This window comes from Paracidovorax valerianellae, from assembly GCF_900102625.1.
Taxonomy (GTDB): Bacteria; Pseudomonadota; Gammaproteobacteria; order Burkholderiales; family Burkholderiaceae_C; genus Paracidovorax; species Paracidovorax valerianellae.
On sequence record NZ_FMZC01000006.1, the window covers coordinates 168,278 to 223,700 of the forward strand.

Annotated in this window: 54 protein-coding genes and 2 riboswitches (2 of these 56 cut by a window edge); of the genes, 25 read left to right on the forward strand and 29 right to left on the reverse strand. The window is 66.8% G+C overall.

Annotated elements, in window-relative coordinates; all coding sequences use genetic code 11:
- The 4 genes from katB to BLT03_RS11980 form a co-directional block, all read right to left on the reverse strand.
- On the reverse strand, positions 1-859 hold the 5' portion of the coding sequence (gene katB / locus BLT03_RS11965) for a catalase KatB (RefSeq protein WP_092743888.1). Its footprint begins 665 nt before the window's first position; the window shows 859 of its 1,524 coding nt (coding positions 1-859); its start codon is at positions 857-859; its stop codon lies off the left edge, out of view.
- 277 nt (positions 860-1,136) lie between these two features.
- Positions 1,137-1,856 carry an autoinducer binding domain-containing protein gene (locus BLT03_RS11970; protein WP_092743890.1) on the reverse strand — a complete coding sequence of 240 codons (720 nt, stop codon included), beginning with the start codon at positions 1,854-1,856 and terminating at the stop codon, positions 1,137-1,139.
- A gap of 149 nt (positions 1,857-2,005) precedes the next feature.
- Positions 2,006-2,920, reverse strand: a complete 915-nt coding sequence (locus tag BLT03_RS11975) for a DMT family transporter (protein ID WP_092743892.1) — start codon at positions 2,918-2,920, stop codon at positions 2,006-2,008.
- Positions 2,921-2,930: 10 nt separating this feature from the next.
- Entirely contained in the window at positions 2,931-3,713 is a 783-nt protein-coding gene (locus BLT03_RS11980; protein ID WP_092743895.1) for an SDR family oxidoreductase, read from the reverse strand.
- Positions 3,714-3,851: 138 nt separating this feature from the next.
- On the opposite strand from BLT03_RS11980, the gene BLT03_RS11985 reads away from it, so the two are divergent.
- Positions 3,852-5,558: an electron transfer flavoprotein-ubiquinone oxidoreductase gene (locus BLT03_RS11985; RefSeq protein WP_092743897.1), complete on the forward strand. Its 1,707-nt coding sequence runs from the start codon at positions 3,852-3,854 to the stop codon at positions 5,556-5,558.
- Between the two features lie 194 nt (positions 5,559-5,752).
- Positions 5,753-6,358, forward strand: coding sequence for a lipocalin family protein (locus tag BLT03_RS11990; RefSeq protein ID WP_092744020.1), 606 nt, complete (start codon positions 5,753-5,755; stop codon positions 6,356-6,358).
- Positions 6,359-6,514: 156 nt separating this feature from the next.
- Here the strand turns inward: BLT03_RS11990 and BLT03_RS11995 are convergent, their stop codons facing one another.
- Complete coding sequence (locus BLT03_RS11995; RefSeq protein ID WP_092743899.1) at positions 6,515-6,973, reverse strand: Lrp/AsnC family transcriptional regulator; 459 nt, start codon at positions 6,971-6,973, stop codon at positions 6,515-6,517.
- Between the two features lie 258 nt (positions 6,974-7,231).
- A riboswitch (glycine riboswitch) is annotated at positions 7,232-7,318 on the forward strand.
- Between the two features lie 23 nt (positions 7,319-7,341).
- Positions 7,342-7,456, forward strand: a riboswitch (glycine riboswitch).
- A gap of 47 nt (positions 7,457-7,503) precedes the next feature.
- Between BLT03_RS11995 and gcvT the strand changes: the two genes are divergently transcribed.
- From gcvT to BLT03_RS12045, 10 genes are all read left to right on the forward strand, one after another.
- On the forward strand, positions 7,504-8,637 hold the full coding sequence (gcvT, locus tag BLT03_RS12000) for a glycine cleavage system aminomethyltransferase GcvT (RefSeq protein ID WP_092744022.1): 1,134 nt from the start codon (positions 7,504-7,506) through the stop codon (positions 8,635-8,637).
- Between the two features lie 97 nt (positions 8,638-8,734).
- On the forward strand, positions 8,735-9,109 hold the full coding sequence (gene gcvH / locus BLT03_RS12005) for a glycine cleavage system protein GcvH (protein ID WP_092743901.1): 375 nt from the start codon (positions 8,735-8,737) through the stop codon (positions 9,107-9,109).
- 46 nt (positions 9,110-9,155) lie between these two features.
- Entirely contained in the window at positions 9,156-12,077 is a 2,922-nt protein-coding gene (gene gcvP / locus BLT03_RS12010) for an aminomethyl-transferring glycine dehydrogenase (protein WP_092743903.1), read from the forward strand.
- A gap of 163 nt (positions 12,078-12,240) precedes the next feature.
- On the forward strand, positions 12,241-12,648 hold the full coding sequence (locus tag BLT03_RS12015; protein ID WP_092743905.1) for an FKBP-type peptidyl-prolyl cis-trans isomerase: 408 nt from the start codon (positions 12,241-12,243) through the stop codon (positions 12,646-12,648).
- 24 nt (positions 12,649-12,672) lie between these two features.
- Complete coding sequence (locus BLT03_RS12020; protein WP_092743907.1) at positions 12,673-13,692, forward strand: MerR family transcriptional regulator; 1,020 nt, start codon at positions 12,673-12,675, stop codon at positions 13,690-13,692.
- An 81-nt stretch (positions 13,693-13,773) separates the two neighbouring features.
- Positions 13,774-15,147, forward strand: a complete 1,374-nt coding sequence (locus tag BLT03_RS12025; RefSeq protein ID WP_092743909.1) for an MFS transporter — start codon at positions 13,774-13,776, stop codon at positions 15,145-15,147.
- Between the two features lie 150 nt (positions 15,148-15,297).
- Entirely contained in the window at positions 15,298-17,523 is a 2,226-nt protein-coding gene (locus tag BLT03_RS12030; protein WP_092743911.1) for a PAS domain-containing hybrid sensor histidine kinase/response regulator, read from the forward strand.
- Positions 17,513-18,241, forward strand: coding sequence for an RluA family pseudouridine synthase (locus tag BLT03_RS12035; protein ID WP_092744024.1), 729 nt, complete (start codon positions 17,513-17,515; stop codon positions 18,239-18,241). Before BLT03_RS12030 ends, BLT03_RS12035 begins: the two co-directional genes overlap by 11 nt.
- Positions 18,242-18,374: 133 nt before the next feature.
- Positions 18,375-19,133, forward strand: coding sequence for an SDR family NAD(P)-dependent oxidoreductase (locus tag BLT03_RS12040; protein WP_092743913.1), 759 nt, complete (start codon positions 18,375-18,377; stop codon positions 19,131-19,133).
- A 158-nt stretch (positions 19,134-19,291) separates the two neighbouring features.
- Positions 19,292-20,275 (forward strand): Bug family tripartite tricarboxylate transporter substrate binding protein, encoded by a 984-nt coding sequence (locus tag BLT03_RS12045; RefSeq protein ID WP_092743915.1) that lies wholly within the window; start codon positions 19,292-19,294, stop codon positions 20,273-20,275.
- 76 nt (positions 20,276-20,351) lie between these two features.
- Here the strand turns inward: BLT03_RS12045 and BLT03_RS12050 are convergent, their stop codons facing one another.
- Positions 20,352-20,789 (reverse strand): universal stress protein, encoded by a 438-nt coding sequence (locus BLT03_RS12050; RefSeq protein ID WP_092743917.1) that lies wholly within the window; start codon positions 20,787-20,789, stop codon positions 20,352-20,354.
- 127 nt (positions 20,790-20,916) lie between these two features.
- On the reverse strand, positions 20,917-21,681 hold the full coding sequence (locus BLT03_RS12055; protein ID WP_092744026.1) for a 2OG-Fe dioxygenase family protein: 765 nt from the start codon (positions 21,679-21,681) through the stop codon (positions 20,917-20,919).
- Positions 21,682-21,800: 119 nt separating this feature from the next.
- On the opposite strand from BLT03_RS12055, the gene BLT03_RS12060 reads away from it, so the two are divergent.
- Positions 21,801-22,184, forward strand: coding sequence for a PilZ domain-containing protein (locus BLT03_RS12060; RefSeq protein WP_092743919.1), 384 nt, complete (start codon positions 21,801-21,803; stop codon positions 22,182-22,184).
- Positions 22,185-22,212: 28 nt separating this feature from the next.
- Here the strand turns inward: BLT03_RS12060 and BLT03_RS12065 are convergent, their stop codons facing one another.
- Positions 22,213-23,919: a long-chain fatty acid--CoA ligase gene (locus BLT03_RS12065; protein WP_092744028.1), complete on the reverse strand. Its 1,707-nt coding sequence runs from the start codon at positions 23,917-23,919 to the stop codon at positions 22,213-22,215.
- A gap of 353 nt (positions 23,920-24,272) precedes the next feature.
- Here BLT03_RS12065 and BLT03_RS12070 point away from each other — a divergent pair, with 353 nt between their 5' ends.
- Positions 24,273-25,280, forward strand: coding sequence for a D-2-hydroxyacid dehydrogenase family protein (locus BLT03_RS12070; RefSeq protein ID WP_092743921.1), 1,008 nt, complete (start codon positions 24,273-24,275; stop codon positions 25,278-25,280).
- A gap of 179 nt (positions 25,281-25,459) precedes the next feature.
- Here the strand turns inward: BLT03_RS12070 and BLT03_RS12075 are convergent, their stop codons facing one another.
- The 4 genes from BLT03_RS12075 to BLT03_RS12090 all read right to left on the reverse strand — a co-directional run bounded on the left by BLT03_RS12075 (position 25,460) and on the right by BLT03_RS12090 (position 29,245).
- Positions 25,460-26,590, reverse strand: coding sequence for a branched-chain amino acid ABC transporter substrate-binding protein (locus tag BLT03_RS12075; RefSeq protein WP_092743923.1), 1,131 nt, complete (start codon positions 26,588-26,590; stop codon positions 25,460-25,462).
- Between the two features lie 149 nt (positions 26,591-26,739).
- Positions 26,740-27,279 carry a hypothetical protein gene (locus BLT03_RS12080; protein ID WP_092743925.1) on the reverse strand — a complete coding sequence of 180 codons (540 nt, stop codon included), beginning with the start codon at positions 27,277-27,279 and terminating at the stop codon, positions 26,740-26,742.
- Positions 27,279-27,713, reverse strand: coding sequence for a DNA polymerase III subunit chi (locus BLT03_RS12085; RefSeq protein WP_092743927.1), 435 nt, complete (start codon positions 27,711-27,713; stop codon positions 27,279-27,281). Before BLT03_RS12085 ends, BLT03_RS12080 begins: the two co-directional genes overlap by 1 nt.
- 26 nt (positions 27,714-27,739) lie before the next feature.
- Complete coding sequence (locus BLT03_RS12090; protein WP_092743929.1) at positions 27,740-29,245, reverse strand: leucyl aminopeptidase; 1,506 nt, start codon at positions 29,243-29,245, stop codon at positions 27,740-27,742.
- A 23-nt stretch (positions 29,246-29,268) separates the two neighbouring features.
- On the opposite strand from BLT03_RS12090, the gene lptF reads away from it, so the two are divergent.
- From lptF to BLT03_RS12120, 6 genes are all read left to right on the forward strand, one after another.
- Positions 29,269-30,363 (forward strand): LPS export ABC transporter permease LptF, encoded by a 1,095-nt coding sequence (gene lptF, locus BLT03_RS12095; protein ID WP_092743931.1) that lies wholly within the window; start codon positions 29,269-29,271, stop codon positions 30,361-30,363.
- On the forward strand, positions 30,360-31,463 hold the full coding sequence (gene lptG, locus BLT03_RS12100; protein WP_092743933.1) for an LPS export ABC transporter permease LptG: 1,104 nt from the start codon (positions 30,360-30,362) through the stop codon (positions 31,461-31,463). The genes lptF and lptG overlap by 4 nt, the downstream gene beginning before the upstream one ends.
- Positions 31,464-31,479: 16 nt before the next feature.
- The gene (locus BLT03_RS12105; RefSeq protein ID WP_271466479.1) at positions 31,480-31,857 is read left to right on the forward strand and encodes a sirohydrochlorin chelatase; all 378 of its coding nucleotides are present in this window, start codon (positions 31,480-31,482) and stop codon (positions 31,855-31,857) included.
- A 132-nt stretch (positions 31,858-31,989) separates the two neighbouring features.
- Positions 31,990-32,931, forward strand: coding sequence for a CysB family HTH-type transcriptional regulator (locus BLT03_RS12110; RefSeq protein WP_092743937.1), 942 nt, complete (start codon positions 31,990-31,992; stop codon positions 32,929-32,931).
- Between the two features lie 95 nt (positions 32,932-33,026).
- Positions 33,027-34,199, forward strand: coding sequence for a pyridoxal phosphate-dependent aminotransferase (locus tag BLT03_RS12115; RefSeq protein ID WP_092743939.1), 1,173 nt, complete (start codon positions 33,027-33,029; stop codon positions 34,197-34,199).
- A gap of 149 nt (positions 34,200-34,348) precedes the next feature.
- Positions 34,349-34,960: a hypothetical protein gene (locus tag BLT03_RS12120; protein ID WP_092743941.1), complete on the forward strand. Its 612-nt coding sequence runs from the start codon at positions 34,349-34,351 to the stop codon at positions 34,958-34,960.
- A gap of 85 nt (positions 34,961-35,045) precedes the next feature.
- Here the strand turns inward: BLT03_RS12120 and hmgA are convergent, their stop codons facing one another.
- The 5 genes from hmgA to BLT03_RS12145 all read right to left on the reverse strand — a co-directional run bounded on the left by hmgA (position 35,046) and on the right by BLT03_RS12145 (position 40,644).
- Positions 35,046-36,368, reverse strand: a complete 1,323-nt coding sequence (gene hmgA, locus BLT03_RS12125) for a homogentisate 1,2-dioxygenase (protein ID WP_092743943.1) — start codon at positions 36,366-36,368, stop codon at positions 35,046-35,048.
- Between the two features lie 79 nt (positions 36,369-36,447).
- Positions 36,448-37,437, reverse strand: a complete 990-nt coding sequence (locus tag BLT03_RS12130) for a Bug family tripartite tricarboxylate transporter substrate binding protein (RefSeq protein ID WP_092743945.1) — start codon at positions 37,435-37,437, stop codon at positions 36,448-36,450.
- A 94-nt stretch (positions 37,438-37,531) separates the two neighbouring features.
- Positions 37,532-37,747, reverse strand: coding sequence for a DUF2783 domain-containing protein (locus tag BLT03_RS12135; RefSeq protein WP_092743947.1), 216 nt, complete (start codon positions 37,745-37,747; stop codon positions 37,532-37,534).
- Positions 37,744-39,639 (reverse strand): FAD-dependent oxidoreductase, encoded by a 1,896-nt coding sequence (locus BLT03_RS12140; RefSeq protein WP_092743949.1) that lies wholly within the window; start codon positions 39,637-39,639, stop codon positions 37,744-37,746. Before BLT03_RS12140 ends, BLT03_RS12135 begins: the two co-directional genes overlap by 4 nt.
- Before the next feature lie 39 nt (positions 39,640-39,678).
- Positions 39,679-40,644, reverse strand: coding sequence for an MBL fold metallo-hydrolase (locus tag BLT03_RS12145; protein ID WP_092743951.1), 966 nt, complete (start codon positions 40,642-40,644; stop codon positions 39,679-39,681).
- A 159-nt stretch (positions 40,645-40,803) separates the two neighbouring features.
- On the opposite strand from BLT03_RS12145, the gene BLT03_RS12150 reads away from it, so the two are divergent.
- Positions 40,804-41,634, forward strand: a complete 831-nt coding sequence (locus tag BLT03_RS12150; RefSeq protein ID WP_245711347.1) for an IclR family transcriptional regulator — start codon at positions 40,804-40,806, stop codon at positions 41,632-41,634.
- 46 nt (positions 41,635-41,680) lie between these two features.
- Here the strand turns inward: BLT03_RS12150 and BLT03_RS12155 are convergent, their stop codons facing one another.
- From BLT03_RS12155 to BLT03_RS12175, 5 genes are all read right to left on the reverse strand, one after another.
- Positions 41,681-42,430, reverse strand: a complete 750-nt coding sequence (locus tag BLT03_RS12155) for a pentapeptide repeat-containing protein (RefSeq protein WP_245711348.1) — start codon at positions 42,428-42,430, stop codon at positions 41,681-41,683.
- A gap of 3 nt (positions 42,431-42,433) precedes the next feature.
- The gene (locus tag BLT03_RS12160) at positions 42,434-42,775 is read right to left on the reverse strand and encodes an SMR family transporter (protein WP_092743953.1); all 342 of its coding nucleotides are present in this window, start codon (positions 42,773-42,775) and stop codon (positions 42,434-42,436) included.
- Positions 42,772-43,344, reverse strand: coding sequence for a TetR/AcrR family transcriptional regulator (locus tag BLT03_RS12165; RefSeq protein WP_092743955.1), 573 nt, complete (start codon positions 43,342-43,344; stop codon positions 42,772-42,774). The genes BLT03_RS12160 and BLT03_RS12165 overlap by 4 nt, the downstream gene beginning before the upstream one ends.
- A 160-nt stretch (positions 43,345-43,504) precedes the next feature.
- Positions 43,505-44,992, reverse strand: a complete 1,488-nt coding sequence (gene rng, locus BLT03_RS12170; RefSeq protein WP_092743957.1) for a ribonuclease G — start codon at positions 44,990-44,992, stop codon at positions 43,505-43,507.
- Between the two features lie 77 nt (positions 44,993-45,069).
- Positions 45,070-45,696, reverse strand: coding sequence for a Maf family protein (locus BLT03_RS12175; protein ID WP_434802382.1), 627 nt, complete (start codon positions 45,694-45,696; stop codon positions 45,070-45,072).
- 99 nt (positions 45,697-45,795) lie between these two features.
- Between BLT03_RS12175 and BLT03_RS12180 the strand changes: the two genes are divergently transcribed.
- Positions 45,796-46,419 carry a GNAT family N-acetyltransferase gene (locus BLT03_RS12180; protein WP_175537740.1) on the forward strand — a complete coding sequence of 208 codons (624 nt, stop codon included), beginning with the start codon at positions 45,796-45,798 and terminating at the stop codon, positions 46,417-46,419.
- 24 nt (positions 46,420-46,443) lie between these two features.
- Here the strand turns inward: BLT03_RS12180 and rlmH are convergent, their stop codons facing one another.
- The 5 genes from rlmH to BLT03_RS12205 all read right to left on the reverse strand — a co-directional run bounded on the left by rlmH (position 46,444) and on the right by BLT03_RS12205 (position 51,037).
- Positions 46,444-46,911: a 23S rRNA (pseudouridine(1915)-N(3))-methyltransferase RlmH gene (gene rlmH / locus BLT03_RS12185; protein ID WP_054255308.1), complete on the reverse strand. Its 468-nt coding sequence runs from the start codon at positions 46,909-46,911 to the stop codon at positions 46,444-46,446.
- A gap of 29 nt (positions 46,912-46,940) precedes the next feature.
- Complete coding sequence (gene rsfS / locus BLT03_RS12190; protein ID WP_092743961.1) at positions 46,941-47,792, reverse strand: ribosome silencing factor; 852 nt, start codon at positions 47,790-47,792, stop codon at positions 46,941-46,943.
- Positions 47,793-47,983: 191 nt separating this feature from the next.
- Positions 47,984-48,955, reverse strand: coding sequence for an oxygen-dependent coproporphyrinogen oxidase (gene hemF, locus BLT03_RS12195; protein ID WP_245711349.1), 972 nt, complete (start codon positions 48,953-48,955; stop codon positions 47,984-47,986).
- Positions 48,955-50,235, reverse strand: a complete 1,281-nt coding sequence (gene purD / locus BLT03_RS12200) for a phosphoribosylamine--glycine ligase (RefSeq protein WP_092743963.1) — start codon at positions 50,233-50,235, stop codon at positions 48,955-48,957. The genes hemF and purD overlap by 1 nt, the downstream gene beginning before the upstream one ends.
- Positions 50,236-50,317: 82 nt before the next feature.
- On the reverse strand, positions 50,318-51,037 hold the full coding sequence (locus BLT03_RS12205; protein ID WP_092743965.1) for a YebC/PmpR family DNA-binding transcriptional regulator: 720 nt from the start codon (positions 51,035-51,037) through the stop codon (positions 50,318-50,320).
- A gap of 80 nt (positions 51,038-51,117) precedes the next feature.
- On the opposite strand from BLT03_RS12205, the gene BLT03_RS12210 reads away from it, so the two are divergent.
- Both BLT03_RS12210 and BLT03_RS12215 read left to right on the forward strand, forming a co-directional pair.
- A complete protein-coding gene (locus BLT03_RS12210; RefSeq protein WP_092743967.1) occupies positions 51,118-52,644 on the forward strand; it encodes a helicase HerA-like domain-containing protein in 1,527 nt (508 codons plus the stop codon).
- Positions 52,645-52,715: 71 nt separating this feature from the next.
- Positions 52,716-53,417, forward strand: a complete 702-nt coding sequence (locus BLT03_RS12215; protein ID WP_092743969.1) for a glutathione binding-like protein — start codon at positions 52,716-52,718, stop codon at positions 53,415-53,417.
- Between the two features lie 40 nt (positions 53,418-53,457).
- On the opposite strand, the gene BLT03_RS12220 is transcribed toward BLT03_RS12215, so the two are convergent.
- Both BLT03_RS12220 and BLT03_RS12225 read right to left on the reverse strand, forming a co-directional pair.
- Positions 53,458-54,225 (reverse strand): amino acid ABC transporter permease, encoded by a 768-nt coding sequence (locus tag BLT03_RS12220; RefSeq protein ID WP_092743971.1) that lies wholly within the window; start codon positions 54,223-54,225, stop codon positions 53,458-53,460.
- Positions 54,226-54,331: 106 nt separating this feature from the next.
- Positions 54,332-55,099, reverse strand: coding sequence for a basic amino acid ABC transporter substrate-binding protein (locus BLT03_RS12225; RefSeq protein WP_092743973.1), 768 nt, complete (start codon positions 55,097-55,099; stop codon positions 54,332-54,334).
- A gap of 151 nt (positions 55,100-55,250) precedes the next feature.
- Here BLT03_RS12225 and BLT03_RS12230 point away from each other — a divergent pair, with 151 nt between their 5' ends.
- On the forward strand, positions 55,251-55,423 hold the 5' end (the start) of the coding sequence (locus tag BLT03_RS12230; RefSeq protein ID WP_092743975.1) for an enoyl-CoA hydratase-related protein. The gene runs 688 nt beyond the window's last position; the window shows 173 of its 861 coding nt (coding positions 1-173); the start codon lies at positions 55,251-55,253; its stop codon lies off the right edge, out of view.

Consider the following 55,423-nt stretch of genomic DNA (forward strand, 5'->3'; position numbering starts at 1 on the left):
CTTCAGGCCTGAGCACCTGCACGTACAGATCCCATTTCGGGAAGTCGCCCTGCTTGATCGCGTTGACCAGGTCGTTGGTCATGTGGCTGTAGTCCTTGGCCTGAACGGCAGCGACCTGCTGCGGATCGAGGTTCTTCAAGCCCTGCAGGCTCTTCCAGTGGAACTTGACGTAGTGCACCTGGCCCTGGCCGTTGACCAGCTTGTAGGCGTGCACACCGTTGCCGTCCATGAACCGGTAGCCGGCGGGCGTGCCCTCGTTCGAATACAGCAGCGTGAGCGTGCGGGTGGCTTCCGGCACGTGCGAGAAGAAGTCGAAACGGCGCGAATCGTCGTCCAGGTTGGTACGCGGATCCGGCTTGAACGCATGCACCATGTCGGGAAACTTGATGGCGTCGCGGATGAAGAAGGTCGGGAAGTTGTTGCCGACCAGATCCCAGTTGCCCTGGCTCGTATAGAACTTGGTGGCAAAGCCGCGGGGGTCGCGCAGCGTCTCGGGGGAATGGTTGCCGTGCACCACGGAAGAGAACCGCACGAACACGGGGGTGCGCTCGCCAGCGCTGAACACCTTGGCCTTGGTCAGCGACGACAGGTCTTCCGTCGCCACGAACTCGCCGCGCACTCCGGTGCCACGCGCGTGCACGACCCGCTCCGGAATGCGTTCACGGTCGAAGCGCTGCAGCTTCTGGATCAGCTGCACGTCCTGCAGCAAGGTGGGGCCGTCAGGTCCTGCCGTCTGCGAATTCTGGTTGTCGCCGACGAGGGCGCCGTTGTCGCGCGTGAGGGCCGACTGCGCAAAGGCAGCCGGTGCCAGTACGCCTTGCAGCAGCAAGGCTGCGGCGACGATTTTTTGGGTTGCCATGAAAACTCCACTCCGGATCGTTAAGGGAAGCGAATGATCCACGTGGCGGAATGTCTGCAACAAGGGGGGTTTGGCTATGGGTGCGATGAATATTCCCGATGCTGCCCATGCAACCGAATGGCTCGGATGGTGAAAATCCTCCGCTAAACATGGTTGCACCGCTATCGAAAAAATAGCAATGCAAATGACTCACCGTCATTTCGTCTCTCTTTATTACATATCGCGTAAATGCATTTCGCCATTTACCCCGTTCTTTTCTTTATGTCACCTGCATTCATCAATGCAGCCATCCCAAAACCGCTGCCTTTACCACAGCTGCGGTCTTGTTGGGTGACTGCAATTTGGCGGTGGCATTTTTCAGGTGGAATTTCACGGTGTTTTCGGAGACTTCCAGAATCTGGGCGATATCCCCCGTGGTTTTGCCGTCCGCCGTCCATTTGAGGATCTCGACCTCGCGCAGGGTGAGGAACGATTTCCGATCCGTGCCATGGATCGCCTTGATCGCCCGGCCCATGGCTTCGTAGGAGGCACTTGCCAGGTACGACATCCGCGGTTCGCTGGCCTTGAGCTCTGCTTCGGCCAGCGGCACCGACGAACGCACGAGGGTCAACACCCCGCGCAACCCGCTTGAATGCTGGTTGGCTTGCGACCAGCCCACCCGCAGGCCGAAGGATTGCGCTTCTCGCCAAAGTTGCGGTGCGGGCGCGAACAATTCGTCGCTCCAGACCACTGGCCGCTCGGACTTGCGGCAGTGCGCGACGCACGGGTCGATCTGGTGATAGCCGGCATAGGAATATCTTTGCCGCCACTCCTCGGGAAAATCGTCCACCCGGTAGATCTGCGGCCGAGAAACAGGCACTGGAATGTAGAGGGTATAAGCGCAACGCTCGAACCCCAGATCCATGGCCGCGGAACTGATTTTCTTGAAGATGCGCTGCTTACAGGTTTCGCTCAAAAACCGTTCCGAAATCTCCCGCTGCCACGTGTGCAGGCCCATTGCCACCTCCCGATTAATGTTTTATTAACCAGTCTATCGGGCAAATTTTTCGAAAAATGTAACTTATTTATACCAATTCAGAGCAACGCCATAAGCGCCACTCATAAGCCATCGGTACTGGTGCTTATATTTTTGAAAGGCAGCGAGCGTTATCGGTGCGCTTGAATGGATGCCAGGATTCCGAGGGTGAAAAGCACGCACGCCGCCCATTGCGCGGGCGCGGGCCAATGGCCGTTCCAGGCGAACGAATACACGAGCGCAAACAGCGTTTCGCTCACGATCAACTGCCCGCACAGGCTGGCCGAAAGGCGCTGGCTGGCCAGGTTCCAGAGAATAGTGGCGAGCCAGCTCGCGCCGAAGCCGATGGCCAGGCACACCAGCACGAAGGTGCCGAAACCTGGCTGCGCCGCCAGGGTGGCGACCGGCGTGCCCTTCAAGCACCATAGCAGCAGGCCGCCAAGGCCGGTGGCCACCCCCAACCAGTTGGCCCATTGCGTCGCACCCACCTCCGGATGGCGCTGCAGCCAAGCCGAATTGAGGATGGCGAAGGCGGTCCAGAAGACCAGCGCCACCAGCGCAATGCCGATGCCGCGCCAATAAACGCTGGCACCGGCCACGGCAGCGTCCCCGCCGCTGTGCGGCGCCCAGCCCATCAGCCCCAGGCCGGCCACGGTGAGCGCCAGGCCCGGCACAAGCGCCGCCCAGCGCAGGCCCTTCGGTTTGCCCAGGAGCATGACCCACACGGGAATGGTGCCGATGATGAGCGCCGGCATCTCCACCCCCGCATCGCGGATCGCGAGCACCAGCAGCAGGTAATAGCCGGTAAAGCCGAGCACGCTCAGCCCCAGTGCCGAGGCGGCCTGCGCCGCCGTGGGCCAGCGCACGCGGGCGCGCTGCCCCGGCCGCAGGCCCCACAGCAGCATGCCCACGGCCACTGCGCCGTAGGCGACGAAGCGCCCGGCCGTCAGGTCCACCGAGGCGAACCCGGCCGCCATGTGCGGCGCGACGAACACCAGTCCCCAGAGCGCGCCTGCGGCGAGCCCCGCCAGAATCCCGCTCAGCATCGGCCGGGGGTCAGACCGCGAAGCCGTCGTCGGCCGCGATCACGGCGCCGTTCACGAAGTGGCTCTGGTCGCTGGCCAGCATGACGATGAGCGCGTCCAGATCCTTGGGCTGGCCTACCCGCTTGCGCGGCAGCATGTCCATCAGCTTCTTGCCCTGCTCGGTCTGCCAGTGGTGGTGGTTGATTTCGGTGTCGATGTAGCCCGGGCACAGCGCGTTCACCGTGATGCCGAAGCGCCCCCATTCGAGCGCCATGGCGCGCGTCATGTGCACCACGGCGGCCTTGCTCATGCAATACGCGCCGATCTGCGGCAGCACCTTGAGGCCCGCCATCGAGGCGATGTTGATGATGCGCCCGCCCGTGAAGCTGCCCGGTGCCGCTCCGCGCGAGCGGGCCAGCATGCGCTTGCCGACCTCTTGCGCCACGAAGAAAGCGCCCTTCACGTTGGTGTCGAAGATGAAATCGAAATCGTCCGGCGTCACGTCCTGGATGCGCTGGGTGGTGGAGACGCCCGAGTTGTTCACCAGGATGTCGATGGAGCCCATCTTGGTTTCCGCATGGGCCACGGCGGCCTTGATGGAATCGTGGTCGGTCACGTCGAGTTCGATGACATGGGCATCGCCGCCTTCACCTTCGATGCGCGCGCGCAGCTCCTTCAGCTTTTCCACGCGCCGGCTGGCCAGCACCACGCCCGCGCCCGCTGCGGCCAGGGTGCGCGCGAACTGCGCGCCGAGACCGCTCGATGCCCCGGTCACGAACGCGACGCGCCCTTCCAAATCGATGCTGTAAGCCATGGGATGTCTCTCTTGTCAGAAAATAGAACGATCGTTCGATTGTCGATTTTCCGTGAATACAATCGTCCGATCGGCGGAAGGAGCGCAGGCCTAGCGCCCACACCGGATCACCCATTATCAAACCACCACGAGACGCCCATGACGAACGAAGAAATCCTCGCCCAACACGGCCCCCGCGAAGCCATGGAATACGACGTGGTGGTCGTCGGCGGAGGTCCCGGCGGCCTGGCCACGGCCATCCGCCTCAAGCAATTGGCCACCGAAAAAGGCCAGGACATTTCGGTCGTGGTGCTGGAAAAGGGCTCGGAGCCCGGTGCGCACATTCTCTCGGGCGCGATCATGGACCCCAAGGCCCTGACCGAGCTCATCCCGAACTGGAAGGAACTCGGCGCCCCGCTCAACCAGCCCGTGACCGATGACGCGATGATCTTCCTGGGCGAGAAGTCGTCCTGGCGCACCCCCAACTTCCTGCTGCCGCAGTGCTTTCAGAACCACGGCAACTACATCGTGAGCCTGGGCAACGTGGTGCGCTGGCTCAGCACCCAGGCGGAGAACCTGGGCGTGGAAATCTTCCCGGGCTTTCCGGCCGCCGAGGTGCTCTACAACGAAGACGGCTCCGTCAAGGGCGTGGCCACCGGCAACCTGGGCGTGAGCAAGGAAGGCGAACTCACCGGCGACTTCCAGCTGGGCATGGAACTGCACGCCAAGTACACGATTTTTGCCGAAGGCGCGCGCGGCCACCTGGGCCGCCAGCTCATCAGCCGCTTCAAGCTCGACGAGGGGCGCGATCCGCAGACCTATGGTCTCGGGGTGAAAGAACTCTGGGAAATCGACCCCAAGCGCCACCAGCCCGGCTTCGTGCTGCACACCGCCGGCTGGCCGATGGACAGCGACACCTACGGCGGCGCGTTCCTGTACCACACCGAAGACAACAAGGTCACGCTGGGTTTCATTACCGGGCTGGATTACTCCAATCCCTACCTGAGCCCGTTCGAGGAATTCCAGCGCTGGAAGACGCACCCCAACATCCGCTGGTACCTGGAGGGCGACGAGTCCAAGGGCATCAAGCCGGCCAAGCGCATCGGCTACGGCGCACGCGCCATCACGGCCGGCGGCCTGCTGTCGCTGCCCAAAACCGTGTTCCCCGGCGGCGCGCTCGTGGGCTGCGAGGCCGGCTACCTCAACACCAGCCGCATCAAGGGCAGCCATGCGGCCATCAAGACCGGCATGCTCGCCGCCGAAGCCGCGTACGACGCCGTGCACGCCGGTCGCCAGCACGATGAACTCACGGCCTACCCCGAGGCGTTCGAAAAGAGCTGGCTCTACACCGAACTGAACAAGGCGCGCAACTTCAAGGCCTGGTTCAAGAAGGGCTTGGCTACCGCGACGGTCATGAACGGCATCGAGCAGTTCGTGCTCAAGGGCAACATTCCCTGGACGCTGCACCGCGACAAGCCCGACCATGCCTACCTGAAGCCCGCGGCCGAGTGCAAGCCCATCGTGTACCCCAAGCCCGACGGCAATCTCACCTTCGACAGGCTGTCCAGCGTGTTCATCAGCAACACCAACCATGCCGAGAACCAGCCGGCGCATCTGACGCTCAAGGACCCGAGCGTGCCGGTCAACATCAACCTCGCCAAGTACGCGGGCCCCGAGGCGCGCTACTGCCCGGCCGCGGTGTATGAGTTCGTGCCCGACGAGTCGAAGGGCGGCGATGCCCAGCGCCTGCAGATCAACGCGCAGAACTGCGTGCACTGCAAGACCTGCGACATCAAGGACCCGACCCAGAACATCGTCTGGGTCACGCCGGAGGGCGGCGGCGGACCGAACTACTCGGGCATGTGATGCCTCCACCGCCCGTGTAAAAGGGCACCCCGAAGGGCCTGCGATGCAGGCCCTTTTTCGTTGCGTTTCCGACGGGCATTGCAGGAACGCACCTACAGCACCGCCATGCCTCGCGGGCGAGACTGTCGGGCCTTGCCGCGCCGCACATGCAGCGCGGTGCTGAACCCACATTCGCCATCGAAGCAGGAGACCCCATGGCCCGTTCCCCCGCCCCACGCTATCGCACCCACCGTCGCCCGCCGCTCTGGCCCCTGGCCCTGGGAGCAGCCGCCGTGGGAGCAGCGCTGGCCTATTCGGCCAGTGCCTCCGTGCGGGCGCCGCGCGGCATCGAGGTGGTGGAGGATTTCAACGTGGATCGATATGCCGGGCACTGGTACGAACTGGCCCGCATCGACCACCGCTTCGAAAAGGGATTGGTCCAGACCAGCGCCCACTACAGCCGGGGGCCCGATGGCTCGGTGCAGGTGCTCAACCGCGGCTTCGACCCCGCCCGCAAGCGGTGGCGCGAAGCGCGCGGCCGGGCGGTGTTCACCGGCAGTCCCGACAAGGCCTCGCTGAAGGTGTCGTTCTTCGGCCCGTTCTACGGCGGCTACCACGTGGTGGCCCTGGACGAGGACTACCGCTGGGCCATGGTCGTGGGCGCGAGCCTGGATTACCTGTGGATTCTTTCGCGCGCCCCGACGCTGCCCCGCGGCGTGCGGCCCCGTCTGCTGGCCCAGGCGCGTGCGATGGGTGTGGACATGGACCGCATCGTCTGGGTCCCGCAGGACGAGGATGGCAGCGTTCGCATCGCCGCCTGACACGCCACAGGCAACAGGCAACAGGCAACAGGCAACAGGCCAGAACGCTCCCAAATTAATAGCAAGTCAGGCAATCAAGACGCCGGCAGGCGGCACTTTCCTCCTTGAACCGTGCCTGCCTGCACCGGGACGCATCAAGAGCGAGCGCGCGACCTCTTACTGTGCGAATAGGGGCAGATCGGCCCGCTTGAGCGTGCGCAGCACGAAGCTCGAGCGGCTGTGGCGGATGCCTTTGATCTTGTAGAGCTTCTCGCGCAGCAGGCGCTCGTAGTCCCGCGTGTCCTTGACCACCACGCGCAGCAGATAGTCGTAGTCGCCCGAGACGAGGTGCGCTTCGATCACCTCGGGAATGCTCGCCAGCATTTCGCCGAACTTCTCCAGCGTGTTGTCGGAATGGCTGTCCAGCGTGACCTGCACGAGCACCGTGTCGTTCAGGTCGAGCGCCTTGGGGTTGAGGCGAACGGTGTAGCCCTCAATCACGCCCGCCTCTTCCATCTTCTTGATGCGGCCCCAGCAGGGCGACGGGCTGAGCCCCACGGCGTTGCCGATCTCCTGCAGGCTCGCCCGCGCGTCGGCCTGAAGGACGGAGAGGATTTTTCTGTCAAGACGGTCCATGCGCCGCATTGTTCTTCAAAAATCAATTTGGCAGAAGATTTTTCTGCATTAAGGCAATTTTTGGAGAAATTCAGCAAATCCATCCAGCGCGCGGAGCGCACACTCTCTCCATCAAGGCGCCCTTACCGGGGCGCACGAAACTGGCAGGGCCCTGGCGGATTACCGTTCGCCGGGGCACTTGGCAAAGGCACTGCAAAGCACCCTCCAACCGGATCGGTTTGCGCAAGGCCCACCGGCGCTGCAGTTAGAATGCGCCCGGTCAGGAGAGAGCGCCGCAGTCCCAAGGGATGGCCGGCGCCGCCGAAGGCGCAGGGTGACCCCGAACGCTCAGGCAAAAGGACTGGCAAAACGCCCGCAGGGATGCGGGCGTTCCCCTTGCTGGAGAGAGGTCCGCCGCATGCGCGGGCCCACCGAAGGAGCAAGCCCCCGCGCCGCCATGGCACGTGGGTGAATCTCTCAGGTAAAGCGGACAGCGGGGCAAATGCGTGGCCATGGGGCCGCGTTCCGATTTGCCCTTGCTGGAGACCGCCATGTCCATCGACGACGCCCCCCTGCTTACCACCCCGCTGAATGCGCTGCACCTCGAACTGGGCGCCCGCATGGTGCCGTTCGCCGGCTATTCCATGCCCGTGCAGTACCCCGCCGGCCTGATGGCCGAACACCTGCACACGCGCCAGGCCGCAGGGTTGTTCGACGTCTCGCACATGGGCCAGTTGCGCCTGGTGGGAGCCGACGCCGCTGCGGCCTTCGAAACCCTGATTCCAGTGGACGTGATCGACCTGCCCGTGGGCAAGCAGCGCTACGGCCTGCTGCTGAACGAAGACGGCGGCATCATCGACGACCTGATGTTCATCAAGCGGGCAGACGATGACATCTTCGTCATCGTGAACGGCGCCTGCAAGGTGGGCGACATCGCGCACATCGAGGCCCGCATCGGCCAGCGCTGCGAAGTCCTTCCCATGCCCGAGCACGCCTTGCTCGCGCTGCAGGGCCCTGGGGCCGTCGCTGCCCTGTCGCGCCTGGCGCCCGGCGTCGAGCAACTCGTGTTCATGACCGGCGCAAGCTTCAGCATCGCCGGCTGCGACGCCTTCGTGACCCGCAGCGGCTACACGGGCGAAGACGGTTTCGAGATTTCGGTGCCCGCCGCCCAGGCCGAATCGCTGGCCCGCGCCCTGCTGGCGCAGCCCGAGGTGAAGCCCATCGGCCTCGGCGCCCGCAACTCGCTGCGGCTGGAAGCCGGCCTCTGCCTGTACGGCAACGACATCGACGCCACCACCACGCCCCCCGAGGCCGGCCTGAACTGGGCCATCCAGAAAGTGCGCCGCACGGGCGGTGCGCGCGCGGGCGGATTCCCCGGCGCAGCGAAGGTGCTGGCGCAGATCGACGAGCCGGCCACCCTGCCCCGCAAGCGCGTGGGCCTGACCGCGCTGGAGCGCGTGCCCGTGCGCGAACACACGCCGCTGCAGAGCGCCGAGGGTGAGTCCCTGGGCGAGGTCACCAGCGGCCTGCTGGGCCCGAGCGTGAACCAGCCCATCGCCATGGCTTACGTGCCGCCTGCGCTCGCCGCCATCGGCACGCGCGTGCAGGCCATCGTGCGCGGCAAACCGGTGCCGATGCAGGTGTGCGCGATGCCGTTCGTGCCGCCGCGCTACTACCGCGGCTGAGCGTCCTCACGCTCGCAGCCGCAGCGCCGCCCACCCGGGCAGTGGCCGCGGCTACATTCCAGATTCCTACTTTTTTCACCTTTTCAGGAGCTTCCCCATGACCGTTCAATACTCCCGCGACCACGAGTGGATCAACGCTGCCGATGCCGGCGCTGCCGTGGTCGGCATCACCGTCCATGCGCAGGACGCGCTGGGCGACGTGGTGTTCGTGGACCTGCCCGAAGTCGGCAAGACTTTCGCGCAGGGCGAAGTGGCCGGCGTGGTCGAGTCCGTGAAGGCTGCCGCCGATGTGTACATGCCCGTGTCGGGCGAAATCGTCGAGGTGAACGAAGCCTTGCGCGCCGACCCGTCGCTGGCCAATTCCGACCCGCTCAACGCCGGCTGGTTCTTCAAGGTCAAGCTCTCCGAGCCGGCGCAGCTGTCCGGCCTGATGGACGAAACGGCCTACACCGATTTCGCCAAGAACGCCTGAGCCTTCTTCTCTTCCTTTCCTTTTTCTCCGTCCACGGTCCTCTCCCATGCTGATGCAATCCGCCCTGCCGCTTGGCGCGCTTGAAAACGCCACCGAGTTCCTGCCCCGCCACATCGGCATCGACGAGGCGGACGAACAGCACATGCTCTCCGCCATCGGCGAGGCCTCGCGCCGCGCGCTGGTGGACAGCATCGTGCCGCGCTCCATTGCGCGCAGCCGGGCCATGGACCTGCCGCCCGCGACCACCGAAGCCGCCGCGCTGGCCGAGCTGAAGGCGATCGCCGCGCAGAACAAGGTGCTGCGCAGCTTCATCGGACAGGGCTACCACGGCACGCACACGCCGGGCGTCATCCTGCGCAACATCCTGGAGAACCCCGCCTGGTACACGGCCTACACGCCCTACCAGGCCGAAATCTCGCAGGGGCGCATGGAGGCGCTGGTCAACTTCCAGACCATGGTGTGCGACCTGACGGCCATGCCCATCGCCAACGCGTCGATGCTGGACGAGGCCACCGCCGCGGCCGAAGCCATGACGCTGGCCAAGCGCTCGGTCAAGTCGAAAAGCGCGCGCTTCGTCGTCGCCGGCGATGCGCACCCGCAGACCATCGAAGTGATCCAGACGCGCGCCGCGCCGCTGGGCATCGAAGTGGTGCTGGCCAACTCGCTCGAAGAATGGAACACCGCGCTGGACGGCGAATATTTCGCCGTGCTGGCGCAGTACCCCGCCACCAGCGGCCGCATCGATGATCTGGCGGCCGATGCCGCCAAGGCCCACGCCAAAGGCGCGGCCTTCATCGCCGCCGCCGATCTGCTGGCCCTGACGCTGATCACGCCGCCCGGCGAATGGGGCGCCGACATCGTGGTGGGCACGACCCAGCGCTTCGGCATGCCGATGGGCGCCGGCGGCCCGCACGCCGCCTTCATGGCCTGCCGCGACGAATACAAGCGCTCGCTGCCCGGCCGCCTGGTCGGCGTGAGCGTGGACGTGCACGGCAAGCCCGCCTACCGCCTGGCGCTGCAGACGCGCGAGCAGCACATCCGCCGCGAGAAAGCCACCTCCAACATCTGCACGGCCCAGGTGCTGCCGGCCGTGGTGGCCAGCATGTACGCCGTGTACCACGGCCCCCAGGGCCTGACGCGCATCGCGCAGCGGGTGGCCGCGTACACCGCCATCCTGGCCAAGGGGCTGGAACAACTGGGCGCGCCGCTGCGCCAGCACGGCAGCTTCGACACGCTGTCGTTGCACACGGGCAGTGCTACCAAAACGATAGCTGCCCGCGCAGTATCCATGGGCGCCAACCTGCGAATCTACTTCGAAGAGTACCTGTGCATCACGCTGGATGAGACCACCACGCGCGCCGATGTCGAGCTGCTGTGGAAGATCTTCGCCAAGGACGGCCAGGCGCTGCCGGGCTTCGCCGCGTTCGAAAAGGGCGTGGAACCGCTGATTCCCACCGCGCTGCGCCGCACCAGCGCCTTCCTCACGCACCCGGTGTTCAACACCCACCATTCCGAGACCGGCATGCTGCGCTACATCCGCCAGCTGTCCGACAAGGACCTGGCGCTGGACCGCACCATGATCCCGCTGGGCAGCTGCACCATGAAGCTGAACGCGACGAGCGAGATGATCCCGATCACCTGGCCTGAATTCGCCGACGTGCACCCCTTCGCACCCGCCGAGCAGCAGCAGGGCTACCGCCTGCTCGACGAGCAACTGCGCGCCTGGCTGTGCGAGGCCACGGGCTACGCCGGCATCAGCCTGCAGCCCAACGCCGGTTCGCAGGGTGAATACGCCGGCCTGCTGGCCATCAAGGCCTATCACGCGGCGCAGGGCGCCGGCCACCGCAACATCTGCCTGATCCCCAGCAGCGCGCACGGCACCAACCCGGCCAGTGCCCAGATGGTGGGCATGCAGGTGGTGGTGACGGCCTGCGATGCCAACGGCAACGTCGATCTGGACGACCTGCGCGCCAAGTGCGAGCAGCACAGCGCGCACCTGGCCTGCGTGATGATCACCTACCCCAGCACGCACGGCGTGTTCGAAACGCAGGTGAAGGAACTCTGCACCCTGGTGCACCAGCACGGCGGGCGCGTGTACGTGGACGGCGCCAACATGAACGCCCTGGTCGGCGTGGCGGCGCCCGGCGAGTTCGGCGGCGACGTGAGCCACCTGAACCTGCACAAGACCTTCTGCATTCCGCACGGCGGCGGCGGCCCCGGCGTGGGCCCCGTGTGCGTGGTGGCGGACCTCGTGCCCTTCCTGCCGGGCCACCGCACGGCGGCCGGGCAAGGCGCCCTGGGGGCCGGACCGGATGCCGGCGCCAACGGCGTGGGCGCGGTCAGCTCGGCCCCGCTGGGCAATGCGGCCGTGCTGCCGATCAGCTGGATGTACATCCGCATGATGGGTGCCGAAGGCCTGCAGGCCGCCACCGAGACGGCGATCCTGTCGGCCAACTACATCAGCGCGCGGCTGAAGGACCATTACCCCACGCTGTACGCGAGCGCCAACGGCCATGTGGCCCACGAGTGCATTCTGGATCTGCGGGGCCTGAAGGAAACCAGCGGCGTGATGGCGGAAGACGTGGCCAAGCGTTTGATCGACTACGGCTTTCATGCGCCCACGCTGTCGTTCCCGGTGCCCAACACGCTGATGGTGGAGCCCACCGAGAGCGAGACGCTGTCCGAGCTGGACCGCTTCATCGACGCGATGATCGCCATCCGCGAAGAGATCCGCCAGATCGAAGCCGGCACCTGGCCGCAGGACAACAACCCGCTCAAGCACGCGCCCCACACGGCCGAAAGCCTGCTGACCGAGGAATGGACGCGCCCCTACGCCCGCGAGACGGCGGCCTACCCCGTGGCCGCCCTGCGCAGCGGCAAATACTGGTCGCCCGTGGGCCGGGTGGACAACGTCTGGGGCGACCGCAACCTGTCGTGCAGCTGCATTCCCGTGAGCGACTACGCCTGACCCGCACCCGGCCTTGAAACGCCGGCAAAGCCTGCAGAACGCTCCGGCGCCTGCAGGCTTTGGTTTTATTGGACCGGCGTGCGCGACGACCGAAGCAGGAGATTCACGGCGCTGACACGGGGCTAAGATCGCGGGCTGACCGAACCACCCCAAGGAGAACCCTTTGCGCAAAATCCTGTGCCTGCTGCTCGCCAGCGCCGTGATCGCCCCCGCCGCTGCCCTGGCGCAAACCGCCAAGCCCGTCACCACGGCCAGCGGACTGGTCTATGAATCGCTGAAGGAAGGCACGGGCACGTCGCCCAAGGCCACGGACACCGTGAAGGTGCATTACAAGGGCACGCTGCCGGACGGCAAGGAATTCGACAGCTCCTACAAGCGCGGCGAGCCCACCGAATTTCCGCTGAACCGCGTCATTCCCTGCTGGACCGAAGGCGTGCAGCGCATGAAGCCCGGCGGCAAGGCCAAGCTGACCTGCCCACCGGCCATCGCCTATGGCGACCGCGGCGCAGGCGGCGTGATTCCGCCCAACGCCACGCTCAACTTCGAAATCGAGCTGATCTCGGTCCGCTGATACGCCGCAGGGCCCCAGCCACCCATGCTGCTCAAGGTCGGCGAGCTGGCCCGGCGCACCGGCCTCACGGTGCGCACCCTGCACCATTACGACGAGGTGGGCCTGCTCAAGCCCTCGGGCCGGTCCGAGGCGGGATACCGCCTCTACAGCCAGTCCGACGTGCAGCGGCTGCACGGCATTCAAACGCTGCGCCAGATGGGCCTGCCGCTCAGCGACATCGCGGCCCTCCTGCAGGGCGACGGCATGGCGCCCGAGCACATCATCGGGCAGCAGATCCGGTCGCTCGACCAGCAGATCGCGCGGGCCACCGAGCTGCGCGGGAGGCTTTGGCTGCTGCGCGACGGGCTGGTGGCCGGCACCGAGCCCGACATGGGCAACTGGCTGCAGGCGTTGGCGCTGATGACCACCTACGGCAAGTACTTCAGCGCGGCCGAACTCAAGCACATCTTCTCCAGCTGGAACCGCATCGAGGCCGACTGGCTGATCGTCAAGGACCAGGTACTGCAGGCCATGGACGAAAGCCTGCCGATCGACACGCCCACGGTGCAATCGCTGGCCTACCGCTGGATGGCGCTGATGCTGCACTGGATGGGCGGCGACGTGGACCTGCTGGAACGCTGGGGCCACATGTTCCGCACCGAACCCAGCACCCAGGGCCGCAACCACGCCCCGCCGGGCGACATGATCCGGTACATCGAATCCGCCATCCAACTGCGCATGGACCTGCTGCTGCGCTACATGGACCGCGACGACCTGCGCCAACTGGGCCACGTGCACCACACGCAATGGCAGCAACTGGAGCGGGAAGTGCAGCAACTGCTGGACCAGGGCATTCCACCGGGCCATCCCCGCGCACAACACGCCGCCCAGCACTGGGACAGCCTGTTCGGCACCCTCTGCCGCAACGACGCTGCGCTGCGCGCCAAGCTCATTCGCGCATCGGCCAGCGAGCCCCTGCTGCGTGCCGGCTCTCCGTTGAGCGAGCCCGTTCGCAACTATCTGCACGCCGTGCCCCGCCTGCAGGCCCTGGCGCCGTCGCCCTGAAAAAAAGGCTTGACCCTCACGCAACGTGAGGCTTCACAGTCGGCCCCCATCGCTGCCCCTGCGCAGCCCACGGACCGACCCATGACCCCATCGCCCCACAACCCGCGCGCCGCACTGTTCCAGGACTCCAACTTCCGCTGGATGGTCAGCGGCACGGCCCTCACCATGCTGGGCGACCAGTTCACGCTCATCGCCCTGCCCTGGCTCGTGCTGCAGATGACCGGCGACACCCTCGTGCTCGGGACGGTGCTGGCCCTCATGAGCGTGCCGCGCGCGCTGTTCATCCTGATCGGCGGCGCGCTGGTGGACCGCCACTCGCCCAAGCAGGTGCTGATGCTCACAAAATACGCCAACCTGGCCTTGCTGGGCGTGCTCAGCGCGCTGGTGCTGGCCGGCGCGCTCACGCTGTGGATGGTCTATGCGCTGTCGCTGGCCATCGGCCTGGCCACCGCGTTCAGCATTCCGGCCGGCACTGCCATGCTGCCGCACGTGGTGCCGCGCGCGCAACTGCAGGCCGCCAACGGCATCAGCATGGGCATCCGCCAACTCACGATGTTCCTGGGGCCGCTGCTGGCCGGACTGCTGATCGCCTTGTTCGGCGACGGCAGCGGCGGGGCAGGCACCGGGGGTTCCGGTGCCATGGCCAACGCACCGGGCATCGGCGTGGCTTTCGGGCTCGACGCGCTCAGCTTCGGCCTGTCGGCCTGGACGCTGTCGAAGGTGCGCCTGCTGCCAGCGGCGCCGGCCGCATCCGCCGGTGCCACCAGTGCCACCAGTGCCACCAGCGCCACTGGCCCCGCCGCGCCCGGCAGCGCCCCTTCGGCAGTGCTGGCCTCGGTGGCGCAAGGCCTGGCCCACTTCTGGCGCGACCGCGAACTGCGCACCTGCTTTCTCTACTGGAGCGCCGTGGCGGTGCTCATCATGGGCCCGCTGCACATCGCCATGCCCGTGCTGGCGAGCAGCCTGCCCCACCTGGGCGCCGCCGCATTCGGCATGCTGGTGGGCGCGCACGGGGCCGGCACGCTGGCGGGCATGGTCGCTTCGGGCATGCTGCCGCGCCTGCGCTGGGGCAGCCTGGGCATGACGCTGCTGGCGTTCGACGCCACCATCGGCCTGCTGTTCATGCCCATGGGCGTGATCGGCGCGCTGTGGCAAGGGATCGCGCTCATGCTGGCCATCGGCCTGCTGGGCGGCTTCATGCAGGTGCGCATCTTCACGTGGATCCAGCAGCGGGTGCCGCCGGCACTGATCGGCCGGGCGATGGCGCTGTTCATGTTCATCTTCATGGGCCTGGCGCCGATCTCCGCCGCCATCACGGGCTGGGTGATGAAAGGCATCACGCTGGCGCAATTGTTCGCGGGCTGCGGCGGCGCGCTGGTGGTGGTGGCCGCGCTGGCCTTCATGCTGACACCGCTGCGGCAGGTGAACGACGCGCCGGGCACCGCGGCCCGCTGAACCGCAGCGTGCCGGCCGGCGGCGCGGCGATGGCTTGCCACTGCCCGCAGCAGGGCGCCGGGTGGCCGGCACCGGGGGGCCGGGCGTACACTGAGCCCCTTCCGTGCGGCGCTGGCGCCGCTGCCGCTGCCTGCCGTCGCTGCCTCGCCCATGAGCCGTCCTGATCTTTCGCTTCTCCTGCCCCCTGGTTCGGAGAACCCTCCCGAGCCGTCCCCGCCCGAACGCCCTGCACCCGCCGTGCACCGGGCCGAAGGCCCCGTGGCCGCACTCATCGGCGAACTGCGCGCCTACCAGGCCGAGCTGGAGGTGCAGAACAAGGTGCTGCGCTACAGCCAAGCCGCGGCCGAGAGCGCCTCGGAACGCTTCGAGACCCTGTTCGCCAGCGTGCCGCTGTCGCTCATGGTGCTGGATGAGCACGACATCGTGGTGCAGGCCAATTCGATGGCGCACCGCTCGTTCCAGCCCACCGAAGCCGACCGCCCCGTCACCTCGCTGATGCCGTTCGTGAGCGCCGCCGATGCCGGGCGCGTGCGCGAGGCCTTCGCCCAGGCGCGCGAGCACGGCCACAGCGAGGCCACCGAAGTGGTCTTCCAGGTCGGCGCTGCAAACGGCAACAGCAACATCACGGGCGACCTGCACATCGCCCGCATCGAGGCCCCGCAGGAAAGCGGCCCGCCGCTGCTGCAGTTTTTGTGCGCGGTGATCGACCAGGGCCCGCTGCTCACCGAGCGCCAGGCCCTGCAGCAAAGCGCGCAGGCCCTGCAGGAGCGCAATGCCCAGCTGCACGCCAGCGAGCGCCGGCTGGAGGCCGTCATCAACTCCGCGCTGGACGCCATCCTGTGCGTGGACCGGCACCAGCGCATCACCGTCTTCAACCCCACTGCCGCGGCGCTCTTCCAGTGCGCCACCGCCGATGCCATGGGCAGCCCGCTGGAGCGCTTTCTGCCCGACGCGGCCCAGGCGCTGGCGTTCGCGCAGCTCACCACGCAGGCCGTGCTGGGCGAAATGGTGGCCCGCACCGCCAGCGGCAAGGAACTGGCCGTGGAAGTGAGCATGTCGTTCGAACGCCATGCCGAGGGCGAGACCACCACCGTCTTCGCGCGCGACCTCACGGGCCGCAAGAAAGCCGAGGCCCACCGCTCCGAGCTGGAAGCGCAATTGCGCGAATCGCACAAGATGCAGGCCGTGGGCACCATGGCCGGCGGCATCGCGCACGACTTCAACAACATCCTGAGCGCCATCCTGGGCAACGTCGAACTGGCCAAGGCCGATTGCGACGCCGGCTCGCCCGTGCTGGAGAGCCTGCACGAGATCGACAAGGCCGGCCGCCGGGCGCGCGACCTGGTGCGCCAGATCCTCACCTTCAGCCGCAACGAGCCGCCGCAGCGCACCGCCGTGAGCGTGCACGACGCGGTGCACGACACCGAACGCCTGCTGCGCGTGACACTGCCGCCCGCCATCGAACTGCGGCTGCGGCTGGACGGCGAACTGCCCCCCGTGCTGGCCGATGCCACGCAGGTCGAGCAGGCGCTGCTCAACCTGTGCACCAACGCCATCCACGCGATCGGCGAGGCGCGCGGCACCGTGTGCGTGGAAGCCTCGGCGCTCGAACCCGACCTGCGCCTGTGCGAACGGCTGGGCCTGCCCCTGGGCGAATACGTCGCCCTGACCGTGGTGGACAACGGCCCGGGCATCGACGCCGCCACGCAGCAGCGCATCTTCGAACCCTTCTTCACCACCAAGCCCGTGGGCCAGGGCACCGGCCTCGGGCTGGCCGTGGTGCACGGCGTGATGCGCACGCACAGCGGCGCGGTGGACGTGCACAGCACACCCGGCGAAGGCAGCCGCTTCACGCTGTACTTTCCCATCGCGCCCGATTCGGTGCCCAGGGCCGTGCCGCTGCTCCCCACCACCGCCGCGCCTGTGCCGGCCCAGCCCGCCGATGCGCGCCTGCGCCACGTCATGTACGTGGACGACGACGAGGCGTTGGTCTTTCTGGTGCGCCGCCTGCTGCGCCGCCGCGGCTATCAGGTGACGGGCTTCACCGACCCGCACGAGGCCACCGAGGCCCTGCGCGCCGATCCCGCCGCCTACGACCTGCTGGTGACCGACTACAACATGCCCGGCTACTGTGGCGTCGATCTGGTGCGCGAGGCCAAGCGCATCCGCCCCGACCTTCCCGTGGCCCTGGCCTCCGGCCACGTCACGGCCGAGATCGAACAATCGGCCCTGGCCGAAGGGGCCAGCGCCCTCATCCACAAGCCCAACGACGTGAAAGAACTCTGCGCCACCGTGCACCAGCTGGTGCATGGCAGCAGTGCCGAGGGCCCGGACAGCATTGACGGTGCAGACGCCCGGCCAGGCCATGGAAGCTGAGGCCGCGGCGGCAGGCCATTACATCGCCGCCGCATCGCCTCCGGAGCACCAAGGCGCGTTCGATGGCGAATGCCTGTTCGCCGACGACGACCTGCTCGTGCTGATCAAGCCCTCCGGATTGCTGTGCGTGCCCGGGCGCGGCCCCGACAAGCAGGACTGCCTGAGCGCCCGCGCCCAGGCCCGCTGGCCCGAGGCGCTGATCGTGCACCGGCTGGACCAGGCCACGTCGGGCATCGTGCTCATGGCGCGCCACGCCCAGGCGCAGCGGGCGCTGGGCGATGCGTTCGCCGAGCGGCGCGTGGACAAGCGCTACGAAGCGGTCGTGCAGGGCCTGCCCGCCACGGCCAACGCTGACGATGACGCTGATGCCGAAGGCTGGCACACCATCGACCTGCCGATCGCCGCCGACTGGGACCGCCGGCCGTTGCGCGTGATCGACGCCGCCAGCGGCAAACCCAGCCTGACGCGATGGCACGCAATCGCCCACGACCCCGTCGCGCAGACCACCCGCGTGGAACTGCAGCCCATCACCGGCCGCACGCACCAGTTGCGCATGCACCTGGCTGCCATCGGCCACCCGATCCTGGGCGACGCGCTGTATGCCGATGCGCCGGTGCAAGCCCGCGCCGCGCGCCTGTTGCTGCATGCGCGCCAGGTCGCTTTCACGCACCCGCGCACCGGGCAGCCGATGGCGTTTTCGAAGCCAGCACCCTTTTAACGTTTCGTGCCTCCAGCGCAATCAGCACTAGGGGGAGTAGCTATACATTCGATAGCATGCTGGACTGCGGAAACTTGGAGCACCTCGGACAGCCCCTCTGCCGTGCGCGCGGGCTGCGCAGTACCATCGCCGGATGCCTCAACACCTCACGATCCTGACGGGCGCCTCGCGCGGCATGGGCCTGGCCATGGCCCGCCTGCTGCTCAAGCCCGGCCACGCGCTGCTCACCCTCTCCCGCACCACCAACGCTGAACTGGCCGCCGAAGCCGCCCAGGCCGGCGCCACGCTGGAGCAGTGGGAGCAGGACCTGTCCCAGGGACTGCACGCCGCCGCCCGGCTGCGCACCTGGCTGGCCAACGCGCCGGCCGGGCAGTATGCGAGTGCCACCCTCATCAACAACGCCGGCGTCGTGCCGCGCATCGCCCCGCTGTCGGGCAGCGATCCCGCCGACCTGGCCCACGCGCTGCGCGTAGGGCTGGAAGCGCCCATGCAATTGAGCGGCGCTTTCCTGGGCGCCACCGAAAACTGGCCCGTGCCGCGCAAGGTGCTCAACATCTCGTCCGGCCTCGGCCGCCGGGCCATGGCGTCCCAGGCGGCCTATTGCGCCGCCAAGGCAGGCATGGACCACTTCACCCGCTGCCTCGCGCTGGACGAAGCGGCCAAGCCGAACGGCGCCAAGGCATGCTCGCTGGCACCCGGCGTGATCGACACCGACATGCAGGCCCACCTGCGCGATGCGCACCCCGCCGACTTCCCCGACGTTCAGAACTTCGCCAACCTGAAATCGGGCGGCATGCTCACCTCGCCCACCGAGGCAGCCGCGCGCGTGCTGGCCTGGCTGGAGCGCGCCGACTTCGGCGAGTCGCCGGTGGCGGACGTGCGCGACGCCTGAACCTGCGGCCGCGCCAGCAACAGCAACAGCCCCGCAGCGATTGCTATTATTTTTATAGCACAACACCGGCATGAATCATGCGCTGGAGGGCTTTTTGGCTATATATTGACGGCCTGCCCTCGCCAGAATTTCCCCCTCGAAAAATGGAGACAAAACCGATGATCCGCAGCCTGCTTTCCTTCACCGCGCTGGCCCTGGCGCTGGGCGCCACCGCCCAGGCGCAAACCGCGGCCCCGGCCGCCGCATACCCGACCAAGCCCGTGCGCCTGATCGTGCCGTTCCCGCCCGGCGGCGGCACCGACATCCTCTCGCGCCTGGTCGCCACCAAGCTAACCGAAGTCACCCACTGGACGGTGGTGCCCGACAACCGCGCGGGCGCAGGCGGCACCATCGGCATCACCGAAGCCGTGAAGGCCGCGCCCACCGGCTACGACCTCGTGATGGGCCAGAAAGACAACCTCGTCGTCGCGCCCTGGCTGTACAAGAACCTGCCGTGGGACCCCACGAAAGACCTGGTGGCCGTAGCCCACATCGCCTACACCCCGGTGATCATCGCGACGGGCGCCAACTCGCGCTTCAAGACGCTGGCCGATGTGGTGGCCGCAGCCCGTGCCGAACCCGGCAAGATCACCTACGGCTCGCCCGGCAACGGCACCACCATCCACCTGGCCGGCGACCTGTTCGAGAAGGCCGCGGGCATCAAGCTGAGCCACATCCCCTACAAGGGCTCCAACCCGGCGTTGATGGACGCGCTGGCCGGCAACGTGGACCTGCTGGTGTCCTCCGTGCCATCGGCGATGGGCCAGATCAAGTCGGGCAAGCTTCGCCCACTGGCCGTCACCTCGGCCAAGCGCAGCACCTCGCTGCCGGACGTGCCCACCGTGGCCGAGTCGGGCTACAAGGGCTTCGACGTGAGCTCGTGGTACGGCATCTTCGCCCCGGCCGGCACGCCTGCCAGCGTGGTCACCACGGTGAACACCGAGGTCAACAAGCTGCTGGCTTCGCCTGAAATGCAGGCTGCCATCCAGGCCCAGGGCGCCGAGGCCGAATCGCTGTCGGCCGCGCAGTTCTCGACACTGCTCAAGTCCGACTACGCAAAGTGGAAGGGCATCGTGGAAGCCTCGGGCGCCAAGATCGAATGACCGATCGGTTCGCCCCATGAAAAACGGCTCCCTCGGGAGCCGTTTTTCATGGCCGCACGGTGGCGTCGCCGATCCGTCAGTCGCGCACCACCAGCACCGGCACGTGGACGACGCCCAGCACGCGCTGCGTCACGCTGCCCAGCACCAGCTTTTCCAGGCCGCGGCGGCCGTGCGAGCCCATCACGATCAGATCGGCCTGGGTGGTCTCCAGCGCACGCAGGATGCCGTCGTGCACCGCGTGGCCTTCGCCGATCACCGTGGTCACTGGCACGCCGGCTTCTTCAAGGGCCTTCTTGGCGCCTTCCAGGGCTTCGTTCGCCTCCTTGGTGGCGGCGCTCAGGTACTGCGACTGGCCGTAGGCAAAGTCGGCGCCCACGCCGGTGAAAGGGTACGGGTCCACCACGTAGAGGGCCGTCACGGCCGAGCCGAACGCCTTGGCGAGGCCGGCGGCCTTGGCCACGGCCGTCATCGAGGTCGGCGAGCCGTCCACGGGGAGCAGGATGTGCTTGAACATAGGAACTTCTCCTTTCGGTTGATGGATCAGGCAAGGCCTGAAGCGAAGGCAGGCTGAAAGCCCGCCAGGCCGCTTTCAGGCTTGAGTGTCGCGGCGGCCGGCGTTCGGGCCGTTGATCCGCATCAAGTCATGTGGCTTGGCCCGGTGCGATCGCGTCCTGGAAGCCTCCGCGCCGGCAGGTCACGACCAGCGTGTCGCGGAACCCGCCGGGCGCCAGTGGCTGAATGGGCGTGGTCTCGTGGATCATGCGCGCATCGTCCAGCAGCATCAGCGACCACGGCTCGTTGAGCGTGAAGCGTTGCCCGCTGGGACCCGACGCTTCGAATATACGCGTCTCGCCGCCCTTCACGCCCTCGCGCCCGACCAGGAAAACCGCCACCAGGTCCACGCCGTCGCGGTGCGCGCCCTCGGGCGTGGGACGGCCGATGCCGTCGGTGGTGTCGATGCGGAACTGGTGCGCTTCGATGAACCAGCGCTCGGGCTCGGTGGCCAGCGCCGCCTGCGACACCCGCGCCAGCGCCGACAGCAACTGCAGCCACGCCGGGCGCACCACCGTGGTGTCCAGCATGGGCGCGAACCAGCGCTGCATGCCGCCGTGCAGCGCGTTGTATTCGACCGGCTGCCAGTGCGCGCGGTGCGGCACGGTCTGCACGCTGTCGCCGTCCGAAACGAAGCATGCGTGGCGCCGGCGCCGGTAGCGCCCGCCGTCCTTCAGGAATTCATCGGGCGGCAGGCCGCTCCAGTCGGCGTGCAGGGCTTCGAGATCGCCCAGCGGGCAACCGATCCAGGCCGCGGTGTCGGCAGGCCGCAGCACGGCATAACCCGCGCTGCGCAGATGGCTTGCCACTTGGTCCGGTGGCAGGTACGGAGGGGGAAAGGTGATGTGCGCCATGGCGGCCAAGCTTAACCCGGCAATGGCGTAGAACCTGACCCCAAAGTTCCGGCCCACGGCAGGTGGCGGCATGGGCGTGCAGTAGCATCGCAAAGCCCCCGCCACCTCCAGGAAACCCAATGTCCCATGAACGCCGCCACTATGTCCGCGTGGCCTTCGATGCGCCCGCGCTGTTGACCACCGGCCTGGGAACCTTCAGCGTCCAGGTGCTGGATCTGTCGCTGCAGGGCGCGCTGCTGCTCCTGGGCCCCGAGGTGCCGGTGGCGGACCTGCCCCGCGGTGCGCCGTGCCAACTGGTGGTGCCGCTGTCGGCTGACAACGACCACATCGCCATGTCGGGCGACATCGTGCACATCGAAGGCCGGCAGGCCGGCCTGCAGTGCCGCACCATGGACCTGGACAGCGTGACCCACCTGCGCCGCGTGATCGAGCTGCAACTGGGCGATCCGGCGCTGCTGGAGCGGGACCTGGCGGAACTCATCGCCTCGCACGCCGCGCACTGAAGGCTGGGCCGGTCGCGCGATCCCCCCGTCAGGCCGGTGCGGTGGGGTTGGCGAGTTCGGATTCCTGTAGCGCCCGCCACATCACCTTGCCGCTGCCGCTCTTGGGCAGCGCATCCACGAGCTGCACGATGCGGGGCACCTTGTACACGGCCATGTTGTCGCGGCACCAGGCGATGATGTCGTCGCCGCTCACCTGGCCGCGGTGTTCCTGGCGCAGCACCACGACGGCCTTGACCGTCTCGCCGCGGTAGCTGTCGCGCGCGGCGATGATGCAGGCCTCCTGGATCGCAGGGTGGCGGAACATGAGGGCCTCGACCTCGGCCGGCCACACCTTGAACCCGCTCGCGTTGATCATCCGCTTGAGCCGGTCGGTCAGAAAGAAATAGCCCTCCTCGTCCACCCGCCCCAGATCGCCCGAGCGGAAGAACCGCTTGCCGTCCAGGTCGATGAACGCCGCTGCGGTCGGCCCGGGCAGCTTCCAATAGCCGCTGAACACGCCGGGGCCGTGCATCACGATCTCGCCCTGCTCGCCGACGGGCAGCTCTTGCAGCGTGTCCGGGTCGATCACGCGCGAGTCGGTGCTGATGAAGGGAATCCCCAGGCATTGCTGCTTGGGATGGTCGGGCGGATTGGTGTGCGATGGCGCTGCGGTTTCGGTCAGGCCGTAGCCCTCGGTGTAGCGCAGGCCGTAATGCTCGAACAGCCGCTGCGCCACCGCCTGCGGCATGGCGGCACCGCCACCGCCGATGTACGACAGGCTGGACAGGTCGTACTGCGCGAAGTTCGGGCTGCCCATGAGGTCGATGACCATCGTGGGGATGTTGGTCCAGTTGGTCACGCGGTAGCGGGAGATGAGCCGCCCAGCCAGGTCGCGGTCCCATCGCGGCATGAGCACCAGCGTGGCCCCGACGTACAGGCACGAGTGCATCACGCTGACCATGCCGGTGATGTGGAACATGGGCACGACGGCCAGCGTCACGCTCTCCGGCGTGGCCGTGCCCCACAGGCTGCTGGCCACCGCGTTGTGCATGATGCTGCGGTGCGGGTGCATGCAGCCCTTGGGCAGGCCGGTGGTGCCGCTCGTGTAGGGCAGCACGGCCAAGTCTTCAGGGCCCACTTCGATGTCTGGCGGCGGGGCCGCGCAGGCAATGGCATCCGCCCACGCGTGCACCTGGCCGCCAGCGAGCGGCTGCAGGGGGTGGTGGGTGCAGAGCCATTCCTGCCACGTGGGCGGGACCGCATCCGCGCCGGCTTCTTCGGCGGAGAACGCATCGGTGAACTGCGTGACCACCAGGTGCGCCAGGCCGGTGCCCGCTGGCAAGCCGTCGCTGGCACGGGTCAGCTCGGGCGCGAGGTCGGCCGTGGTGATGGCCACGCGCGCGTCGGGGTCAGTGATGTAGTGGGTGAGCTCTTGCGCCCGGTTCATCGGGTTGACGGGCACCACCACGGCGTTGGCCCGCAGGATGGCGAAATGCGCCATCACCAGTTGCGGGCAGTTCTGCATGCACAGCACGACCCGGTCGCCCTTGCGCACGCCCAGCGAATGCAGGTGCGCGGCCAGCTGCTGTGCGCCGTCGGCCAAAGCGCGGTAGGTGAGCGCCCGGCCGAAGAAGATCAGGGCCGGCTTGTCGGGGTAGCGGTGGGCGCTGATCGCCAGGTTGTCCCACAGCGAGGTGGCCGGAGGGGTGAGCGTGTGCGGAAGACGGCGGGGCCAGAAAGCATGGTGTGCAGGCATGGACGATTCGATTCCTTTGCCATGCAGCCTATGGGCCTCGCGCAGCCCCAGCATCGGGGATGCCCCCTACAGCGCGTCGCGTGGGCGACCCTGCTTCACCGGTGCGCAGACGGGGCCGGCAATGGTGCCAGGACGGAGACTTTTGTAACCGCGTGTCCCGCATCGGGGGTTTGGGCGGGTTTGCGCGCCGACGCCGCCGCGCGCATCAACGACAATGTGCGGCTGGGCCGAACGCCCTGCCCCTGCCGGCGCTGCCGGGCCGGGCAGTCCGCGCGGCGCCGTTCTTTCGATTTCTGGGCAAGGCCTGTGCACAGAGCCCTTGGCCAGCCAAGCTTGCGGGTTTTACGGACAACATGAACATTGTCATTCTTGACGACTACCAGGACGCAGTGCGCAAGCTGCATTGCGCTGCACGCCTGGACCCCTACAACGCCAAGGTGTACACGAACACCGTCAAAGGGCTGGGCCAGCTTTCGGTGCGCCTCAAAGACGCGGACATCATCGTGCTGGTGCGCGAGCGCACCCACCTCTCGCGCCAGCTGGTTGAGAAACTGCCGCGCCTGAAACTCATCGCGCAGACCGGCAAGGTCGGCTCGCACGTCGATGTCGCGGCATGCACCGAACGCGGCATCGCGGTGGCCGAGGGCGTGGGCTCGCCCGTGGCACCGGCGGAACTGACCTGGGCCCTCATCATGGCGGCCATGCGGCGCCTGCCCCAGTACATCTCCAACCTGAAGCATGGCGCATGGCAGCAGTCGGGCCTGCGCGCCGCGTCGATGCCGCCCAACTTCGGCATCGGCACCGTGCTGCGGGGCAAGACGCTGGGGATCTGGGGCTACGGACGCATCGGCCAGATCGTGGCCGGCTACGGCCGGGCCTTCGGCATGAACGTGCGGGTGTGGGGGCGTGAGGCTTCGCGGGCGCAGGCCCTGAGCGACGGGCTGCAGGTGGCGACCACGCGGGAAGAGTTCTTCGCCCAGTGCGACGTGATCTCGCTGCACCTGCGCCTGAACGACGAAACGCGGGGCGCCATTCGGCTGGAAGACCTGTCGTGCATGAAGCCCACCGCGCTGCTGGTGAACACGTCGCGCGCGGAGTTGATCGAAGCCGACGCCCTCATCGCGGCCCTCAACCGTGGACGCCCCGGCATGGCCGCCGTGGACGTGTTCGAGAGCGAGCCCATCTTGCAGGGCCACGCCCTGCTGCGGCTGGAAAACTGCATCTGCACGCCCCACATCGGCTACGTGGAGCAAGACAGCTACGAGCTGTACTTCGGCGCTGCGTTCGACAACGTCATCAACTACATCAAGGGCACGCCGACCAATATCGTGAACCCGGGCGCGCTGCAGGTTCGCCGCTGACGCCGCTGATTGGGCGCCTGCAGGCCATCGCCTGCACCGCGTAGCAAGCACGGCGCACTGCCCGTCTTCGGCATCGTGTTATTGACTTAAGCCAGCCATGAAAAAAGGCCTCCGCATGCGGAGGCCTTTTGCTTTTGGCGAGGGCCGCCGGTCTTTCAACCCGCGGCGCCGTCCAGTCCTCAGTTCAGAGGCGTCTTCTTGCCGTCCTTGTACACGTACAGCGTGATGGCGGGGTTCTTCAGTTCGCCATTGGGTTCGAAGGCGATGTTGGCCGTCACACCCTTGTAGCTGGACTTTTGCAGTTCAGGGATGTAGACCTTAGGATCCCACGAGTTGGCACGCTTCATGGCATCGACCAGCAGCATGGTGGCGTCGTAGGTATAAGGGCTGTAAACCTGGAACTGGTTGGGGTACTTGGCGTCGTACTTGGCGCGCCATGCGGTGCCGCCAGGCATCTTGGCCAGCGATGCGCCGCCTTCGGCACACACCACGTTGTTCAGCGTCTTGGCGCCGGCTGCGAGCTTGGCCACTTCTGCGGTGCAGATGCCGTCGCCGCCGAAGTACTTCACGTTGCCCATGCCCAGCTGTTCCATCTGGCGCAGCATCGGGCCGGCCTGTGGGTCCATGCCGCCGTAGAACACCGCATCGGGGTTCTTGGACTTGATGGCCGTCAGGATGGCCATGAAGTCGGTGGCCTTGTCGGTCGTGAACTGCTCGTCCACCACCTTCATGCCCTTGGCAGCAGCCGTCTTCTTGAACACGTCGGCAACGCCTTGGCCGTAAGCCGTGCGGTCATCGACGATGGCCACGGTCTTGAGCTTCAGCGTGTCGGCAGCATAGAACGCCAGGCCAGCGCCCAGGGCGTTGTCGTTGGCGATGATGCGGAACGTGGTCTTGTAGCCTGGCTTGGTCAGGTTGGGGTTGGTGGCAGCGCCGGTGACGTGCGGAATGCCGCAGTCGTTGTACACCTTGGAGGCAGGAATGGTCGTGCCGGAATTCAAGTGGCCCACCACGCCAGCAACCTTTGCATCGCACAGCTTCTGTGCGGCGGCGGTGCCTTGCTTCGGATCTGCAGCGTCGTCTTCTGCCTGCAGTTCGAACTTGATCTTCTTACCGCCGATCGTGACGCCTTGTGCATTCAGTTCTTCAACTGCCATGCGCGCGCCGTTTTCGTTGTCCTTGCCGTAGTGAGCTTGTGGGCCGGAAACCGGTCCCACGTGACCGATCTTGACCACTTGCTCTTGTGCAGAGGCCGCGCCGGCAAAAGCCGCGATAGCGGCAACCACGGTCAGTTTCAACTTCAGTTGCATATGAATCTCCATTAAGGGGTGAGCGCTGAGAAATATTGTTGTGTCTCAACGCCGGAAACATATCGCAATTTATGGGCCAGATCACTAGGGAACACGATGAAATGCGGCAGAAACCACAGGGGAATACCCTGTCACTGCCCGTTCCTCGGTCAACCCGGCGGCGTTCCCGCGTGGCTGGCCAGTTCTTCGGCCACGGCTTCGTACACCGCATGGCGCACGACGGACTCCACTTCTTCGCGAAGGCGGGGCACGATGGAGCGGGTCTGTTCGAGCACCACCGTGGCGATCGCCTCGCGCAGGCGCTGGTCCAGCACCACGTCCACACGCTGCATCACCCGGTGGATCACCACTTCTTCGATGTCCTTGAGGCCCGCAGCGGGCCTTGAGAACAGCGCGGGTGCCGAGGCGACTGGCGGCAAAGGCGCCGGGGGTGCCACAGGGCGAGCTTGCGGCACCGGATGCTGCACAGATTGCGGCACGGGTGGCGCCATGACCGGCGCAGCCACCACTGGCCGCGGTACCGCCGCGGGCATGGCCGAAACCGAGGGAACGTGCTGCGCCGAAGGGCTCGCGGTGCCCGTCACCGGCACGCCCGGCTGCCCCACGCCGGGTACGCTGCCCGCAAGCTGCACCACATCGGTGAGCGTGGGCACAAATCTGGGGGGAGCCTTGGGTGGCGGCGACGACATCAGGCGCCTTTCAGAACGAGGTCGTGCCGGACGATCTGATAGCCCCGCGCCGCATAGTGGCGCCAGCGATCGCGCGCACCGCTGCGGTCGGCCTCGTCGTGCGCGCTGACCACTTCCACCAGCTTGCCGAAGCGCTCGAAGCCTTGCGGCACCGTACCGCCCAGGTTCAGCAGCACTTCGTGGTGAGGCACCCGGCGCAGGTCCTGGGCCAGCAGCACGGGCGACGAAGCACGCAGCTCTTCGCCATCCTGGTCGTTGCAGTGCGCAACGAAATCCTGCGGCGCCATGGCCCAGAGCGCGCGGTCTAGACCGTCGAGCGCCGACTCCGGCCCGGTGATCACCAGCCGCGCATCGCTGCGCAGCACCTTGCGCGCAAAGCGGCACGCATAGGCCAGCTTGTCCGGCGCGTTGAAGTGGAAGGCGATTTCCGTCATGTGCTCAAGACCGGCCGTGGCAACGGTCAGCGGGCAGCGACGCGCGGCGCACGCACGGCCTTGGCGGCGGGCTTGCGCGCCGCGGCCTTCGGCTGCGCGGCGGCATCCAGCAGGTAGTGCACCAGCAGCGCGACCGGCCGGCCCGTCGCGCCCTTTGCACCGCCGCCCTTCCAGGCCGTGCCGGCGATGTCCAGATGCGCCCAGGGCGTGTCGCCCACATAACGCTGCAAGAACTTCGCCGCCGTGATGGCGCCCCCCGCACGGCCGGCCACGTTGCCCATGTCTGCAAAGTTGCTCTTCAGCCCTTCGCCGTATTCGTCGTCCAGCGGCATGCGCCAGCACGGATCGAGCGCCGCATCGCCGGCCGCTTGCAGGCTTTGCGCCAGCGCATCGTCGGTGGCGAACAGGCCGCTGCGCAAGCCGCCCAGGGCGACCACGCAGGCGCCGGTCAGGGTCGCGATATCCACCATCGCCGCAGGCTTGAAACGCGCGGCGTACGTGATGGCGTCGCACAGCACGAGGCGGCCTTCGGCGTCGGTGTTCAGCACTTCGATGGTCTGGCCGCTCATGCTGGTGACCACGTCGCCGGGCTTGACCGCGCGGCCGTCGGGCATGTTCTCGCAAGCGGGAATCAGGCCCACCACGTTGATCGCGGGCTTGAGTTCGGCCAGCGCGCGGAACACGCCGAGCACGCTTGCCGCACCGCCCATGTCGAACTTCATTTCGTCCATTTCGGCGGCCGGCTTGATCGAGATGCCACCGGTATCGAACGTGATGCCTTTGCCGATCAACACCGTGGGTGCCTGGCCGCGCGGGCCGCCGTCGTAGCGCAGTTCGATGAAGCGCAAGGGCTCTTCCGAGCCCCGGGCCACGGCCAGGAAGGCGCCCATGCCCAGCTTGGCGGCTTCGGCCGGACCCATGACCTTGCACTGGATGGAGGGGAACTTGGCCAGGGCCTTGGCCGCGCCGGCCAGCAGCGTCGGCGTGGCGTGATTGGCGGGGCGATTCGCCCACTCGCGGGCATATTCGATGCCCGACACCAGTGCCACGCCGCGCGTGAATTCCACCTTGGCCGCTGCGGCATCGGCCACGCCCACCACCACGCGCGAAAGCACCCGGGGCTCGGTCTTGGATTTGGTGGCGGTGTACACGTAAGTGGCTTCCGCCAGGGCCTGCACGGCGGCGGCTACCGCGCCAGCGGCCGGGGCCGAGGCAAAGCACACGGCAGCGCGCTTGACCTGGGGCGACTTCAAGAGCGATGCCGCTGCCAGAATGGCTTGGCGCGTAGCGCGCGGGGAACCGTCGCCACCGCCCAGCAGCACCACGCGGCGGGCCGCCACGGCAGGCATCTGGTAGAGCTGCAGGCTCTTGCCGGCCTTCGTGTCGAAGTCGCCGTTCTTGAGGGCGTGCGCGATCAGGCTGGGCAAGGCACCGCCTGCGGGTTTGGAGCCCTCTGCCACCACGACGGCGAGCAGGTCGCATTTCTCGGCGGCGGCGCCGTCCAGGCTCAGGGTCTTCAGATCGAAGTTCATAATCGGTGTTTTCCTTCGAGCCAATGTTATTCGATTCATCCATTCGCAAGGAGCTGGCGCGCAGCTTCGGCGCGACCCTGGTGGTGCTTGTCACCGTGGTCATGACCATGATGCTGATCCGCACGCTCGGCCAGGCCTCGCGCGGCAGCGTCAATCCCTCCGACGTGATGCTCGTCATGGGCTTCACCGTGCTCGGCCAATTGCCCACCATTTTGAGCCTGAGCCTTTTCGTGGCCGTGGTCGGCACGCTCTCGCGCATGTACCGCGACAGCGAAATGGTGATCTGGTTCGCCAGCGGCCGGGGCCTCATCAATCTGCTCACGCCGCTGCTTCGGTTCGCCTGGCCGGTGATGCTGGTCATCGCCACGCTGGCGCTGGTGATCTGGCCCTGGGCCAACCAGCAGATCCAGGCGCTCAAGGTGCAGTATGAACAGCGCGGCGATGTGGACCGCATCGCGCCCGGCGAATTCCAGGAATCCGCCAACGGCAGCCGCGTCTTCTTCATCGACCGCGAAAGCCCGGACGCCGAACAGGCCAGCAACGTCTTCATCGCCTCCACCGAGCGCGGCCGCGAAACCGTCACATCGGCCCGCAGCGCCCGGCTGGAGACGCGCAACGGCGAACGCATGGTGCTCTTGACCGATGGCCAGCGGCTGGAAACCACAGTCGACAAGCCCGGCCTCAAGGCGAGCGAGTTCATCGAATACGGTACGCGCATCGGCTCGGCGCCGGCCGGCTCGCAGGACGAGCAAGCCGTCAAGACCATCTCCACCCCCGCGCTGCTGGCTTCGGCCGAGCCCGCGTTCCGTGCCGAACTGGGCTGGCGCTTCGGCCTGGCGGTGGCCGCGCTCAATTTCGTGGTGATGGGCCTGGCGCTGGCCAGCGTCAACCCGCGAGCCGGGCGCAGCAGCAGCCTGGTGCTGGCGCTCTTCGCCTTCGTCGTTTACTACAACCTCATGACCCTCGGACAAAGCTGGATCAGTTCCGGACGGCTGGGCGTGGTGCCCTTCATGCTGCTGCTGCACGGCGGCACGCTGGCGCTGGGCCTGGCGCTGCTGACGGCGCGCCACCACCGCTGGTCGCCCAGCATGCTGTGGCGTCGCGGAGCCCGCGCATGAAGACCATCCGCCACCTGATCTACCGCGAAGCCCTGTCGGCCGTGGCGTTCGTCACGCTCGGGTTCCTTGCGCTGTTCTTCTTCTTCGACATGGTGGACGAGCTGCGCTGGGTCGGCCGCACCGGACCGGACGGCTACCAGCTGTCCCACGCGATGCTGTTCGTGGCGCTGAGCATTCCCAGCCATCTCTACGAACTGCTGCCGATCACGGTGCTGATCGGCACCATCTTCGTGATGGCGCGGCTGGCGCAAAGCTCCGAGTTCACCATCATGCGCACCAGCGGCCTGGGCCCCTGGCGCGCCCTGCGCACGCTGCTGGTGCTCGGGCTGGGGTTCGTCATGCTGACCTTCGCGGTCGGCGACTACATCGCCCCCGTGACCGACCGTGCGGCACAACTGGTCAAGGCACGGCACCTGGGCCAGCTGACCACCGGCGCGACCGGCGCATGGCTGAAAGAGCGCCAGGGCAGCCATTCGATGGCCGTGAACGTGCGGGCACTGAGCCCCGACGGCGGCATGCTCAACATCCGCGTGTTCGAGTTCGATGCCGATGGCCGCGTGGCGTCCACCCTGCAGGCGGCCAGCGGCACCTTCGCCAGCGACCACTGGGAGCTGAAGCAGGTCAAGCGCAGCGTGTTCCACCGCAGCGGCGATGCCGAGGCCCGCGTGGAACGGCTGCAGGAGGCCGAGTTGCGCTGGCCCACCCGCATCAGCACCGACATGGTGTCGGCCTCGCTGCTCAAGCCCGACCGCATGGCGACCATCGACCTGTTCCAGTACATCCGCCACCTGGAGTCCAATGGCCAGGCGGCGCAGCGCTATGAGATCGAGTTCTGGCGCAAGGTGTTCTATCCCTTGAGCTGCCTGGTGATGGTGGTGCTCTCGCTGCCGTTCGCCTACCTGCATTTCCGCTCCGGCGGCATCGCGGGCTACGTGTTCGGCGGGGTGATGGCAGGCATCAGCTTCTTCCTGCTGAACAACGTGTTCGGCTATGCCGGCAACCTGCAGAACTGGTCCCCGTGGCTCACGGCGGCGGCGCCGGGGCTGATCTATTCGGTGCTATCGCTGGCGGCCTTCGGCTGGCTGGTGCTGCGCCGCTGACCGAAAGCCTAAGCGCGTGAACACTGCTCCCCCGAGAGGCGTCGTCCTTTTTGCCCATGGCTCGCGTGACCCGCTGTGGCGTGCCCCCATGGAAGCCGTTCAGGCCCATCTGCAGCAGCACCAGCCCGAACTGCGCGTGTGCTGCGCCTACCTGGAGCTCACCACGCCCGACCTGGCGCAGGCCGTCGAGGCGCTGGTCGCGAACGAAGGGGTGCGCCAGGTGACGGTGGTGCCCATGTTCCTGGGCACCGGCAAGCACGCGCGGGAAGACCTTCCGGTGCTGGTGCAGGCGCTGCGCGCGGCACACCCTGAGGTGCATTTCGATGTGCAAGGCGCCATCGGCGAAGACCCGCGCATGACCGCGTTGATGGCTGAAATCGCCGGCTCGGCCTGACCCGAGCCCTGGCTGTGCGAGCCGCGAAAACCAGCGTTCGATGTGCGCTGGGCGCTGCCATAAATCAGGCGTTCGCGTGCTTTCCTTAGATTGCTGCAGCATAATGATCGCCTTCTTTAGCAGCAATAAGATATGAATCTGCACCAATTCCGCTTCGTTCAGGAAGCCGCGCGCCGCAATCTCAACCTGACCGAAGCCGCGAAGGCGCTGCACACCTCGCAGCCTGGCGTGTCCAAGGCCATCATCGAGCTGGAAGAAGAACTGGGCGTGGACATCTTCGCGCGCCACGGCAAGCGGCTCAAGCGCATCACCGAGCCCGGCCAGCACGTGCTCAAAAGCATCGAACTCATCATGCGCGAGGTGGGCAACCTCAAGCGCATCGGCGAACAGTTCAGCGCGCAGGACAGCGGCACCCTCAGCATCGCCACCACGCATACCCAGGCCCGCTACGTGCTGCCGCTGCCGGTGGCAAAGCTGCGCGAGGCCTACCCCAAGGTGAACATCAGCCTGCACCAGGCCACGCCGCACGAAGTGGCCCGCATGGTGATCGACGAAGTGGCCGAGATCGGCATGGCCACCGAATCGCTGGCCGACTACCCCGATCTCGTCACCCTGCCCTGCTACGAATGGCAGCACGTGCTGGTGATGCCCACCGCCCACCCGCTGGCGCAAAAAGAGCGCCTGGGCCTGGACGACATCGCCCACGAAGCCCTCATCACTTACCACCCTTCGTTCACCGGCCGCGGCAAGATCGACCAGGCCTTCGCGGCACGCAAGCTGCAGCCGCGCATCGTGCTGGAGGCGATCGACTCCGACGTGATCAAGACCTACGTGCGCCTGGGCCTGGGGATCGGCATCGTGGCCGAGATGGCGATGCGCGACGATCCGCTGGGCGACCTGGTGGTGCGCCCGGTGGGGCACCTGTTCGGCCAGAGCGTGGCGCGCGTGGCGTTCAAGCGCGGCGCCTACCTGCGCAACTTCGTCTACAAGTTCGCCGAGCTGCTGAGCGACCGCCTGAACCGCGAACTCATCGCCCGGGCCATGACCGGCCATGTGAACGACTACGAGCTTTGAACCACGGGGCCGGTCGTCCGCCCCGCCGAAACCGGATCTCGTCGCTCCGATCTCTCCCGCATTTTTTTGTTATTCCCGCCCCCGTTTTTCGCGCCATGACCTCCATCGACAGCACTCCGCGCACGCCCGTTTTTCCCAGCAAACTGCCCCAGGTGGGCACGACCATCTTCTCGGTGATGTCGGCCCTGGCGGCCGAGCACGGCGCCGTGAACCTCGGCCAGGGATTTCCTGACTTTCATTGCGATCCGGCGCTGATCGACGCGGTGGACGGCGCCATGCGGGCCGGCCACAACCAGTACCCACCGATGGCTGGCGTGCCGGCGCTGCGCGAAGCGGTTGCTACCAAAATAGAAGCACTACACCGCCGTAAATACTGCGCCAACACCGAAATCACCATCACGGCCGGCGCCACCCAGGCGATCCTGACCGCCATCCTCGCGACGGTGTATGCGGGCGACGAGGTGATCGTGCTCGACCCCTGCTACGACAGCTATGCGCCCAACGTGGAGCTGGCCGGCGGCACCGTGGTGCGCGTGCCGCTCACGCCCGGCAGCTTCAGGCCCGACTTCGACAAGATCGCCGCCGCCATGACGGCGCGCACGCGCGCCATCATCATCAACAGCCCGCACAACCCCAGCGCGACGATCTGGACGGCCGACGACATGCGCACGCTGCAAGAGCTGCTGGCGCCCACCGATGTGCTGCTCATCAGCGACGAGGTCTACGAGCACATGGTGTTCGACGGCGCGCAGCACGAGAGCGCGGCGCGCTTTCCCGGGCTGGCGGCGCGCGCGTTCATCGTCTCCAGTTTCGGCAAGACCTTTCACGTCACTGGCTGGAAGGTCGGCACCGTGGCCGCCCCGGCCGCGCTGATGGCCGAGTTCCGCAAGGTGCACCAGTTCAACGTGTTCACCGTGAACACGCCCATGCAGCACGGGCTGGCCACCTACTTGAAGGACCCTGCCCCCTATCTGCAGCTGCCCGACTTCTACCAGGCCAAGCGCGACCTGTTCCGCCAGGGCCTGGAAGGCTCGCGCCTGCGGCTGCTGCCCAGCACGGGCAGCTACTTCCAGTGCGTGGACATTTCGGCGGTGAGCGATTTGAACGAAGCCGACTTCTGCCAGTGGCTGACCCGCGAAGTGGGCGTGGCGGCGATCCCGCTGTCGGCGTTCTATGGCGACGGCTTCGACCAGCGCGTCGTGCGGTTTTGCTTTGCCAAGCAGGACGACACGCTGCGCGAAGCGCTGCAGCGCCTGCGCAAGCTCTGATTCCAGCAGCGGAGCCGGCAGCTCCGCCAACCGGCCGCGCAGGACCGAGGTGACACGCTCCGCAAATTTTGCGGGCGCGCAGGCAACCATAAGCGAATCGATTGAGCACTCACGCTTCGACTTATCTCAAGGCGCCCGTGCGTCAAACCATGTCCCTCAAGAATGCGCTCGTCTTCGTTCACCTGCTCGCCATGGCCATTGCCGTGGGAAAAATGCTGGAGTACGACTTTCGGTTTCTCCGATCCGTCCACCGCCCGATGTCTGCGCAGCAGCGGCAGGACTTGCTTCAAACCGCTAAAACGATGACCGCCGCCTTGATCGTGCTGTGGGTCACCGGACTGGGCTTCGTGTACCTCGGGCAGGCCCAATACCCGGGGTATCTGGCCAACGAAAAACTCTGGATGAAGGTGCTCACCGTGAGCACACTGACCCTGAACGGCATGCTCATGCACCATTTCGCGCTCCCGTTCATGCAGCAGGGCAAGGTCTTCCTTCACTGGCCGCTCAGCAAGGTGCTGCTGCTCACGGGCTTCGCCACCGTGTCGTCGGTCTCCTGGCTATACGCCTCGTTCCTCGGCATCGCGCGGTCGTGGAACGACACCGTTCCGTTCGAGCATGCACTGGGCATCTACATCGCATTGCTGCTGGCCGCAGCTTCCGGTTCGGCCGCGCTCATGACCTTCTTGCACCATCGGCATGCGCGCGGCGGCCACCCGGGCGGCAATCCCTGCCCCAACTCCCGCGGCGGTTGTCCGCATTGATGGACGCGGTAGCGCGGTTGCTGCCGGCAACGGCTTCCACCGGCGGCATGGATCGCGGGCTGCGGCAACTTCCGCAAGCTGCCCGTCAGCCGGGCGTGAACTGGTCCGCCAGCCCTTGCCAGCAGCGTGGGTAGTCCGGGTCGAGCGAGCCGCCCTGCCCCCTCTCGCGCAGCGCGAATGCGGTGGGCACGAAGCGGTAGCGGCTCTCCAGCATGAAGGCCAGCGTGCCGTCGAGCTTTTGCGGTTGCAGGTCGCTGCCGGTGGCGCGCTCGAAGCTTTCTTCGTCGGGCCCGTGCGGGACCATTCCGTTGTGCAGGCTGGCGCCACCGGGTTTGAAGCCTTCAGGCTTGGCGTCGTATTGGCCGACCACCAGCCCCATGAACTCGCTCATGGTGTTGCGGTGGTACCAGGGCGGACGGAAGGTGTCCTCCATCACCAGCCAGCGCGGCGGAAAGATCACGAAGTCGCAGTTGGCCGTGCCAGGCGTGTCGCTGGGCGAGGTGAGCACGGTGAAGATCGATGGGTCCGGATGGTCGAAGCTGATGGAGCCGATCACCATGAACGTGGCCGTGTCGTACTTGCAGGGCGTGAGATTGCCGTGCCAGGCCACCACGTTGAACGGGGTGTGCGTCTGCGGTGCGGTCCACAGCTGGCCGCCGTACTTCTTCACGATCTCGTAGTCGCCGGGCAGGTCTTCCGCGGCCGCTACCGGGGCGAGGAAGTCGCGCGGGTTGGCCAGGCCGTTGGAACCGATGGGCCCCAGCTCGGGCAGGCGGAAGGCGGCGCCGTAGTTTTCGCACGCATAGCCGCGCGACGGGCCGTCGGGCAGCGCGACCTTGAAGGCCACGCCGCGCGGCACCAGCGCCACCTCGCCAGGGGCGACTTCGAGCACGCCCATTTCGGTCGTCAGCACCAGCCGGCCCTGCTGCGGGATGAGCAGCAGTTCGCCATCGGCATCGACCAGCGCGCGCCGCTCCATGGAGCGATTGGCCGTGTACACCAGCGCGGCCATGCCGGTCTGCGCCTCGACGTCGCCATTGGCCGCCACGGTGCGCAAACCGTCCACGAAGTCGGTGGGTGCCTCGGGGATCGGGAACGGGTGCCAGCGCATCGGGTCGGGCGGCGCGGGATGGCCGCCGGCGGCGCCGGTCGTCCAGCCCTCCTGCGCATACGGCCGGTAGCGGCCGGACACCACCGAGGGCTGGCGCCGGTACAGCCAAGTGCGCCGGTTTTCATGACGGGGCGCGGTGAAGGCGCTGCCGGAGACCAGCTCCGGGTACAGCAGGAACGGCGCTTTCTGCGGGCTATTGCGCCCCTGCGGGAGCGCGCCGGGCACCGATTCGGTGGCGAACTGGTTGCCGAAACCGCTCTGGTAGCGCAGCGGCTCGGTGGCGGGGTCACAGGTCATGAAAACGTCCTTGCAGTCGATGCTATTAATTCAATAGCAATACACCCTAGTGGTAATTGCGCTGGAGGCCATTTTTACTCTAATCCAGGCGGATGCCGTTGTCGCGGATCAGCCGACCCCAGCGCTCGCGCTCGCTTTTCACGTAGCGTGCCATGTCCTGCGGCGTGCCGGGCATGCCGTCCACGCCGAGCGCCTGGAACCGCGCCTTGACCTCGGTGGAGTTGAGCGCCTCCACCAGTGCCTTGTTGAGCTTCGCGATGGTCTCGGGCGGCGTGCCGGCAGGCACCGACACGCCTTGCCAGGCATAGGCCTCGAAGCCGGCCAGGCCTTGCTCCTGCAGGGTCGGCACGTCGGGCAGCGTGGCGATGCGCTGTGCGCTGGCCACGCCGATGGCGCGCACCTTGCCGCCCAGCACGAAGGCGTTGCCGCTGGCCGTGTCCACCAGCATGAAAGGCACGCTGCCGCCCAGCACGTCCTGCATGGCGGGCGCGGCACCGCGGTACGGCACGTGGGCCATCTTGATGCCCGTCTTCTCGCGCAGCAGTTCGCTGGCCAGGTGGTGCGGGCTGCCCGCGCCGGCCGACGCGTAGTTCACCCCGTCCGGCTGCGCCTTCGCCCAGGCGACGAACTCGCTCCAGTTCTTGGCGGGCACCTGCGGGCCGACCACCAGCACCAGCGGAAACCGCGCCAGCATGCCCACGGGCGCCAGGTCTTTTTCGGCGCTGTACGACAGCTTGGAGAACAGGAACGGGTTGGCCGCCAGCGTGGCGAAGTCGGCGGTGAGCATCACATGCCCGAAATCGCGCGAGCGGGCCACATAGTCGGCGGCGATGTTCGTGGCCGCGCCCGGCTTGTTGGTGATGACGATGGGCTGGGCAAGCCGCTTCCCCATGGCCTCGGCGGTGGCGCGGGCCAGCACGTCGGAGCCGCCCCCGGCGGCATAGCCCACCACCCATTCGATGGGGCGGCTGTCTTGCTGCGCCTGGGCGGCCCAAGGGGCGAGAGCCCCCAGCAGCAGCGCCAGGCCGGCGCGGCGGGTGAAGGAACGGTTGAAGAAAGCACTGCGCATGGTTTTTGTCTCCGTGATGTTGTCGAGGGCAGGATGGTTTTGGCAGGGGAAAGCGAACGCCAGGACACGCCGGGCAAAAGGCAGCGGGCCTCGCTCAGCGCGCGGGTGGCGGGCCGGGCGAGGCGGCGGCCAACGCCTCGCGCAGCACCGGCAGCGAGCCGATGTGGTTGGCTAGCAGCAGCACCAGCCGGGCGTTGAACGCATGGCTTTCTTCGGCGGTCAGCGGCTGGTGCGCATCGATGAGCGCCTGGTAGAAATCGTCGGGCGACTCCAGATGGGGCGCGGTGATGAGGCTTGGGAAGGTCGTCATGCCAGGGCTTCCAGGTGCGGTGCGTCCAGGTGCGGTGCGACGGTTTTTGAACGCGGCGTCGAGGAACCCTCGGCGCGCAGCGCTTCCGTGCGGCCCATGGCCTTATCGAGCGCCGCAGCCATGGCGCTGGCGGTGGGGCGGCGCCAGCGCGCGCAAACGTGCTGATCGGGCCGCAGCAGGTAGACAGTGCCGGGGAGTGCGTCGTAGCGCTGCCATGCGATGGCATGGCCGGGCGTGCGCGGAAGGTTCACGGTGTGCACGCCCAGGCGGTCGAGGGCACTCAGGGCGGCGCGCACGGCGTCGCTGCTGGGGTAGGTAGCGGCATCGGCACGGCTCTCGCCGTCACCGAACACCAGCGCCGTGAAACCGGGTTGCGTCGCCCGGCGCAGCAGCCAGGCTCCACCGTCCAGTGGCGCGTCCGGTGCGGGCGCGCCCGGGATCAGCGGCCCTGCGAACGCGTCCTCGTCGGGCGTGACGAGCGGCGAATCGGCATAGACCGAGGGCAGCGACAGCCGGCCGCTGTTGACCAGGCTGCGCGCGAAGGGATGCTGGCGCGACAGTTGCAGCACCGCGTCGCGGAACATGCGGCTCACCGGGCTCTTGGGTGTGATGAAGTCGGTCGAGCGCGTGGAGTGGCGAATGTTCTCGTCCGCTGCGGCTTCCCGCTCCACCGCATAGGTGTCCAGCAAGGCTTCGGGCGCCTGGCCCTGCAGCACGGCGGCGAGCTTCCAGCCCAGGTTGTCGGCGTCCTGCACGCCTGAATTGGCCCCCCGCGCGCCGAAGGGCGACACGCCGTGGGCCGCATCGCCCGCGAACAGCACCCGGCCGTGGCGGAAGGCTTCCATGCGGCGGCAGGCAAAGGTATAGACGCTGGCCCAGACGAGCTCGAAGGCGGTGTCCGGCCCCAGCAGGGCCCGCACGCGCGGCTCGATGTTTTCGGGCTTTCGTTCGTGCTCGGGGTCGGCATCCCAGCCCAGTTGGAAGTCGATGCGCCAGATGCCGTCGGCCTGCTTGTGCAGCAGCACGCTCTGGCCGGGGTGGAACGGCGGGTCGAACCAGAACCAGCGCTCGGCAGGCGTGTCGGCGTCGAGGCGGGGCCGCCGTGCGGACGGCATTGCCGCGCCGGATTCGGTGCCCGCGCGGGCTCTGTCAGCACCGCCCGATGCGGCAGCGGGCGACTGCGCGGAGGGCGAACCGCCCGGGTGCGCGCTGCGGGGCGAATGGATGCGCACGTCGGCGATCAGGAACCGGTCGCGAAACACCTGCCCCCTGCTCTCCTGGCCCAGCAGTTCGCGCAGGGTCGAACGCGAGCCGTCGCAGGCGGCCACGTAGGCCGCACGCAGGGCGTAGCGGCCGTCGGGCGTTTCCACCGTCAGCGTCGCCCCATCGGCGTCCTGCACCAGGCCGACCACCCGGCTCTTCCAGCGCACTTCCAACTGCGGCAACTGCGCGGCGCGCAGGGCCAGTTGCCCCTCCACGTGGTATTGCTGCAGATTAATGAAGGCCGGGCGCTCGTGGCCCTCTTCAGGCAGCAGGTCGAAGCGGTACACCTGCTCGTCGCCGAAGAAGACGCGCCCCGTGCTCCATGACACGCCCTTGGCCACCATGGGCGCAGCGCAGCCCAGCCGATCGAACACCTCCAGCGTGCGTTTGGCGAAGCAGATGGCGCGGGAGCCGGTGGACAGGCGATGGTCGTTGTCCAGCAGCAGCACGGGCAGGCCACGCTGGGCCAGGTCGATGGCCAGGCTCAACCCCACCGGGCCGGCGCCGACCACCACCACGGGATGGTGCGCGGGCTCGGCGCGGTCGAAGTCGGCCGGGCGGACATGGTCGAACTCCAGCGCCTGGAAGTCGGCGTCGGGCCCAAGGCCCGGCAGGTCATTGAGGTGCATGGGCAGCTCCGGGTGCGTGCGTCGGTGGCGCTGGGCTCTTCAGCCTTCGAGCGCGTGCCACATGGCGGTGTCGCGCTCGGCCGTCCAGATGCGCGGGTGCACATCGCCGGTGGCCTCGTCGTAGGCGCGCGTCACATCGAAGGGCATGCAGTGGTCGAAGATGACCCAGTGCCCGTAGCGCGGCTTGAGCGCGTCGTACGTCTCGCGGTAGATGGCTTTCAAGTCCAGTCCGCGCGCCACGCCGTTGTTGACGGTGGTGTACACGTCGGACACGAAGGCGCGCGTGTACGCGATGGCCTCGGCCACTTTCTCGGGCGTCTGCAGCGCGTCGCCGCGGCCGGGCACGAGCTTTTCGAAGCCGAAGGCCGAGAGCCGGTCGAGCGTGGCAGGCCAGTCCTTGAAATAGCAGTCGCCCGCGTAGGCGGTGCTTTCGTACTCCACCAGGTCGCCGGCGAAGCAGACCTTCTGGTCTTCGATGTAGGCGATGGTGTCGCCCTTGGTGTGGCCGCGGCCCACCTGGGCGATCTTCACCTCGACCTTGCCGAGCCAGATGCTCATGCGGCCTTCGAACGTGACCGTGGGCCACGTCAATCCATCGGGCACCGATTCGACGGCGCGGAACAGGCGCGGGAAACGCCCGATTTCACTGGCCTTGTCCTGTTCGCCGCGCTCCACGATCAGGTCATAGGTATCGCGGCTGGCAATGATCTGCTGCGCGCCCTCTTTGAAGTACGCCGAGGCACCGAGCACGCGCACCGCGTGGTAGTGCGAAAGCAGCACGTATTTGATGGGCTTGTCGGTCACCTCGCGGATGCGCCGGATCAGGTCCTGCGCCATGGCCGGCGTGGCCTGCGTGTCCACCACCATCACGGCATCGTCGCCGATGAAGACGCCTGTGTTCGGGTCACCCTCGGCGGTGTAGGCCCATGCGTTTTCGGTGAGCTGGACGAAGGTGATCTTCTTTTCCTCAAGGTCGGCTTGGCTGGCGAAAGCTTTGGTGGTCATGCGGGAACGCTCCTGAATGCAGCGCCGCTGAACGCGGCAACTTAGTTTTAGACGAATTGGTTTGCTCTTGACTAACATCAGAATGCTAGCCGAGAAATTCAGCTATGTCTAATCAGTTAGACAGTGATTACCCCTACCATTGCCGCCAAAGGACACACGATGCAAGACGACATGGAAGACGCAATCGCCCGCGGCCGGCGGGGCATTCAAAGCGTGGAGGTGGGCGGGCAACTGCTGCAGGCGCTGGTGCATGAAGGCACGCCGATGGCGCTGAAAGACCTGGCGCGAGACGCGGGCATGTCGCCCGCCAAGGCCCACCCCTACCTCGTGAGCTTCGGCCGGCTCGGGCTGGTGGAGCAGGATGAGGCCAGCGGCCGCTATGCCCTTGGCCCGCTGGCGCTGCAATTGGGACTGATCAGCCTGCAGCAATCGAGCCCGGTGACGCTGGCCACGCCGCTGCTGGCGCCCCTGGCGCGCGAGATCGGCCAGACGGTGGCCATCGCCGTGTGGGGCGACCGTGGCCCGACCATCGTGCGGGTGGAGGAATCACCGGAGACGGTCTTCGTCAGCATGCGCCACGGCACGGTGTTTTCGCTGGCGGGCACCGCGTCGGGCCGGCTCTTCGGGGCCTATCTGGACCTCGAGGTGGCACGAGCATCGCTGGAGGCCGAGCGCAGCCTGATGGCCGAGCGCCCGCCCGCCACCACACCCGGCACGCCGCCACGCGACCCCTTGCCTGCGTGGGAACAGTTCGAACGCCAACTGGCCGAAGTGCGCGAGCACGGCATAAGCCGCTCCGAAGGCGAGGTGGTGCGCGGCGTGAATGCGATGTCGGCCCCGGTGTTCGGGCCGGACGGCGAACTGGTGCTCGCCATCACCGCCATCGGCGCAATGGGCACGTTCGACGCCAGTTGGGACGGGCCGGTGGCCCGCGCCCTCAAGGCCTGCACCGCCGGGGTGTCGCAGCGGCTGGGTGCCCAGGGGCGCTGAACCGAAACGGTGGCGGCGTCATGCGGTGGCGCGCCGCCCTGCCCCGTCAACCGATGCGAACGCCCAATCCGCCGATCAGCGTGGCGGCCTGCTCCATCGACAGCATCGCGCCCCGGAACGACTGCGCCACCATGGCCACCGTCAGGCCGCCCACATCCACCGACCGCAGGTCCGCACCATCGAACCGCGCATTTTTCAAGTTGGCGTCGCGCAGGCTGCCGCCGTCGAACACGGCATCGCGAAAATCGCAGCCCGCCACATCGGCCTCGGACAGGTCCAGTTGTTCCAGGCTGCGTTTGCGAAACGAAAGGCCCCGCAGGTCCGCGCCCACCAGCCGGCATTGGTGAAACTCGAGGCCGAGGGTGACGGCCTCGTTGAACACCGCGCCGGTCAACTTGGCCTCGGTGAACAGGGCCGACGACAGCCGCGCCCGGGTCCACCGGGTGTTGTTCAGGTCGCTGCTGCAAAAGCGCGCGTTGGACAGATCGGCCAGGGAAAAGTCCGCCTGCCGGGCCTTGCAATCGAGCCAGCGCGAATCGGCCAGCAGCGCTTTGTCGAAGCGGGTTTCAGCGAAGGTGCACTCCAGAAACCGTGCGCCGGTGAGGTCCAGCCCGGAGAGATCGGCGCCATCGAAAATGCACTGCTCGAACGCCAGCGGCGCGTGGGGCCGCGAGAGCCGTTCCACCAGCGTGCTGCGCGAAAAGACCTGGTCGCTGATGGCTGCTGAATCGGTGACGGATTCGATGTGCATGGTGTGGGTGATGGTGCAGGTATCGGTTGCGAGAGAGGTGTTCACGATTCAGTGCCCGGTGCTTTTGGAAAAGAGATTGACCACCAGAACGCCCGCGATGATCAGACCCATGCCCAGCATGGCCGGCAGATCGAGTCGCTGGCGGAACACCACCCAGCCCACCACCGAAATCAGCACGATGCCGATGCCCGACCAGATGGCATAGGCCACCCCGACCGGGATGGTCTTGAGGGCCAGCGACAGTGCGTAGAACGATGCGGCATAGGCCACCCCCGTGATCAGGCTGGGCACGAGCCGCGTGAAACCGTCCGAGGCTTTCAGCGCGGTGGTGCCGATCACTTCCATCGCAATCGCGAGTCCCAGGATGAGATAGCTGGAGGGCACCGTCATGGCGTGTTTCCTTGGGTGAGTTGAAGCAGAAGGGAAAGCAGGCGGTCCTTGCGGTCCGGCTGCGTGCCGTAGATGTCCAGCAACTGGTCGAGCCAGGCGCCGTCGGCAGCAAGGCGGCAAAGAAGCAGGCGGTCTGCCGCGGCAGGATCTGGGCCGTCTCCGGCCAGCAGATCGCGCATCTTGATGCCCCACCGCTCGCGGCACGATGGCAGCGTGAAGGCCAGCAAGGCGATCGCGCGCTGCGTGCGCAACTCCTCGGCCGTGGTGGCCTCGAACGACGATTTCAGGTACGCCCTGGCATGCCGCCCCGGGCCATCGGGTTCGGCCTCCAAAGCTGCGGCATACGAGACATCGAACGTTTCGAACAACTGGTCGCACAGCCCCTCCAGCAGCGCCTGCTTGCTGCGAAAGTGGTGCTGCAGCCCGCCTTTGGTGACGCCGGCGTGCTGTGCGACGGCGTCCAGGGTCACGGCCTGCGGGCCATTCTGGACGAGCAGGTCGCCGGCAACCGCAAGCAACTGGGCCCGGACGCGTTCGGGTTGTTTGAGACGTTTGTGGGCTTCGGACATAAAAAACCATCCAGACGGATTTTTTATTGTAGGGGCCGAACCGTCATCTTCGGACCATGGACCGAGTGCCTCTGGGGCTATCGAAGGGCTGCGATTTGACTCAACGGCCGGGGCGTGCGCACGCCTTCACACGCTCACGCGAGGTGCCGAGCGCACCGCTTCACAGCAGTACGATGTCGTATTGCTCTTGCCCCACCGCCGTTTCGGCCTGCAGCGAAATGGGCTTGCCGATGAAGTCGGAAAGGCCCGCCAGGTGCTGGCTTTCTTCGTCGAGGAACAACTCCACCACGCGTGGCGAGGCCACGACGCGGAACTCGCGCGGATTGAACTGGCGGGCTTCCCGAAGAATCTCGCGCAGGATGTCGTAGCAAACGCTGCGCGCTGTTTTGACGATGCCCTTGCCCTGGCAGTGCTCGCAGGGTTCGCACAGCATGTGGGCCAGCGATTCACGGGTGCGCTTGCGCGTCATTTCGACCAGGCCCAATTGCGAGAAACCGCCGGCCATGGTCTTCACCCGGTCGCGGCCGAGCTGCTTCTTGAACTCCGCCAGCACGGCCTGCTGGTGGTCCTCGCGCGCCATGTCGATGAAGTCGGCAATGATGATGCCGCCCAGGTTGCGCAGCCGAAGCTGCCGCGCGATGGCCTGCGCGGCCTCCAGATTGGTCTTGAAGATGGTGTCGTCGAAATTGCGCGCCCCGACATAGCCGCCGGTGTTCACATCGATGGTGGTCAGGGCTTCGGTCTGGTCGACGATGAGATAGCCGCCCGACTTCAGATCGACCCGGCGGCCCAGGGCGCGCGCCACCTCTTCGTCGATGGCGTAGAGGTCGAAGATGGGCCGCTCGCCCTTGTACAGCTGCAGCTTGGGGGCCGCGGCCGGCATGAATTCCCGCCCGAACGCCTGCAGCACGGAAAACTGCTCGCGCGAGTCGATGCGGATGGAGGCAGTTTCCTCGCCCACCAGGTCGCGCAGCACGCGCTGCAGCAGGCTCAAATCCTGGTGCAGCAGCGACATGGGCGGCAGGCGCAGCGAGGCGTCCTTGATGCGTGCCCAGGTCTTGCGCAGGTAGGCGATGTCTTCGGCCAGCTCGGCATCGGTGGAGTCTTCTCCGTTGGTGCGCAGGATGAACCCGCCGCCTCCGCCCGAGGTCTTGTCGCCCACCAGGGCCTGCAGCCGTGCGCGAAGCGCATCGCGCTCGTCGGCGGGGATCTTCTGCGACACCCCTACATGGTCGTCCTGCGGCAAGAACACCAGCAGCCGGCCGGCGATGCTGATCTGCGTGGACAGGCGCGCACCCTTGGTGCCGATCGGGTCCTTGATGACCTGCACCATCAGCGACTGGCCTTCGAACACCTGCTTTTCGATCGGCACGGGCGGCTCGCCCTTGCGCGCGAACATCGGGGCCTCGCCGCCCTCCTGCCGGTGCCAGACGTCGGCCACGTGCAGAAAGGCCGCTCGTTCCAGCCCGATGTCGATGAAGGCCGACTGCATGCCCGGCAGTACGCGCGATACCTTGCCCAGATAGACATTGCCCACCAGGCCGCGCTCCAGGGTGCGCTCCACGTGGAGTTCCTGCACGGCACCGTGCTCGACCACGGCCACGCGGGTTTCTTGGGGGGACCAGTTGATCAGGATGTCTTGTTGCATGGGCTCGGAAAAAAGTGGCCGCCCATGATGCCTGAATAGCGAGGCCACGGCTGACTTGGCCGGCCCCGCCGTGCGAATCAATCGGGCAGCACGCCCGCGCCACGCAGCAATCCGGCGGTTTCGCACAGCGGCAAACCCATGATGCCCGTGTAGCTGCCCGCCAGATGCGACACGTACTGCGCCGCAGGCCCCTGAATGCCATAGGCTCCGGCCTTGCCCATGGGCTCGCCGCTGTCCACATACGCTGCGATTTGCGCAGGCGACATGGGCGCGAAGGTCACTTTGGACACCGACAGTGCGACCGACCGCTGGGCACCGTGCTGCAGGGCCACCGCGGTGAGCACGCGGTGGGTGCGGCCAGCCAGTTCGGCCAGCATGCGGCGCGCATCGGCGGCATCCTCGGGCTTGCCGTAGATGGTGCGGCCCAGCGCCACGGTGGTGTCCGAGCAAAGAATGGGCGCGTCGGGCAGGCCCCGCCGGGTGCGCCGCGCCACGGCGGCGTCGAGCTTGAGCCCGGTCACGCGCTGCACATAGCGTGCGGGTGGCTCGCCGGGCCGCTCCGCCTCGATGGCTTCGCTGTCTTCGGCCACGTCGCCGTCGGCGTTGGGTAAGAGCAGTTCATGCCGCACACCCAGTTGCTCCAGCAACTGTCGACGGCGCGGGCTCTGCGATGCGAGGTAAATGAAAGGAATAGAGGAGGTCACGGGGCGGGAGAATAGCCGATGGCCGTGCCGGCTTCGGGTGGCGGGCACCTGCTTCGGCAAGCGCACTCTTCACGCGAACCGGTTTTCCACAATGGCGGCATGACCTTCTTCCCCGTTCTGGAAACACCGCGGCTGCGACTGCGCAAGATGGTCGCCAGCGACGCTCCCGCCATGCTGTCCATGCACCTGCAGGACGAAAAGCGGCAATGGGCAGGCTACAACGCCATCACGAATCTGGAGGAAGCGATCGCCTTCGTCCGGTGGACCGAAGAGATCACGCAAAGGCACGTTCCAGAATTCTGCTGGGCCATCGAACGCAAGGACGTGCCGGGAAGAATGATCGGGCAGTGCAATTTCACGAAGTGCGACGCTGGGTCGCTCAGTGCGGCAGTGGGCTACGAACTCACGCAGGCATGCCAAGGCCAGGGGTTCATGCACGAAGCCATCGGCCGGGTGCTGAACTGGTGCTTCCTGCACCTTCAACTCATGCGCATCAGCGCGACAGTCCATCCCGACAACGCTCCGTCCATTCGCACACTGCAGCGATGGAATTTTCAGTATGAAGGCTTGTTGCGAAGCGCTGGCTCATGGGGGGGAAAGCACCACGACCTGATGTCTTTCAGCCTGCTGGCGCCGGAATACATGGCGGCCATTTCACCTCTCGCATCGCTAAGCACCGTGACGGACCGCGCAGCCGTACAGATCGAACTGGCAGAGGCCTGAACCGCCCTGCACCGCAACGAGCGCCTACTCGCGGTGGTAAGGATGCCCCGCGTTCACGGACCAGGCCCGGTAGAGCTGCTCGATCAGCAGCACGCGCACCATGGCATGCGGCAGGGTCAGATCGGACAGGCGGATGCGTTCGTGCGCCGCTTGTCGAAACGCCGGGTCCAGCCCATCGGGCCCGCCGATGACGAGTGCCACGTCGTCGCCACCCAGTTGCCAGCCTTTGAGCCGCTCAGCAAGCGCCTTGGTGGTGAGGGATGTGCCGCGCTCGTCCAGGGCCACGACGCGCGTGCCGCGTGGTATGGCCGCCTCGATGCGCTCACGCTCGGCCGCGTAGAGCGTTTCCAGCGTCTTGGAGCCGCGCGGCTCGGTCTTGACGGCCTTGAGCTCGACCTTCAGCTCGGGAGGAAACCGCTTGGCATAGTCGTCGTAGGCCGTCTGGGCCCAGTCGGGCACGCGCTGGCCCACGGCCACGATGAGCAGCTTCATCGATCAGTTCGGCTCAGCGGAAAAACGCTTCAACCCCTGCGCGCTGGCGCCTTCTTGGCGGCCGGGCGCTTGGCGGCAGCGGTCGTCACGGGTGCCGTGCGCGGGGCCGACTTCGGAGCCGCGGATGCGGAAGAGCGGCCTGCGGTTTTCTTCGCTGCCGGCTTGCCTGCGGGCTTCTTGGCGATCGGCTTGACGATCAATGTCTTGATGGGCGCCTTGGCCACGGTCTTCGCAGGGGTGGCCTGCTTCGCGGTGGTGCGGGTCGCCGTCTTTGCGGTGGTCTTCGCAGCGGTCTTCACCGGGCTCTTGGCCGACGTCTTGGCAGAGGTTTTCGCGGGGGCCTTGGCACCGGGCCGTTGTGGTGCCTGCGCCGGCGCCTTGGCGGCCACCTTGCTCAGGCCGGGCTTGCGGGCCGGCTGTGCGGGGGCTGCAGCGGCCTTCTTGGCGGCGGCCTTTTTCTTGGCGGTGCCGTCAGCGGCCTCTGGCGCCTTGGGCTTGGCGGCGCCCAGCTTCAGGCGAACGGGGGTGTCGCCCCAGATCTCTTCCAGGCGGTAGTACTGACGGATGGCCGGCTGCATGATGTGCGCCACGGCAGCGCCGCAGTCCACGATGATCCACTCGCCGTTGTCTTCGCCTTCGATGCGGGGCTTGCCGAAGCCCGCTTCACGCACCGCATCGCGCACGCTGGCCGCCAACGCCTTCGTCTGGCGGTTGGAGGTGCCCGACGCCACGATCACGCGCTCGAACAAAGGCGAGAGGTGCTCGGTGTTGAACACCTGGATGTCTTGCGCCTTGACGTCTTCCAGGCCATCGACGATGGCGCGCTGGAGTTTGGTGACGTCTTTCTTGGCGGCGGATTCCGATTTGGAGGTGGTGGTCATCAGGCGTTTGTCTTAGAAGGATGGGGCAATATAGCGTGCAACCCGGGCCTGGGCCAAGGCCGCGGGCCGGGGTGCCGGCTCGGCGTTTGGGTGCACATCAAGGGTGTTTTCGGCCTCTGGCGCTCATGGAATGTGCGCGGGCAGCTATTGAAATTATAGCTTTCGATGTTTTGGAGCGATCCAGCGCCGGCTCACAGCCAGTCGCGCCGCACCAGAAACCGCCGTGTCAGCTCGGCCTCGGGCGACCCGGGAGGGTCTTCGCGCTGGTACGACCAGCCCGCCATGGGCGGCATCGACAGCAGGATCGATTCGGTGCGCCCGCCCGACTGCAGGCCGAAATGCGTGCCCCGGTCCCACACCAGGTTGAACTCGACATACCGACCGCGCCGATAGCACTGAAACTCGCGCTGCCGGTCGCCGAACGGGATCGGGTGGCGCTTGTGCACGATGGGCAGATACGCGCCCAGCAGCGCGTCGCCCACCGACTGCACCATGCCCAGGCTGCGCTCGAAGCCCAGCTCTGAAAAATCGTCGAAGAAGATGCCGCCGACGCCACGCTGCTCGTTGCGGTGCTTGAGGTAGAAATACTCGTCGCACCAGCGCTTGAAGCGCAGATACAGCCCTTCGCCGAAAGGGTTGAGCGCATCGCGGCAGGCCCGATGAAAGTGCACGGCGTCTTCCTCGAAGCCGTAGTACGGCGTCAGGTCCATGCCGCCCCCGAACCAGCACACCGGCGGGCCTTCCGCCGGGGCCGCGACGATCATGCGCACGTTCATGTGCACCGTCGGTACGTACGGGTTGACCGGATGGAACACCAGCGACACGCCCATGGCCTCGAACGGTGCCCCGGCCAGTTCGGGCCGGTGCTGCGTGGCCGAAGGCGGCAGCGTGGCGCCCCGCACGTGCGAGAAGCCACAGCCGGCACGCTCGAAAACGCGTCCGCCCTCCAGGATGCGGGTGACTCCGTCGCCCTGCAGCGGCTCACCCGGCGCCTTGCGCCAGGGGTCATTCAGGAAGCGGGCACCGCCACGCGCCACCGGGCCTTCGACCTCTTCCAGCGCCGAAGTGATGCGGCTTTGCAGCCCCTCCAGGTAGGCACGCACGCGGGCGGCGGCATCGGCCGCGTTCATGGTGGACGCCGGGGGCGCTGCGGGTGCCGGCATCAGCTTTTCACCGCGCGATGGCCGATGTCTCGGCGGTACTGCGCGCCATCGAAATGGATGCCACGGGCCACGTCGTACACACGCTGCTGCGCCTGCTTGACGCTGTCCGCCAACACGGTCACGCACAGCACGCGCCCGCCGGTGGTGTGCGGCACACCGTCCTTGAGGGCCGTGCCCGCATGGAACACCATGGCCTCGTCGGCATCCGCCGGCAGGCCGGTGATGGCGTCCCCCTTGCGCGGGTCCTCCGGGTAGCCGTGCGCGGCCATCACCACGCCCAGCGCGGTACGGCGGTCCCACTGCAGTTCGACCTGGTCGAGCTTGCCGTCCACGGCAGCGCCCAGCACATCGACAAAGTCGCTCTTGAGGCGCATCAGGATCGGTTGCGTCTCAGGGTCGCCCATGCGGCAGTTGAATTCGAGCGTCTTGGGATGGCCGGTCGAGTCGATCATCAGGCCGGCGTACAGGAAGCCCGTGTACGGAATGCCGTCCTTTTCCATCCCGCGGATGGTGGGCAGGATGATCTCGCGCATGGCGCGGGCGTGCACGTCGGCCGTGACCACGGGCGCAGGCGAATAAGCGCCCATGCCGCCAGTGTTGGGCCCCTGATCGCCGTCCTTCAGGCGCTTGTGGTCCTGGCTGGTGGCCAGAGCGGTGACGTTCTTGCCGTCGCACAGCACGATGAAGCTGGCTTCCTCGCCCTGCAGGAATGCTTCGATCACGACGCGGGCGCCGCCTTCGTTGTGCGTCACACCGTATTTGTTGTCCACCAGCATGAAGTCGACGGCATCGTGCGCTTCCTGCAGCGACATGGCGACCACCACGCCCTTGCCCGCCGCCAGGCCGTCGGCCTTGATGACGATGGGGGCCCCGAGCCGCTCCACGAAGGCATGGGCCGCCGCGGGGTCGGTGAAGGTGTCGTAGTCCGCCGTGGGAATGCCATGGCGGCGCATGAAGGCCTTGGAAAACGCCTTGGAGCTTTCCAACTGCGCGGCGGCTTTCGTGGGCCCGAAGATGCGCAGCCCGTGCGCGCGGAATTCGTCCACCACGCCGGCCGCCAACGGGGCCTCGGGGCCGACCACCGTCAGGGCGATCTTCTGCTCCTGGGCCCAGGCGCGCAGTTCGCGCACATCGGTGATGGCCACGTTCTCCAGCTTGGAGTTGAGCGCCGTGCCGCCGTTGCCGGGCGCCACATAGACTTTCGTGACCTTGGGAGACTGCGAGAGCTTCCAGGCCATGGCGTGTTCACGGCCGCCGCCACCAATCACTAAAACTTTCATACCGGACTCCGATGGGCCGCTTCGAGGAGGCCGGTGTGTCCGCGGACGGACACGTTTCGATGGCTGAGGTTCAGGCTCATTTTCATAGGGCAGCGTTGTGGTAGACCTCTTGCACGTCGTCCAGGTCTTCCAGCACGTCGAGGAGTTTTTGCATGCGCGCGGCGTCTTCGCCTTCGAGCTCGATGGTGTTTTCGGCGCGCATCGTGACTTCAGCCACTTCGGGCACCAGGCCGGCGGCCTCCAGCGCGTTCTTCACGGCTTCGAAGTCGGCATACGCGGTCAGCACTTCGATGGCGCCGTCTTCGCCGGTCAGCACATCTTCGGCACCGGCTTCGAGAGCCACTTCCATCACGCGGTCCTCATCGGTGCCGGGCGCGAAGATCAGCTGTCCGCAATGCTTGAACTGAAAGGCGACCGAGCCTTCGGTGCCCATGTTGCCGCCATGCTTGCTGAAGGCGTGGCGCACTTCGGCCACGGTGCGCACGCGGTTGTCGGTCATGGTGTCCACGATGATGGCAGCGCCGCCGATGCCGTAACCTTCGTAGCGGATTTCTTCGTAGCTCACGCCCTCGGCGTTGCCGGTGGCCTTGTCGATGTTGTACTTGATGCGGTCAGCCGGCATGTTCGCGGCCTTGGCCTTTTCGATGGCCAGGCGCAGCCGGGGGTTGGCGGAGATATCGCCCCCGCCGGCCCGTGCTGCCACGGTGATCTCACGAATGATCCGGGTCCAGATCTTGCCGCGCTTTTCATCCTGCCGTCCCTTGCGGTGCTGGATGTTTGCCCATTTGCTGTGTCCTGCCACAGGAGTCCTTCTGGTATTGATTTAATCTACTGACCGCGATTTTACTTTTGACGCATTCCCTACTTCCCGCACCCCACGCCATGGCCGAACCTCTTCTCATTGCCAAGCATGGCACCACCGAATGCCATCTGCTTCCCGGCCTGGCCAATCGCCACGGCCTCATCACCGGGGCCACGGGCACGGGCAAGACCGTCACTCTGCAGACCCTGGCCGAGGGCTTCTCGCGCATCGGCGTGCCGGTGTTCATGGCCGACATCAAGGGCGACCTGACCGGCATCAGCCAACCGGGCAGTATCGGCGAGAAGCTGGCGGCCACGCTCAAGGAACGTGAACTCGCCGTGCTCGAACCCCTGGCCTGCCCGACCACGCTGTGGGACGTGTTCGGCGAGCAGGGCCACCCGGTGCGCGCCACGGTCTCCGACATGGGCCCGCTGCTGCTCGGCCGCATGCTGGCGCTGAACGAAACACAGCTGGGCGTGCTCAACCTGGTTTTCAAGATCGCCGACGACAACGGCCTGTTGCTGCTGGACCTGAAGGACCTGCGCTCCATGCTGCAGTACGTGGGCGAAAACGCCAAGGAATTCACCACAGGGTACGGCAATATCAGTGCCGCCAGCGTAGGCGCCATACAACGCGGCCTGCTGCAGATCGAGCAGCAAGGCGGCAACAAATTCTTCGGCGAGCCGATGCTCGACATCAGCGACCTCATGCAAACGGTGGACGGCCACGGGGTCGTCAACATCCTTGCGGCCGACAAGCTGATGAATTCGCCGCGCCTTTATGCCACCTTCCTGTTATGGATGCTGTCGGAGTTGTTCGAGCAATTGCCCGAAATCGGCGACCCCGAGGTTCCCAAGCTCGTTTTCTTCTTTGACGAGGCCCACCTGCTCTTCAACGAGGCCCCCAAGGTGCTCGTGGAGCGCATCGAACTGGTGGTGCGGCTGGTGCGCTCCAAGGGGGTCGGTGTGTACTTCGTCACCCAGAACCCGCTCGACATTCCCGACAGCGTGCTGGCCCAGCTCGGCAACCGGGTGCAGCACGCGTTGCGCGCCTTCACACCGCGCGACCAGAAAGCGGTGAAGGCCACCGCCACCACCATGCGCCAGAAACCGGGCCTGGACATCGAAACCGCCATCACCGAGCTGGCCGTGGGCGAGGCCCTGGTGAGCTTTCTGGATGCCAAGGGCCGGCCCAGCGTGACCGAGCGCGTCTTCGTGCTGCCGCCCGGCAGCCAGCTGGGCCCCATCACGCCCGCGCAGCGCCAGGTGCTGCTGGCCGGCTCGCTGGTGGCCGGGGTGTACGAGAAAACCGTGGACCGCGAATCCGCCTACGAAAAGCTGCAGGGCCGCACTGAAGCCGCAGCGGCTCCGGGCAGCCCGAAGGGTGGCGCCGGCAGTCTGGGGGGCGCAGGCGCCGATGGAGCGGGCGGCGGGCTCATGGGCGGATTGAACGACGTGCTCTTCGGCTCGACCGGCCCCCGCGGCGGCAAGCACGACGGGCTGGTGCAGACCATGGCCAAGTCCGCCGTGCGCACCATGGGCACCTCGCTCGGCAAGGAAATCCTGCGCGGTGTGCTGGGCAGTCTGTTCGGCGGCCGCAAGCGCTGAAGCCTCATCCCGTCACCGATCCCTGCGCCCGGTCCACCACGGCAGGGACACCACAACCCGGAGCTTTTCCCATGATCGACCTGCACTACTGGACCACGCCCAACGGCCACAAGATCACGATGTTCCTAGAAGAGGCCGGCCTGCCCTACCGCGTGCTGCCCGTGAACATCGGCCGCGGCGAACAGTTTCAGCCCGACTTTCTGCGCATTGCGCCCAATAACCGCATCCCGGCCATCGTGGACCACGCTCCGACGGGCGGCGGCGAGCCGATTCCAGTGTTCGAGTCCGGCGCCATCCTGCTGTACCTGGCCGACAAGACCGGCCAGTTCATTCCCCAGGACCTGCGCGGCCGCACCGAAGCACTGCAGTGGCTTTTCTGGCAAATGGGTGGCCTCGGGCCCATGGCGGGGCAGAACCACCACTTCACGCAGTACGCGCCAGAGCCGATCGCCTACGCCATCGATCGCTATGTGAAAGAAACCGCGCGCCTGTACGGCGTGCTGGACAAGCACTTGGCCGATGGCCGCGATTACATCGCCGACCGCTACTCCATCGCCGACATGGCCTGCTACCCGTGGATCGTGCCGCACGAGCGCCAGCGGCAGGACCTGAAGGACTTCCCGCACCTGGCCCAATGGTTCGAGCGCATTCGCGCGCGCCCCGCTACCGTGCGGGCTTATGACCTGGTCAAGAGCATCAACACCGCCCCCACGGTGGATGAAGAAGCGAAGAAGGTCCTGTTCGGCCAGGACGCGAGCACCGTGCGCCGCTGAAGCAGGCGAGCGGCCCACAGGCCACGCCGCCGGCCCGGCCTCAAACCCGGTCGCCGCGGGCCAGGTGGCTTTCCAACTTGCGCAGCGCGCCGGTCAGCGCGAGCGTCATGACCCAATACGCCAGCGCGATGGCCAGATACGGCTCCCAATAGCGTGAATACGCTCCGGCCACGGTGCGGGCGGCATAGGCCATTTCGGCCAGGCCGATGGCAGAAATCAGCGAGGTGTCTTTCAGCAGCGCGATCGCGTTGTTGCCCAGCGGCGGCAGCATGCGGCGAAACGCCTGCGGAAGCACCACGTAGCGCATCACCTGTCCGGGCGTGAAACCCAGCGAGCGCCCGGCATCTGACTGCCCACGCGCGATCGACTGGATGCCCGCGCGAAACACCTCCGAGATGTAGGCCGCGGAATTGAGCGTGAGCGCCACAATGCCCGAGATCAGCGCGCCGTGCTCCTGCTTGAGCGTGCGCGCGAAGTCGCCCGTGACCAGCAGACCCGATGACGGGTGGATGAACAGCGGCATCACCGCGAAGTGCATGAGCAGTATCTGCACGAACAGCGGCGTGCCCCGAAAAAAGCTCACATACACCGTGGAGGGCCAGCGCAGCAGATAGCGGCACACCCAGCTCAACGGGGCATGACGCGCCTGCGCCAGGCGGGCGAGTGCCAGAAACAGGCCCCAGGTGCCGCCCAGCAGCACACACACCACCGTCACTCCCAGCGTCATCCAAGCGCCCTGGATGAACAGGTCTTTGTACTCCACCAGGATGTCCGGCCGGAACCATCCAAACCACTCAACAGGCTCCATGGCCTCTTCCTCTCATACGTCGTCGTGGCGGGCCGCAAGGCGCCCGCAAAAACGGCCGCAGCGCGGCCGTGATGGTGTCTCGATGCCGGTGCGCAGCGCGCCCGACTCAGCGTGGCTTGTACTCCTTGCCAAACCACTTCTTGTAGATCTCGTTGTAGCTGCCATCGGCGCGCACCGCGGCCAGGCCGGCGTTGAGCTTGTCCTGCAGCGCCTTGTCGCCCTTCTTGACGACGATGCCGAAGCCCTCGACGGGGAATGCCGGGTCTTCCACGGTCTTGAGTGCCGCGTTCTGCGCCACGCGGTAGGCGATCACACCGTTGTCGCCGATGGCGGCATCCACACCGCCGCCAGCCAGTTCGGAAATGATGAGGGGCGTGCTTTCGAAGCGGCGGATGTTGGGGCTGGTCTTGCCGAATTCGCGCGAAGCCACGTCGTCGGCCGTGGACGCATTCACCACGGCGATCTTCTTGCCTGCCAGGTCCTTGAGCGAAGTCACGGTGCTGGCCTTGGGCACGGCGATCAGCTGCTGCGCGGCAAAGTACGGCTCGCTGAAGTCGTAGCTCTGGCGGCGCTTGTCGTTGATGGTCACGCCCGAGATCACCAGGTCCACATCGCCGTTGTTCAGCGCGACGAAGATGCCGCTCCAGGGCGTGTTCACCACCTTGATCTTGAGCGACTGCTTCTTGGCGATGGCATTGATGATGTCGATGTCGAAGCCGACGATCTGCTTGTCCTTGTTCTCGAAGGCGAAGGGCGCGTAGGTGGCGCTGGAGGCCACGGTCAGCTCACGGTCCTGCGCTTGCGCGGCCAGGGGAGCGATGAGTGCTGCAGCCAGGCCAAGGCCGAGTGCGAAAAGGCGGCGGGAGATTTGCATGGGGAGAGACAAAAAAGGCCGGAGAAGGCCGGAAACAGGACCCGGAAGTATATCGACCGGCCCGCTCACGCCATGACGATGCGCGCCGTCATGCAGGCACCGTCGCGCAGGTGACGGCGCCCACCGCCGCGCCCGGCCTAGAGTGCGCCGCATGACCGACACCGCCGCCCTCCCCCCGCTCACCTGCTTTTCGCTCACCGTCACGGACCATGTCGCCCACCTGGTGCTGAACCGCCCCGAGGCGCTCAACACCATGCACCCGACGTTCTGGCGCGAGCTGGATGCGGTGCTAGCGTGGCTGCACCGCTCGGGCGAAGCGCGGGC

Excerpts from the sequence above, each read along its gene's own strand:
- BLT03_RS11970 (WP_092743890.1), bottom strand. The coding sequence starts at position 1,856 with ATGGGCCTGCACACGTGGCAGCGGGAGATTTCGGAACGGTTTTTGAGC.
- BLT03_RS11975 (WP_092743892.1), bottom strand. The coding sequence starts at position 2,920 with ATGCTGAGCGGGATTCTGGCGGGGCTCGCCGCAGGCGCGCTCTGGGGA.
- BLT03_RS11980 (WP_092743895.1), bottom strand. The coding sequence starts at position 3,713 with ATGGCTTACAGCATCGATTTGGAAGGGCGCGTCGCGTTCGTGACCGGG.
- BLT03_RS11985 (WP_092743897.1), top strand. The coding sequence starts at position 3,852 with ATGACGAACGAAGAAATCCTCGCCCAACACGGCCCCCGCGAAGCCATG.
- BLT03_RS11990 (WP_092744020.1), top strand. The coding sequence starts at position 5,753 with ATGGCCCGTTCCCCCGCCCCACGCTATCGCACCCACCGTCGCCCGCCG.
- BLT03_RS11995 (WP_092743899.1), bottom strand. The coding sequence starts at position 6,973 with ATGGACCGTCTTGACAGAAAAATCCTCTCCGTCCTTCAGGCCGACGCG.
- gcvT (WP_092744022.1), top strand. The coding sequence starts at position 7,504 with ATGTCCATCGACGACGCCCCCCTGCTTACCACCCCGCTGAATGCGCTG.
- gcvH (WP_092743901.1), top strand. The coding sequence starts at position 8,735 with ATGACCGTTCAATACTCCCGCGACCACGAGTGGATCAACGCTGCCGAT.
- gcvP (WP_092743903.1), top strand. The coding sequence starts at position 9,156 with ATGCTGATGCAATCCGCCCTGCCGCTTGGCGCGCTTGAAAACGCCACC.
- BLT03_RS12020 (WP_092743907.1), top strand. The coding sequence starts at position 12,673 with ATGCTGCTCAAGGTCGGCGAGCTGGCCCGGCGCACCGGCCTCACGGTG.
- BLT03_RS12025 (WP_092743909.1), top strand. The coding sequence starts at position 13,774 with ATGACCCCATCGCCCCACAACCCGCGCGCCGCACTGTTCCAGGACTCC.
- BLT03_RS12030 (WP_092743911.1), top strand. The coding sequence starts at position 15,298 with ATGAGCCGTCCTGATCTTTCGCTTCTCCTGCCCCCTGGTTCGGAGAAC.
- BLT03_RS12035 (WP_092744024.1), top strand. The coding sequence starts at position 17,513 with ATGGAAGCTGAGGCCGCGGCGGCAGGCCATTACATCGCCGCCGCATCG.
- BLT03_RS12040 (WP_092743913.1), top strand. The coding sequence starts at position 18,375 with ATGCCTCAACACCTCACGATCCTGACGGGCGCCTCGCGCGGCATGGGC.
- BLT03_RS12045 (WP_092743915.1), top strand. The coding sequence starts at position 19,292 with ATGATCCGCAGCCTGCTTTCCTTCACCGCGCTGGCCCTGGCGCTGGGC.
- BLT03_RS12050 (WP_092743917.1), bottom strand. The coding sequence starts at position 20,789 with ATGTTCAAGCACATCCTGCTCCCCGTGGACGGCTCGCCGACCTCGATG.
- BLT03_RS12055 (WP_092744026.1), bottom strand. The coding sequence starts at position 21,681 with ATGGCGCACATCACCTTTCCCCCTCCGTACCTGCCACCGGACCAAGTG.
- BLT03_RS12060 (WP_092743919.1), top strand. The coding sequence starts at position 21,801 with ATGTCCCATGAACGCCGCCACTATGTCCGCGTGGCCTTCGATGCGCCC.
- BLT03_RS12065 (WP_092744028.1), bottom strand. The coding sequence starts at position 23,919 with ATGCCTGCACACCATGCTTTCTGGCCCCGCCGTCTTCCGCACACGCTC.
- BLT03_RS12070 (WP_092743921.1), top strand. The coding sequence starts at position 24,273 with ATGAACATTGTCATTCTTGACGACTACCAGGACGCAGTGCGCAAGCTG.
- BLT03_RS12075 (WP_092743923.1), bottom strand. The coding sequence starts at position 26,590 with ATGCAACTGAAGTTGAAACTGACCGTGGTTGCCGCTATCGCGGCTTTT.
- BLT03_RS12080 (WP_092743925.1), bottom strand. The coding sequence starts at position 27,279 with ATGTCGTCGCCGCCACCCAAGGCTCCCCCCAGATTTGTGCCCACGCTC.
- BLT03_RS12085 (WP_092743927.1), bottom strand. The coding sequence starts at position 27,713 with ATGACGGAAATCGCCTTCCACTTCAACGCGCCGGACAAGCTGGCCTAT.
- BLT03_RS12090 (WP_092743929.1), bottom strand. The coding sequence starts at position 29,245 with ATGAACTTCGATCTGAAGACCCTGAGCCTGGACGGCGCCGCCGCCGAG.
- lptF (WP_092743931.1), top strand. The coding sequence starts at position 29,269 with ATGTTATTCGATTCATCCATTCGCAAGGAGCTGGCGCGCAGCTTCGGC.
- lptG (WP_092743933.1), top strand. The coding sequence starts at position 30,360 with ATGAAGACCATCCGCCACCTGATCTACCGCGAAGCCCTGTCGGCCGTG.
- BLT03_RS12110 (WP_092743937.1), top strand. The coding sequence starts at position 31,990 with ATGAATCTGCACCAATTCCGCTTCGTTCAGGAAGCCGCGCGCCGCAAT.
- BLT03_RS12115 (WP_092743939.1), top strand. The coding sequence starts at position 33,027 with ATGACCTCCATCGACAGCACTCCGCGCACGCCCGTTTTTCCCAGCAAA.
- BLT03_RS12120 (WP_092743941.1), top strand. The coding sequence starts at position 34,349 with ATGTCCCTCAAGAATGCGCTCGTCTTCGTTCACCTGCTCGCCATGGCC.
- hmgA (WP_092743943.1), bottom strand. The coding sequence starts at position 36,368 with ATGACCTGTGACCCCGCCACCGAGCCGCTGCGCTACCAGAGCGGTTTC.
- BLT03_RS12130 (WP_092743945.1), bottom strand. The coding sequence starts at position 37,437 with ATGCGCAGTGCTTTCTTCAACCGTTCCTTCACCCGCCGCGCCGGCCTG.
- BLT03_RS12135 (WP_092743947.1), bottom strand. The coding sequence starts at position 37,747 with ATGACGACCTTCCCAAGCCTCATCACCGCGCCCCATCTGGAGTCGCCC.
- BLT03_RS12140 (WP_092743949.1), bottom strand. The coding sequence starts at position 39,639 with ATGCACCTCAATGACCTGCCGGGCCTTGGGCCCGACGCCGACTTCCAG.
- BLT03_RS12145 (WP_092743951.1), bottom strand. The coding sequence starts at position 40,644 with ATGACCACCAAAGCTTTCGCCAGCCAAGCCGACCTTGAGGAAAAGAAG.
- BLT03_RS12150 (WP_245711347.1), top strand. The coding sequence starts at position 40,804 with ATGCAAGACGACATGGAAGACGCAATCGCCCGCGGCCGGCGGGGCATT.
- BLT03_RS12160 (WP_092743953.1), bottom strand. The coding sequence starts at position 42,775 with ATGACGGTGCCCTCCAGCTATCTCATCCTGGGACTCGCGATTGCGATG.
- BLT03_RS12165 (WP_092743955.1), bottom strand. The coding sequence starts at position 43,344 with ATGTCCGAAGCCCACAAACGTCTCAAACAACCCGAACGCGTCCGGGCC.
- rng (WP_092743957.1), bottom strand. The coding sequence starts at position 44,992 with ATGCAACAAGACATCCTGATCAACTGGTCCCCCCAAGAAACCCGCGTG.
- BLT03_RS12180 (WP_175537740.1), top strand. The coding sequence starts at position 45,796 with ATGACCTTCTTCCCCGTTCTGGAAACACCGCGGCTGCGACTGCGCAAG.
- rlmH (WP_054255308.1), bottom strand. The coding sequence starts at position 46,911 with ATGAAGCTGCTCATCGTGGCCGTGGGCCAGCGCGTGCCCGACTGGGCC.
- rsfS (WP_092743961.1), bottom strand. The coding sequence starts at position 47,792 with ATGACCACCACCTCCAAATCGGAATCCGCCGCCAAGAAAGACGTCACC.
- hemF (WP_245711349.1), bottom strand. The coding sequence starts at position 48,955 with ATGCCGGCACCCGCAGCGCCCCCGGCGTCCACCATGAACGCGGCCGAT.
- purD (WP_092743963.1), bottom strand. The coding sequence starts at position 50,235 with ATGAAAGTTTTAGTGATTGGTGGCGGCGGCCGTGAACACGCCATGGCC.
- BLT03_RS12210 (WP_092743967.1), top strand. The coding sequence starts at position 51,118 with ATGGCCGAACCTCTTCTCATTGCCAAGCATGGCACCACCGAATGCCAT.
- BLT03_RS12215 (WP_092743969.1), top strand. The coding sequence starts at position 52,716 with ATGATCGACCTGCACTACTGGACCACGCCCAACGGCCACAAGATCACG.
- BLT03_RS12220 (WP_092743971.1), bottom strand. The coding sequence starts at position 54,225 with ATGGAGCCTGTTGAGTGGTTTGGATGGTTCCGGCCGGACATCCTGGTG.
- BLT03_RS12225 (WP_092743973.1), bottom strand. The coding sequence starts at position 55,099 with ATGCAAATCTCCCGCCGCCTTTTCGCACTCGGCCTTGGCCTGGCTGCA.